Genomic DNA, 57,360 nt, shown 5'->3' with positions numbered 1-57,360 from the left:
CGAGGATGTCGAAGGCGCGATCGAGGCGGCGGGCCACGGCCCGCTGCCGGTCCTCGCCGTCGTGGGCCGCCCGAACGTCGGCAAGTCGACCCTGGTGAACCGCATCATCGGCCGCCGCGAGGCCGTCGTCGAGGACAAGCCGGGCGTCACCCGCGACCGCGTGACGTACGAGGCCGAGTGGGCCGGGCGCCGCTTCAAGGTCGTCGACACCGGCGGCTGGGAGCAGGACGTCCTCGGCATCGACGCCTCCGTCGCCGCCCAGGCCGAATACGCCATCGAGGCCGCCGACGCGGTCGTCTTCGTCGTGGACGCCAAGGTCGGCGCCACCGACACCGACGAGGCTGTCGTCAAGCTGCTGCGCCGGGCGGGCAAGCCCGTCGTGCTCTGCGCCAACAAGGTCGACGGCCAGAGCGGCGAGGCCGACGCGGCCTCCCTGTGGTCCCTGGGCCTCGGCCAGCCGCACCCGGTCTCCTCCCTGCACGGCCGCGGTACGGGCGACATGCTCGACGCCGTCCTGGAAGCCCTCCCGGAGGCTCCCGAGCAGACCTTCGGCGGCGCCGCCCCCGGCGGGCCGCGCCGCATCGCCCTGATCGGCCGCCCGAACGTGGGCAAGTCCTCCCTGCTGAACAAGGTCGCCCGCGAGGACCGCGTCGTCGTCAACGAGATGGCCGGCACCACCCGCGACCCGGTCGACGAGCTGATCGAGCTCGGCGGCGTCACCTGGAAGTTCGTGGACACCGCGGGCATCCGCAAGAAGGTGCACCTTCAGCAGGGCGCCGACTACTACGCCTCCCTGCGCACGGCCGCCGCCGTCGAGAAGGCGGAGGTCGCGGTCATCCTGATCGACACGACCGAGAACATCAGCGTCCAGGACCAGCGCATCATCACCATGGCCGTCGAGGCCGGCCGCGCGATCGTGATCGCGTACAACAAGTGGGACGAGCTGGACGAGGAGCGCCGCTACTACCTCGAGCGCGAGATCGAGACCGAGATGCAGCAGGTCGCCTGGGCGCCCCGCGTCAACGTCTCCGCGCTGACCGGCCGCCACATGGAGAAGCTGGTCCCGGCGATCGAGACCGCCCTCGCCGGCTGGGAGACGCGCGTCCCCACCGGCCGCCTGAACGCCTTCCTCGGCGAGGTCGTCGCGGCCCACCCGCACCCGATCCGCGGCGGCAAGCAGCCCCGCATCCTGTTCGGCACCCAGGCGGGCAGCAAGCCGCCGAGGTTCGTCCTCTTCGCCTCCGGCTTCCTGGAGCACGGCTACCGCCGCTTCATCGAGCGCCGCCTGCGCGAGGAGTTCGGCTTCGACGGCACCCCGATCCACATCTCGGTGCGGGTGCGCGAGAAGCGCGGCGCCCAGTACAAGAAGAAGAAGTAGGACGGACGTCCGCCGGGTCAGTAGCCCCGGCGCGGAGCGGGCGGCAGGGCCGCCGGGATGTGCTGCATCCCGGTCTGGTGCTGCCGCCCGCCGGCATATCCGGACCCGGAGGTTCCGGCGTGTGCGTACGAGGGCTGCGGGGGCGCCGCGGGGGCGTGGGCGGGCTGCCAGGGCTCGCTCGGCTGCCAGGCGGAACCGTTCCAGCCGCCCGCGTACGAGCCGCTGCCGTAGGACCCGCCGTAGCCGCCGCCGGAGTACGAGGACCCGTACGAGAACGCCGTGAAGCCGAGGTCCTCCTCGCCGGAGCGGTCGCCCGGCAGGGCCCGGAAGGCGCGCAGGTACTCGGAGTACAGCGTGTCGTAGATCGGGGTGTGCGAGGCGGCCGGTGCGAGGTCCCGGTCCCGTGCGGGGCGCATCGGGGGGACGCTGCTCGGATAGGACGGGGCGCGTGAGGGGTCGTATGAATGCACGTATCAGCCAACGAACCCGGGGCCGTGCGGATGCGGGGTGACGGTACGGAAAACGCAGATCGCCGGGGGTGCGCGGGACGGACCGCGCACCCCCGGCGCATGCCGCACGGCCCCGGGGTCCGGGGCGGGCGGCCGTTTCCGGCGGGGAGGATGGACGGGGCCTCAGGCGCCCGGGGTACCGGCCAGCGGCATGGAGGCGGCGACCAGCTTGCCGTTGCTCGCGGCCTTGTCCAGGGCGTCGCGGAGCAGGTCCTCGCGCGGCTGCTGGCCGATGGAGCCGAACGGGGCCGCGTAGATCAGCACGCGCTGGGTCTTGTTGACGGCGGCCCGCCAGCCGTCGGTGACGCTGAGCGCCTGGTGCGCCTGCCACCACGCGACCTGGGCGCTGCCCTCGGCGCCGGGCTGGAGCACGGCGTGCAGCTGGCCGCCCGCGAGGAGCACCGACCAGCCCGCGAGGGCGGAGGGGACCTCGTCGGTGTCGGTGACCGGGATGAAGCCCTGCTCGATGAGGAGCGGCAGGAAGTCGTCGCCGGGGCCGGTGGTGCCGGGGCGGGCGATCGGGCCGGTCGGCTCGACGACCAGGGCCGGGTGCAGTTCGCCGTGGATCAGGACCAGGCCGCTGGTGATCCCGAGGACCGCCTGGCCGCCGGGGACGGGCTGCGGGGCGTCACCCGCGGCCCCGGCGGCCTCGGGGGCCGGGCTGTCGCCGGTGATGCTGCGGACGGCGCCCTGGAGCTGCTCCTCGGAGACCGTGACCACCTGGGAGGGGATGCAGCTGGCGTGGGCGAAGGCCAGCACCGCGGTCTCGTCGCCGACGAACAGTACGGTGCTCGTCGGGTCGGTCTCGGGGTCGCCGGGGGTCCGGCAGGAGGTGCAGTCGTAACTGCGCGGGGCGTCGTCGCCGGTGAGCAGCCTGTCGGCTTCCTCGTCACCGATCTCTTCACGTACCTCAAGACTGACGTCGAGCATGCGCGGCACGGGGTGGCTCCTCATTCGTGCGGAGGCCGGGGGGCTCCCGGCTCGCCGGGCTCAACGCAGGAGCGGACGCCGGGGTCACGCCGTTTGAGGGAACGGAATCGAACCGGCCACCCGGAAGAGTGAACCGATCGACCCGTGCTTCTTTTTTGTGTCAAGTGTTGGCTGGTTGTGCGCAGTTGGAGGCTCCCGCTGGTCGTTTGGGGGAGGGGTGGCGGTCGGCCGTCCGGGTGGGGCACGGGGGCGTGCCGCGTGGCGGGCCGGGCGGCGGGAGGGGGCTGCGTAGCGTGGCGCGATGCCCGAACTCCGATGGCGGCGCCTGGCCTCTTCGGTCGTGGCCGTCGCCGCGCTGGTGCTCGTACCCGTCCCCGTGCTCCTGCGCGCGGCCGGACCCGCGGAGGCGGCTGTCCCGCCACCGCCCGCGCCCGGGCCGCCGGGAGCGGGCGCCGGGCACGGGGCGGGGGACTGCGGGCCGGGCGGGCAGTGGCCGTGGGACTGCGTCGCCGACTGCGAGAGCGGCGGCCGCTGGGCGGTGAACACCGGGAACGGCTTCTACGGGGGGCTGCAGTTCTGGCAGCCGACGTGGGAGGAGTACGGGGGGCTCGCGTACGCGGTGCGGGCGGACCTGGCGAGCCGGGACCAGCAGATCCGGGTGGCGGAGGAGCTGCTCGGCGCGCAGGGGTGGGAGGCGTGGCCGGTGTGCGCGAAGCGCTACGGGCTGGCGGGGCGGGCGCACGTGGTGCGGGGCGGGGAGACGCTGGACGCGATCGCCCGGAAACGGGCGGTGCGGGGCGGGTGGCGGGCCCTGTACGAGGCGAACCGCGAGCTGATCGGGGACCGGCCGGAGCGGCTGCGGGTGGGGCTGTTCCTGGCCCTCCCGCCGAGAGCGGCGGCAGTGGCCCCGGCCCCGTCGGCCGCGCCGTCGGCGGTGCCGTCCGCCGTGCCCGCAGTGCCGCCCGGGCCGTCCGCCGGGCCGTCGGGACCGTCCGCGGTGCCGTCCGGCGGGGCGTCCGCACGGCCGCCCGCGAGGCCGGTGCCGGCCGCGGCACGGCCGGGCGCCGGGGCGGGCTCGCCGGGGCGCTGAAGCGGGACGGGTCCGGCGGGGTGCTGATGCCGGGCGGGGCCGGCGGGTGCTGGGGCGCGGGGGTCGTCGCCCGGCCTCTCCCCGGTCCCGCTTCCGCCGCCGGCGCGGCTGACCGCCCCGGGGACCGGCTTCCGCGCGGGCGCCGCACTCCGCTCGGTACCCGCGCCCCGAACGGTCGGCCGGGAAGCCGTGAGCGGTACCCACCGGGGGAAATGGCGGGGCCGGATCCGTATCGGGGCGGGATCTTCGCGCGGTGTTGGCGGACGCGCCGGGGGGAATCCGCGCGGGGAATTCGGAGCCCTCCGCGGCGGAATGCGGACCGTGGCCGGATGAATGCCGGGGGAGGGGCCGGCTGTCGACAACCCGTGACACAAGCGTGACCCGGTACGGAGGAACCTCCGGGCGTCGCGCTGACGGGCCGTGCATATGAACGGCGACGGCGGGCCGGTTCGGGGAACCGGCCCGCCGTCGTGGCGCGGGGGTGGGGGCGTGCGTACCGGCCCCGCGGGTGCGGATCAGCCGCCGGTGGCCGGGCGGGCCGAGGCCCCCCGGGTGGCGGTCCGCTCGGTGTGCGCCGGGCGGCGGCTGCCGGCCGGGGTGACGGGGGTCCGCTCGGAGCGGATGACGTGCTGGCGGGCCGTGGGGTGCGCGGCGGAGCGCAGCGCCGGGGAGTGCCCGGCGGCCGGCGCGGGCTGCGCCGGTACCAGGCCCGGCTCGGCGTCGTCGGTGCGCTCCGGCCGCCACTTGCCGCCCGCCGACAGCAGCGGGGTGAGCGCGGCGGCGACGGGCTCGGAGACCCGGCCCTCCTCCAGGCGGCGGCGCCACAGGTCGCGCAGCTCGAAGACGTAGGCCTCGGCGCGGGCGATCAGCGGCTCGAACCAGGGCAGCGCCAGCATGATCAGCAGCCCGGCGAGCCAGCCCAGCAGGACGTCGCTCACCCAGTGCGTGCCGAGGTAGACGGTGGTCGCGCCGACGCTCAGCGAGACGACGGCGGAGAAGACGGACAGCACCCGGCGGGTGACCGAGGTGGAGGCCAGGTAGGCCAGGATCCCCCAGGTCACGACGGCGTTGGCGGTGTGGCCGGAAGGGAATATATCGCCGCCCGCGAAGAGCTCGGCGGAGCCGATCTGGGTGGCGTAGTGCGGGCCGAGCCGGCCGAGGCCCAGCTTCACGGAGCCGACGGTGATGTTCAGCAGCAGCAGCGCCACGCCGAGGGTGATCAGCGGCCGCAGCGTGTGCTGGCGCCACGAGCGCCAGCCGAGCCAGGCCGCGACCATCACGGCGGTGGGTCCGCGCTGGCCCAGCACGACGAGGTAGTCGAGGAAGGCGTGCAGCTGCGGCCACTGCTCGTAGGGCCGGAAGAACATGATCTGCCAGTCCAGCCGGACGAGCCAGGACGTCGTCAGTACGGCCACGACGATCGCGAGGTAGCACGCGAGCAACGAGGCGAGGAGCACGACGCGGTGCCGGCTCATCTGCGGTGTCTGCAGATGAGCCGGTCGCTCTGGTTCCCTGTCCAGCCGGGCGAACGCCGGCTCCAGACGGGTCAGCAATTGGTCGGTACGCACTGAATCGACGTTACCGCGCGGCGAAGGGCGGCCCGGTCGAATCGCGGGCTTTGTGATGACCATGTGATGTGGAGTGCGTCTCACGCAGAACTTAATTCCCGCTATTTCGACGTCTGTTGGAACTCCGCCGATTCAACTCCGGGAGTGCTTCCCCCGCAATTATCCGCACGCTTACGCTGAACTTATTGCCGCAGGTCAATTCCTTTGCACAATCATGGATTGGAATGATCCGTTCCGTGATCACGGAGGTCCGGATCCGTTCAGCCAGAACGCCCCGTACACCGCCGAGGCCAGGGCGAGGGCGCCGAGCAGCGCCGCCGCCCGGCGCGGCCGCCACCGGGCGAGCGCCACCGCCGCGGGCAGCAGCAGCGGGAACGCGGGCAGCAGCAGCCGGGGCTTGGAGCCGAAGTAGCCCGAGGCGCACAGGGCGAGGGCCACGACGACGCCGCCGTACACGAGGAGCGCGGCGGGCTGCCGCCGGCGCACGCACAGCCGGTACGCCCACAGCACCAGCAGCACCCCGGCGATCAGGGCGGCCCCGGCGAGGGCGGCGGGGAAGGAGGACAGCTTCGCCCCGACGAAGCGGGCGAAGGCCCAGCCCCCGTCGAAGCCGTTGCCCCAGCCCGCCTGCACGTCCAGGTACCCGAGCGGACCGCCGCCCGTGTGCGCACCGGTCCACAGCACGTACGCCGCCGCGCCCAGCGGCGCCAGCAGCAGCCCGGCCGCCGTCCGCCACGGCTGCCCGCCGCGCCGCCACGCCAGGACTCCGGCCACCCACACCGCCGCGACCACCGCCGCGCCGACCGGACGGGTCAGCCCCGCGGCCGCCGCGAGCAGCCCCGCGCCGATCCAGCGCCCGCGCAGGACCGCGTACAGGGACCAGGCGGCCAGCGCGGTGAACAGCGACTCGCTGTACGCCATCGACTGGACGATCCCGACGGGCAGGGCCGCCCACAGCGCCGCCGCGAGCACCCCGGCCCGGCGTCCGTACAGCAGGTCGGCGACGGCGAAGATCCCCCAGGCTGCGGCGAGCCCCGCCACCGCCGAGACCACCAGCCCCGCCGCGCCGTACGAGAGCCCCGTGGGCGCCGCCACCACCCGCTCCAGCCACGGCAGCAGCGGGAAGAACGCCAGGCTGGAGTGGACGGCCCCGTCCGGCAGGACCACCTCGTACCCGTACCCCCCGGCGGCCACCCGGGCGTACCAGAGGGAGTCCCAGCGGGCCGACAGCAGCGTGTGCGGGCTGCTGCCCGCCGCCGCGCTCCACCCCCCGAGCACGGCCAGCCCGAGCAGCCGCACCGCCGCGAAGGCGGCGAGCGCGGGCACGGCCCGGCGCGGTCCGGGCTCCTTCACGGGTACTTCCTCCACGGGCGCAGTTCTCACGCAGACGAGTATCGACGGCGCGCGGACGGGCTCCGGCACCGCAGCCACGGGCCGTGACCGGGCGTGTACGGGGAAGTGAGGACGCGGCGGGGCGAGTGGCGCACACCACAGCGCGGGCGGCTGCGGCGTGAGAGCTTGACCACGTGTCGGACACACGAACTCGCGTACGCTGACCCTTCACTCGCGTGTCGATGCCGGACCCCGTTGGACGCCGCACAGCGCACCACCCGCGGCGCCGCGAAGACGCAGGTCCGCCGAGTGCGAGGGATCACCTGGGAGGTACATGCATGTCGGGCGCGCACATGACCGGCGACAGGAATCCTTCCCTCCGGCAGCGGATCGGCGCGGCCTCCGGCGGGGCCAACCGCTGGGCCGTCCTGGCCGTCCTCTGCGTCAGCCTGGTGCTCGTCGCGCTGGACGCGACCATCCTGCACGTGGCCGTCCCCTCCGTGACCGAGGACCTGCGCCCCGGCGCGATGGAACTCCTGTGGATCGTCGACGCCTACCCGCTGGTCTGCGCGGCGCTGCTGATCCTCTTCGGCACCCTCGGTGACCGCGTGGGCCGCCGCCGGATCCTGCTCCTCGGCTACGGCCTCTTCGGCGTGGCCTCCGCCATCGCCGCCCTCGCCGACGACGCGCAGGTGCTGATCGCCGCGCGCGCCCTGCTCGGCGTCGGCGGAGCGATGATCATGCCCGCCACCCTGTCGATCCTGCGCCAGGTCTTCCCCGACCGGCGGGAGCGGGCCCTGGCGATCGGCATCTGGACCGCCGTCGCCGCGGTCGGCGCGGCCAGCGGCCCGGTGCTCGGCGGCTTCCTCGTCCAGCACTACTGGTGGGGCTCCGTCTTCCTCATCAACATCCCGCTGATGGCGCTGATCCTGCCGCTGGGCCGCTGGCTGCTGCCCGAGTCCAGGGGTTCCTCCGACGGGCCCTGGGACGTGACCGGCGCGCTGATGGCCGCCGCCGGCGTGCTCGGCGCGGTGCTCGGCGTCAAGCGGCTCGGCGCCGAGCGCGACCTCACCGACGCGGCGGCGCTGGTGCCGCTGCTGCTCGGCGTGGCGCTGCTGGTCCTCTTCGTGCGCCGCCAGAAGCGGCGCGAGCACCCGCTGATCGACATGCGGATGTTCTCCCGCGCCGCGTTCTCCACCTCCGTCGGCTGCATCGTGCTCGCGATGCTGGCGCTGGTCGGGCTGGAGCTGATCGCCGTCCAGTACCTCCAGCTGGTGCTGCGCCTGAGCCCGCTGGAGACGGGCCTCAGGCTGCTCCCGCTGACCTTCGCCGCGATGGCCGCCGGTGCCACCGGCTCCTACACGCTCCAGCGGATCGGCCCGCGCACGATGGTCTCGCTGGGCTTCGTCCTGACGGCCGGGGCCGTCCTGCTGCTGACGCTGATGGGACAGCAGGACCGGCCGGTACTGCTGACCGTCGGGTTCGTCCTGCTCGGCTTCGGCCTGCAGACCACCCTGTTCGCCGCCTACGAGTCCATGCTCAGCGAGGCCCCGGCGGACACCGCCGGTGGCGCGGCCTCCATAGGCGAGACCTCGTACCAGCTCGGCGCGGGCATGGGCATCGCCCTGCTCGGCAGTGTGATGAACGCCGCCTACGCGCCCGGCCTCGCGCACGTTCCCGGGGTCCCGGCCGAGGACGCGCGCGACGCCGCGCACTCGCTCGGCGAGGCCTACCAGATCGCCGCCCGGCTCGGCGGCGCGGCGGGGGACTCCCTGCACGCCGCCGCCCGGCACGCCTTCGTCCACGGGCTCCACGTGACCCTGGTGGTCAGCGCGGGCCTGCTGTTCGCGGGCGCCCTGATGGCGCTGAAGCTGCCGCGCACGATGGACCCCGCCGAGCCGGCGTGCCGTGACGCGCGCGACGCCGGAGCGCCCGTACGCCTTCCCGCGCAGCCCACCGGCGCGGCGGGCGCGCCGGCCGCCGGTGCGCGGATCCCCGCGCCGGGCACGCCCGGACGCGACCGCGCCGTCGGCGGGCAGCCGGGCCGCCGCTCCGCCTGAGGACGGCCCCCGCCCCGCGCCGCTGGTGGCGGTGCGCGGGGACGGCCGGGGGGCGGGCGGGAAACCCGGGGTGGACCCGGGGCCGGGCCGCCGACAAACTTGCACCGCTAGGTTCCGTCCCACGCGCCTGCCGGGAGGCCCCTCTTGTCCGCGTCGAAGACCCCCTTCGTGCCCACCGATCCGCTCGGGCTCGACGAGCTGCTGAGCCCCGAGGACCTCGCCGTCCGCGACACCGTCCGCTCCTGGGCCGCCGACCGGGTCATGCCGCACATCGCCCGCTGGTACGAGGACGGCGAGCTCCCCGGCATCCGCGAGCTGGCCCGCGAGCTCGGCTCCATCGGCGCGCTCGGCATGTCCCTGACCGGCTACGGCTGCGCGGGCGCGAGCGCCGTCCAGTACGGGCTGGCCTGCCTGGAGCTGGAGGCCGCCGACTCCGGGATCCGCTCGCTGGTCTCCGTACAGGGCTCGCTCGCCATGTACGCGATCTGGAAGTACGGCTCCGAGGAGCAGAAGGAGCGCTGGCTGCCCGGCATGGCGGCCGGCGAGCTGATCGGCTGCTTCGGACTGACCGAGCCCGACGTGGGCTCCGACCCGGCCGCCATGCGCACCCACGCCAAGCGCGACGGCACCGACTGGGTGCTCAGCGGCCGCAAGATGTGGATCACCAACGGCTCGGTGGCGGCCGTCGCCGTCGTCTGGGCGCAGACGGACGAGGGGATCCGCGGCTTCGTCGTCCCCACCGGCACGGCGGGCTTCTCCGCGCCCGAGATCAAGCACAAGTGGTCGCTGCGCGCCTCGGTGACGAGCGAACTGGTGCTGGACGACGTACGGCTGCCCGCGGACGCGGTGCTGCCGGGCGTCACCGGGCTGCGGGGACCGCTGGGCTGCCTCAGCCACGCGCGGTACGGGATCATCTGGGGGTCCATGGGCGCGGCGCGCGCCAGCTTCGAGTCGGCGCTCGGCTACGCGCGCACGCGAGAGCAGTTCGGCAGGCCCATCGGCGGCTTCCAGCTGACCCAGGCCAAGCTCGCGGACATGGCCCTGGAGCTCCACAAGGGCATCCTGCTCGCGCACCACCTGGGCCGGCGGATGGACGCGGGCACCCTGCGGCCGGAGCAGATCAGCTTCGGCAAGCTCAACAACGTCCGCGAGGCCATCGACATCTGCCGCACCGCGCGGACGGTCCTCGGTGCCAACGGGATCTCCCTGGAATACCCCGTCATGCGGCACGCCACCAACCTCGAATCGGTCCTCACCTACGAGGGGACCGTCGAGATGCACCAGCTGGTCCTGGGCAAGGCGCTCACCGGGCTCGACGCCTTCCGGTGAGGGTGCGCCGGCCCCTGCGGGAAGGGGCCCCCGGGGTCAGCTCTGGTTGAAGAAGTCGCGGGTGCGGCCGCCCGCCTCGCCGGTGACGATCTGGGTGTCGGCCGGGGTCAGGAGGAAGACCCTGGTCGCCACCCGCTCGATCGAGCCGCGCAGGCCGAAGGTCAGGCCGGCCGCGAAGTCGACCACGCGCTTGGCGTCGCCCGGGTCCATCGAGGAGAGGTTCACGATCACCGGGACGCCCTCGCGGAACAGCTCGCCGATGCCGCGCGCGTCGCGGAAGCCGTCGGGGGTCACGGTCGCGATCCGCCGGCCCTGCTCGACCGCGGACTCCGAGGCCACCTTGACGCGCGGGTCGGTGACCCACTGGTCGCCCGGACCCGAGACCGACCCCTGCTGGCGCTCCACCGCCTCCGCGTAGTCGTCGTCGTAGTAGCGCTCGTCGTCGCTGTCCTCTACGAGACCCAACCACGCACTCGCCTTGCGTACCGAACCCATGGACGCCTCCTTTCACCGTGGCCAGTCTGTCTTCTTCTCCGCTGCCCCTATCGTCGTCCATGATGCTGACAACGCGCCAAGTGGATAGCCGCCGCGCAGGGGTTTCGTGACGGGACTGGTGCAGAACATCCGTTGCACGGCTAAGGTTTCCGGCCCGCTACCGCTGCTGACTGAGTGAAAATACGACCACTGCCGCCGACCGGGTGAGCCGCTGGGACGTACGGGTGAACGACCGGGCTCGATACGATGCCCCCGAAACACGCGTATGACACACGGGGGAACCGAATTTGTTCGGCATTGTGAGACCTTGCACGCACCGTCTCGGGGAGCGCTTCAAGACGGAGTGGATGGCTCATCTGTGCGGTCTGTGCCTGGCACTTCGCGGTGACCACGGCCAGTTCGCCAGGGTCGTCACCAACTACGACGGGCTCCTGGTATCCGTTCTGACGGAGGCTCAGTCCGGTCCGCTGCCCGGTGCTCGGCGCACCGCCGGGCCCTGCCCGCTGCGCGGCATGCGCACCGCCCCGGTGGCCAACGGCGAGGGCGCGCGACTGGCCGCCGCCGTGTCGCTGGTGCTGGCCTCGGCCAAGGTGCGCGACCACGTGGCCGACCGGGACGGGCTGTTGGCCCGGGCGCCGATCGCCGCCGCCGCGCGCCGGGTGGCCCGGGGCTGGGACCGGGCCGGCGCCCGGACCGGGGCCTCCCTCGGCTTCGACACGGCCGTGCTCGTCGACGCCGTGGACCGGCAGGGCGGCATCGAGACCCTGGCGGGCCCCGGCACGTCCGTCCTGGTGGTCACCGAGCCCACGGAGACCGCCACCGCGGCCGCCTTCGCCCATACCGCGGTCCTCGCGGGACGGCCAGACAACGCGGCGCCCCTGGCCGAGGCGGGCCGCTACTTCGGGCGGCTCGCGCACCTGCTGGACGCCGTCGAGGACCGGGCCGCCGACGCCGCCTCGGGCGCCTGGAACCCGCTCACCGCCACCGGCACCTCCCTCGCGGAGGCCCGCCGGCTGTGCGACGACGCCCTGCGCGGGACGGCCCTGGCACTGCGCGAGGCGCGGTTCGCCGACGCCGGGCTCGCGCACCGGCTGCTGGTGCACGAGCTGCGCACCTCGGTGGACCGCGCCTTCGGTACCGGCGGCTGCGGCCACACCGGCGTGAACGCCGCCGGGCCGGGGTACGGGGCTGCGCCGCAGGGCCACGGCGGCCCCGGGGCGGGCCACCCGCAGGGGGCCCCGTACGGGGCTTACGGGGCCCGGGGGACCGGCGGTCCGAACCCCTACGCCCCCGGCGGAGCCCCGCCGGCGGGGCCGGGCGGCCCCGGCTGGGGCGGCGGCGGGGGCGGCGGCTTCGGCGGCCCCCCACCGCCCCCGCACAAGCCGCGCCGCGGACTGCTGGCCGGCTGCGCTGTGGCCCTCGGGCTGTTCTGCACCTGCCAGCTGTGCTGCGCGGAGCACGACGGTCCGTGGTCGCGCCGCAAGCGGGACCCCTGGTGCGACGCATGCCCCGACTGCAGCGGCTGCGACGGCTGCTGCGACTGCTGCAGCTGCTGCGGCGACGGCGGCTGCTGTGACGGGTGCGGCTGCGACGGCTGCGACTGCGGCTGCAGCTGAGCTTCCGTCAGGCCCGCGCGGGCCCGGCCCGTACAGGTCCGGACGGGGTACCGGGGGGTTCCCGTCCGGCCCCGTGTGGAAGGGTTCAGCGGCATGAACGACGAACGGGAAGCCACCGCCTGGCGGGAGTGGCACGAGCACCGGACGGCCACCGTCTCCGCCCCCTACGGACCGCTCGCGCTGACCGGTACCCACTGGCTCGCGGACTACCCGGAAGGTCGAATTCCGGCCGTTCCGGGGCGGTGGCGCGCCACCGCGTCGGGAGTGGAGCTGAGCGCGGCGGCCGGGGACGGCCTCGTGCTCGACGGCCGTCCCCTCGCCGGGCCGGCCCTGCTGGCTCCCGACGCGGGCGCGCCCGCGGACGCCCGGGCGGGCTCGGGGGCGCGCCGGTTCGTGGTCATCCGGCGCGAGGGGGAGTGGGCCGTGCGCGTCTTCGATCCCGGCTCCGCGGCCCGCGCCGCGTTCCGGGGCGTGGAGGCCACCCCGTACGACCCGGCGTACGCGCTGCCGGGCCGCTTCCGGCCCTACGCCGAGCGGCGCACCGTCCAGGTGGAGAACGCCGACGGGCGCGAGCGCGGGCTCGGTCTCGGCGGCGAACTGCGCTTCTCCCGGGCGGGGGAGGAGCACGCCCTCCAGGTGGCCGTGGACGAGGACGACGGCAGCCTCTGGGCCGTCTTCGCCGATGCCACGGCGGGCCGGTCGAGCTACCGCTTCCGCTTCCTGCGGCCGGGTGTCCCGGCTCCGGACGGCGGCATCACGGTGGACCTCAACCGGGCGCTGCTGCCGCCCTGCGCGTTCGCCGACCACTTCGTGTGCCCCTTTCCGCCACCGGGGAACACGCTGCCCTTCGAAGTCGCCGCGGGGGAGCGACGGCTGAAAGGCGCCCTTGCCGCCGGTGACTGACCGACAGGACACTCCCGTCAGCGTCATCCGGCGGACTTGTCAGGGGCACGGCGAAAGTGTGCGGGGAGCCCGTACGCACCGCCCGTCCCGCACCGCCGCTCACGGGCTCCGGCGCCCCCACCCCTGCCGGGCCCCCGACCCCCTTCCGGGAGGACGTGAAGTGAGGAACAAGAAGACCAACCGGGTCCGGCTGCTCGCCGTGGCCGCCGGCCTGGCCGCCGTCGCCGGGATCGCCGCGCCCACCGCCGCCAGTGCGGACGCCGCCGACACCGGCTTCACCGCCGACCGCCTCGCCGCCGCCGGGGCCTCCGTCCTGCGCGCCGACGTCGCGGGCACGGCCTGGCAGACCGACCCCGCCACGGGCACCCTCGTGGTCACCGCCGACTCCACGGTCACCGCCGCCGACCTCGCCCGGATCCGCCGCGAGGCCGGAGCGGACGCCGGTGCCCTGCGCATCGAACGCACCCCCGGCACGCTGCGCAAGCTGCTCTCCGGCGGCGACGCCATCTACGCCAGCAGCTGGCGCTGCTCGCTCGGCTTCAACGTCCGCAGCGGCAGCACCTATTACGTCCTGACCGCCGGACACTGCACCGACGGCGCGGGCACCTGGTGGACCAACTCCTCCCACACCACCGTCGTCGGAACCACCACCGGATCCAGCTTCCCCACCAATGACTACGGCCTGATCAAGTACGCGAGCAACACCCCGGTCCCGCCGGGCACCGTCGGCAGCCAGGACATCACCAGCGCCGTCAACGCCACCAACGGCATGTCCGTCACCCGCCGGGGCTCCACCACCGGCATCCACGGCGGCACCGTCACCGGCCTCAACGCCACCGTCAACTACGGCGGCGGCGACGTCGTCTACGGCATGATCAAGACCAACGTCTGCGCCGAACCCGGCGACAGCGGGGGCCCCCTCTACTCGGGCACCCGCGCCGTCGGCCTCACCTCGGGCGGCAGCGGCAACTGCTCCTCGGGCGGCACCACCTACTTCCAGCCCGTCGTCGAAGCGCTGAACGCCTACGGGGTCAGCGTCTACTGACCCGCACGCCCCCGCAGGCCCCCTGGACGTCCTCCCGCCTTCTGGGAGGATGTCCAGGCAACCGGGTCCACGGGGGAGGCGGGGTTCCGCATGCAGGTCGCCACATGAAGCGCATCGGAGTGACCGGCCACCGGTCGATCCCCGTCGAGGCGCTGGGCCCCGTCCGGGACGGCCTGCGGTCCGCGCTGGACGGCCGGCAGGGGCCCCTGGAAGCCCTCTCCAGCCTCGCGGACGGCGCCGACCAGCTCTTCGCCGCCATCGCCCTGGAATGCGGCGCCGACCTCACCGTCGTGATCCCCAGCGGGGACTACGAGGACACCTTCGAGGACCCCGGCGCCCTCGCCCGCTACCGGCGGCTGCGCGACCGGGCCACCCAGGAGGTCCGGATGGCCTTCGCGCGCTCCACCGACGAGGCCTACTACGCCGCCGGCACCTACATCGCCGACTCCTGCGACCGGCTCGTCGCCGTCTGGGACGGCCTCCCCGCCCGCGGGCACGGCGGCACCGCCGAGATCGTCGCCTACGCCCGCGCCCTCGGCAAACCCGTCACCGTCCTGTGGGCCGAAGGCGTGACCCGCGACTGACCCGCGGCCGCGCCGCCCCGCCCCGCCCCCACCGGCTCAACTGCTGTGCCGGGCCAGCCAGTCCGTGTGCTGCGGGGACACGTACCGCTCCGTCTCGTACACCGCGGAGGGCCACTGCTCCTCGGTGATCGTCGTCTGCATCACCACCATCATCGCCGACAGGTCCTGCTCGATCAGGGTGTGCGCCTCGATCAGCGGATGGTGGCGCCGCACCTCGTTCCAGGCGATGGCCGCCGCCGCGGCCGCGCTGAGCAGCCCCGCCGGAACCGGCCCCGTCCCCCCGCCGAACGCCCCGGCCAGCGCGAACAGCAGCGCCAGACAGGTCAGGAGCACGATCGTCCACGCCCACAGCGCCGTCGCCCGCCGCGAACCCTCCGTCTTGCGCTGGTACCAGTTGCGCTGCTCGATCAGCCGGTCCCGTACGTACGTCTCCCGGCGCACCGCGTACGGGAGCCCGCGCAGCCGCTGCATCGCGCCGGTGACCTCCGCGCCCTCCGGCACCAGGCCCTCGGCCCGGGGGTCCCGCCAGCCCATCTTGCGCAGCTCGGCCAGTCCCTTCTCCAGCCGCGCCCCGTACGCCTCCCGCGCCCCGGCCACCTCGCTGCCGAACGGCGCCCCGTGCACGGCGTACCGCCACGCCAGGGACTTGATGAACTCCGCCGCGCTGCGGTTGAGCTGCCACTGCGGCCGGGCCCGGCGCCGGGTCGCCCGGACGCCCACGGCCAGCACGCCCGCGTAGGCCAGCGCGCTGATCGCCCCGAACACGTGCAGCGTGCCCACGGCGGGCCCGGACGGCAGGGCGGCGGCCCCCGCGGCGGCGACCAGCAGCAGCAGCTGGGCGCGCGTCGCCTGGGTGGACTCCCGCTGCCGGGAGATCGCCGCCCGGTCGGTGTGGTGGAAGAGGGCCGGCAGGTCCTCGTTGCGAAAGGTCGTGCTGTCGTTCACAGCGCCCCCCTGATGTCGGGTGGCGGGCGGCGGGAACCCCGCGGACGCGGGGCCCCGCCGCCCTCCGTCGGATCACACCGCGAGCGGCTCCAGGTCCCGGTGGACCCGCCGCTCGTCCCGGGCGTACCGGGTCAGACCGTGGTCCTCCCCGAGGAGGCGCGTCAGCTCCGCCACCGTCTCCGCCCGCACCCGCGCCGCCTCCTCCTTGCGGCCCAGCATGTCCAGGCTGACCGCCATGTTCGACGCGCTCGCCAGGGTCTCCGGGTGGTGCGCCCCCAGGGCCTCGCGCAGCCGCGTCACCGCGACCCGCTCCAGCTCCAGCGCACCCTCCGGATCACCGAGGTCGGCCCGGGCGTTGGCCAGGTTCAGGTGCGCGAACACCGTGTGCGGGTGGTTGTCGCCCAGCACCTCGCGCATGCTGCGGATCGTCTGGCGCAGCATCGGCTCGGCCGTCTCCGGGGCACCCGTGCCCCAGTGGAAGACCGCCAGGTTGTTCACCGCGGCCAGCGTGTACGGGTGCTTCTCGCCCGGCACCTTCATGTACTCGTCCACCACCTCCTGCGCCAGGTCCCGGGCCCCGCCCGGATCGCCCGTCGCGAACAGGTCCGAGGCCAGGTTCAGCTCGCAGGCCAGCAGGTCCGGATTGACCGCGGTGTACTTGGCCCGGTACCGGTTGCGGGTCGCCGTCGTCAGCCGCAGGGCGTCCTCCAGTTCCCCGGCCCGGCGCAGCGAGACCGCCAGGTTCTTCGCCGCCGCCAGCGTGCCCGGGAAGGCCCGGCCCAGCGTCTCCTTGTAGAGCTCGTACGTCCGGCTCAGCAGCTGCACCGAATCGTCGTACCGGCCCACCTCGCGCAGGTCCCGGGCGAGGTTCTGTGCCGAGGACAGGGTGTACGGGTGGTCCGGGCCCAGCACCTCGGTGCGCCGGTCGAAGACCTCCTGGTCGATCTCCCGGGCCCGCGCGTACTGTCCGACCATGCGCAGGTTCAGCGCCAGGTTGTTCGCGGCGGCCAGGGTGCGCGGGTGCGCCTCGTGGAAGATCTGCCCGAAGCCCTCGTGCGCCGCCGTCGCCAGCCTCATCGCCTCCCCGTACCGGCCCAGCGCGCCCAGGTCCATCGCCAGGCCGCTGGTGGTCATGTACGTGTGCGGGTGCGAGGGGCCGAGCGCCGTGGTCTGCCGCTCCAGGGTGACCTCGTCCAGTTCCTTGGCCTCCACGAACCGGCCCTGCGAGCGCAGGATGTTGGAGAGGTGGAAGCGCAGGTACAGGTACTGCAGGTCGTCGTTGCCGAGGGTCTCCTTCCAGGCCTCGCGCAGCTCCTCGCCCAGCTCGGACGCCGCCTTGAAGTCGCCGCGCTTCCACAGGTAGCGGACCCGGTCGATGAGCAGCCGGCGGGTCTCCGGCTCCTTGCAGAACCGGGCCTCCGACGGGCTCAGGTGCGGCCAGATCGTGTTGAACCGCGGCCAGGTCGCGGGGTTGTCTATCGGCTCGTCGTCATCGGGCCGGGCACCCGCCAGGATCCGGTGCACCGCGTGCCGGGCCTCGCGCTGCTCCTCCTCCGTCAGCTGCGCCCGGATCACCGCCTGCACCAGCCGGTGCACCTGGATGCTGTTGCTGACCTGGTCCACCTTGGCCATCGCGAACCGGCCGATCTCCCGGATCACCCGGCCCAGCACCAGCTTCTCCTGGAGCGAGGGGTCGTACGGCTTGAGCGCGTCGATCATCTCCTTGCTGTAGAGCAGGTTCGCCGAGATCGGCTCCGGCGCGAAGAAGGCGCACAGCTGGAGCAGCCGCACCGCGGCGGGGGAGCGGGACTGCAGCCGCTCGATCGACACGTTCCAGGTGGCGGCCACCGGCTTCGGGTACCCCAGCGGACGGTTCAGGCCCAGCACCCGGTCGGCCTCCTGGGACAGCCGCTCCAGGTACGCCGACACCGGCATGGCCGACTCCGCGATCCACGCGCCCGCCTGCTCGACCGCGAGCGGCAGGTCGCCCACCGCGACGGCCACCTGCTCGGCGTCCTCCTTGGTCAGCCCCGGGGCCCGGCGCTGGAGGTGCTCGACGGACTCCTCGCGCAGGAACACGTCCACCGGCAGCGCGTCCCCGAACTGCGACCAGGACTGGTTGCGGGAGGTGACCAGCACGTGCCCCGGGCCGCCCGACGGGAAGAACTGCCGCAGCGTCTCGGGGTCGTCGGCGTTGTCGAAGACCAGCAGCCACCGGGAGGTCGGGACCCCGCGCCGCAGCAGGTCGATCGCTTCCTTGGAGGCGGCTTCGATGTCCTCGCCGGCCTGCGCGCCCAGCTGCACGGCCAGCTCCGCCAGGGATGCCCGCACGTCGCCGATCTGCTCGGAGGAGATCCACCACACCAGGTCGTAGTCGGCCATGAACCGGTGCACGTACTCCTGCGCCACCTGCGTCTTGCCGACGCCGCCCAGCCCGTAGAGGGTCTGCGGCTGCGGCAGCACCACCGCCATGCCGCCGCCGAGCTGGTCGCGCATCCGCTCCAGGACGATGCTGCGCCCGGTGAAGCCGGGGTTGCGGTTCGGCGCGTTCCAGATCCTCGGCACCGTCCCCGGGAAGCGCGGGCCGGGCGCGGCGGCGCCGGCGGCGCCGTCCGGCAGGGCCATCGGGCGTTCCACGGCGCGCAGCAGGGCGGTGGTGGCGTGCACCTCGTCGAGGCGGAACAGGTCCACCGGGTTGCGGTCGATGTAGGGCGTGGCCAGGCGTACGTCGCCCACCCGCAGCGGCACCAGCTGGCGGCGGCCCCCGGTCGGGTCCTCGGCGGCGGCCCGGTTCCAGACGTCCACGGCCCGGGCCGACTTCAGGTAGGCGCTGGAGAGCAGCACGACGGTCCGGGCCGCGGTGTCGACGCTGATGCCCGCGCCCAGGGTGTCCCCGGAGCCCGCGGCGGGGGCGCGTTCGGCGGAGACGTCGCGGGGGACGACCCGGAAGCCGGCCCGGGTGAGGACGGATTCGATCCAGTCGGCCCACATCCGGTTCTCGGCGACGTAGGAGAGGAACAGGTCGGCGGGCAGGGCCGGGCGGCGCCGGGTGAAGGCGTCCCTGACGCGCAGCCGGACCTCCTCGCCGATGGCCGGCATGGAGGTGACCTCGCCCCCGGTGACCACGGTGGTGAGCCGTTCGAAGGCGGAGAGCAGGGAGTTGGTCAGTCCGGCCTCGTCGCCGAAGGTGGCCAGGGTCTCCTCGTAGGCGTAGTAGGGACGGTAGGGGATCTCCACCGCGCCCCAGTAGGAGGTGAGTGCGTCGCCGACCAGGCCGCTGGGGAAGCGGTCGAACTTGATCCGGGCCAGTGCGCGGCCCGCGTCCGCCTTCTCCTTCTCGCCCTCGTCTATGCGCATCGGCACCGGGTAGATCGTGATGCCGCGGTCGTTGAACCGCTCGTCGATCTGCCGGGCGACGGAGGCGGCGCCGTCGATGGACTGGTCGGAGAGGGTGAAGCAGTCGACCAGGACGTCGGGGAGGTGGACGGTGCAGATGTCGGCGATGTCGGAGAGGCCGGTGCGGCTGTCGATCAGGACGTAGTCGTAGTTGCGCTTCATGTCGGCCCGCAGGGCGTCGAAGAAGAGGCCGCCGCCGAGCCGGTCGTAGAAGTTGTCCCAGTCGAAGGTGGACACCGTCGCGGAGTACTCGCGGTTCTGCCGGCCCGCCGAGACGAAGTCGAGGGTGCCGCCGTCGGGGAACTCCCAGCCGAGGTTCTCCGGGGTGAGGGAGACGGCGTGCGGCTGGATGCGGGCGTAGTCCTTGTGCCAGTCGTCGGCGCGCTGCACCGGGCTGGTGGCCGCCCAGGCGTACTCGCTGATGAGGTCGATGACGCCGGTGGTGGCCCCGAGCGTGGAGGGGTCGAGGAAGGGGTGGAAGAAGCGGTGCAGGCCGGGGGCCTCCAGGTCCCAGTCCACGGCGAGGACCCGCTTGCCGTTGGCGGCGAGGATCCAGGCGGTGTTGGCCAGCGCCATCGTGCGGCCGGTGCCGCCCTTGTACGAATAGAAGGTGACGATGCGTCCGTCACGATTGTCACGACTCGCTGTCATCCGCGTCCCCCCGGTCGGTGTCGGTGCTGTCGTCGTCCGTGTCGAACCCCGGGAACGGGGCGGGGGGCGGCAGGGGCGGCCCGCCCATCCCCATCGGTCCCAGCAGCCGCGGTCGTTCGGTGTGGGTGCTCCCGGCCGGCAGGTACACCTGCGCGTGTCTGAGGAACTGCTGGGCGGCGGCCTCGACCACCTGCGGCAGGATCTGCCCGAGGGTCTCCATGCTGGCCACCCCGTTGGCGGCGGCCCGGCAGGCGGCGCGGCCCTGGCTCATCTTGACCGGCAGGGTCTCCTCCAGCAGCCGTGCCAGCTCGGCCTCCCTGGCCCGGCTCTGGTGGTCGTAGCGGTTCCACGGCACGACCACGTTGATCCACGGGCGGTGCTCCTGGTCGAAGGCGGCCAGCCGCTGGCGGCGCTGCTCGTCCTGCACCGCCCAGCGGTCGACGATGAGGATCTCCGGCCGGGTGGGCGGCTGTTTGCTGTCGAAGTGGCCCGCCTCGTCGTCGAAGGAGGACATCGTGGTCCGGTAGTTGAGGTTCTTGACGAGGTCCTCGGCCACGTAGGCGACGGGCCGCTGGGCGACGGGGTGGTACGGGTTCCACTCCAGGGCGCTCTCCCCGTAGTACTCGGGGCTGCGGCCCTCCGGCAGGTCGTGCCGGGAGGCGGCGGCGACGGTCACGTGCAGGGTGCGGGCCGGGCCCGCGGCGGGGCCGCCCGGCTGCCGGCCGCCCGCGGGGCCGAAGGCGCTGGGCACCAGCCGGTAGTCGAGCGGGCGGACGGGGTCCAGCCGGACCGTCTCGGCGACCTTGACGATCCGCCGGGCCAGTTCGTAGACGGCCTGCTCGTACTGTTCGGCGTAGCCGCGGAGTTTGATCAGCCCGTACAGTCCGTCGGTGACGTAGCGCTCGCCGAAGGTGTTGTGGTTGAACTGCAACCGCTCGGCCGGGCCCGGGAGTTGCGCGGGCGGCACCGGCACCCACAGGGCGGGGACGATGGCCTCGGCCCGCTGGTCGCCCTCCCGGACCGCGCCGTGCTGGATGGCGCGCTGTGCGAAGGCGAACCACTCCTTGCCGCACATCTCGCTGGCGAAGTAGCGCGGCGAGAACAGGGGGACGAAGACGCGGCAGGTGGCGAGCGCCGCTCCGAGCCGCTCCGACCAGCCCTCGCCGCTGCGTATCTCCCGGTCCATGAAGCCGGCTTCGGATCCGGCGGGCAGGTCCGTCAGCGCCATGATGTGGTTGCAGAGGTCGCGGAACAGGCGTTCCACCCACATGTCGGGATCGGGTCCTCCCGGCCCGAACCTCGGTGTATGCGCATAACTGAGAAAAAAGTACGGCTGCACTGATGCGGGCACACGACCCCCGTCCCGAAGATGCGAGCGAAGAAACATCATTCCGGAGCTGCTTCGCCACATCCCCTCATCGTTCAGTCAATCAGCGTCTGTTTTCGGTCATCCAGCCAAGAGCGTGATCGACGGCGTCCGGAATCGAGAAGAGCACCGCGGGCACGCCTCCCACCCGCCCCCGGCGCAGCCGGGACGCGGGAAATGCCCCGCCGATCTCCTCGAAATCCCCGTCGTTCAGCCTGACGTCCTCGTACGAGGTCCAGACCCCCTCTTGCCCTCCCCCTCGCGGACCCCCCGGAAGGTTCACCTTCACCACACAGTCGTACATGCGCAAGGGGGGCTTCGGAATTCGATACTCCGCAAGATGGAAGGCGGTACACGCCGAAAATCCCACATTGATCATGAGTACCTGTCCCCCCTCCCAGCACATCTTTCCCAGCGGAGAGTCCTCGCCCAGATGGCATTCCATCCGGTGCTGCGCGCACAGCCGGTGGGCGTCCGCCCCGATCGCCGCGAAAGAGGTCTGCGGATGCGCGCTGCGGGCCGCCCCCGGAGTCCTGCGGACCGTCTCCGCCAGGACGCCCATGTCCTGGCTCGGGGTGCGCGCCGGGTCGAAGGCGGGCATCCGGGCGCGGAACTCCTCGACCTCCCGCTCGCCCAGGCCCGCGATCCGGGCCAGGTGCGAGGTGGAGGTCAGGGAGTTCGCCGTGGTGAACGCCGGGACCACCAGCGTGCCCCGGGGGCCCAGCACCCCCCGCAGGGCGTCGCGCAGCGTCTCCGCGCGCAGCCCCGTCCCGCCGAGGGCGCTGTGCACCAGCAGCCGCTGCCGGGGCCGCACGCCGAGCAGGCGCAGCTGCACCGCCAGCGCGAGGGCCCCGGCGGGGCGGTCCGGTAACGACCGCGTGCGCGGGGGCGGCGCCGGGCCGTCGGGGCCGGGGGCGGGGGTGGTCACGCGTACGCCGCCTTCAGTTCCCAGCGCAGCTCCTCCACCAGGCGCTTGCCGGTCACCGTCAGCTCGGCCGCCCCCGACAGCCGGTCCAGGGCGCGGTGGATGAGGTCCGCCCCGTCGGCCTCGTGCGGGGCGGTGGCCCGCCGGTACGCCTCCACCGCGACCCGCTCGTGCACGTCGGCCAGCAGCCGCGACACCGGGACCGGGCCGGTGCGCCACGGCGAGGGGTGCTGCCAGGCCCCGTCCAGGGCGTACAGGTCGGTCACCTCGGTCAGTGCCCGCAGCCGCGCCCGCCGCCGGCCGGTCAGCAGGGCCAGCGCGGTCTCCCGTACCCCGGCGGCGTACGGCACCCCGAGCGCGCCGGGAGCGTGCCGTCCGGCCTCGCCCCGGCCCCCGGCCCGCGGTCCGCCGGCCAGCGGGGTCAGCGTGCTCAGCCCGGCGGCGGCCGCCCGCGCGAACACCGGGACCGTGCGGTGCAGCAGCGCCCACGCCGCGTCCAGCCGGCCGCGCCACTCCTCGGCCTCCGCGGCGCCGAGCCGCAGCCGGGGCGGGCGGGCGAAGCAGTTGCGGTACGGGTCCAGGTCCTCCAGCGCCACCGGGTCCGCGTCCGGCCCGGGCGACCAGCTCCGTACGGGCAGCCAGCGCGCGTCCCCCGCGTCCGGCCCGAAGCGGTGCTCGGCGCGCCCGTCCCGGACGGCGTACCCCGCGCCGGTGTGGCGCAGCACGGCCCGGCCCTGCGTACCGGGCTCCCCGAGCCGCAGCAGCCCCAGCGTCGGCAGGTACACCTCGCCGTCCCGGTAGGCCACCTCGGCCGGCAGCTCCAGCCCGCCCCGCAGCACCGCGGCGGCCGTCAGCGCGGCCAGCCTGCGCACGGCGCCGGGCCGGTCCGCCCGCCCCTCCCGCAGGGCCTCCAGGGCCTCCAGCACCCAGGTCCGGGTGAACGGGTGGTCCAGTACGCGGTCCAGCGCGTCCGCGCCCGCCTCCCCGGCCCCCTCCACCGCGGCCAGCAGCTCCCAGGACCGCGCCCAGCCGGGGTCCCCCGCGAGGTCGGTGTGCAGCCGGGCCAGCAGGACCCGGGTCAGTTCCTCGTGGGAGCGGGCGAGCGCGTCCGGGTCGGCCAGTTCGGGGGCGGTGTGCCGGGCGGCGGTGCGGCCCTCCACCCCGTCGACCAGTTCGCGCAGGTCGGAGCAGTACACGGAGGGGTTGTCGAAGCCGTTGTGCCCGGCGTACCGGTGGGTGTAGAGCCCGCCCCCGCACGAACGTACGACCGGGCACCGCCGGCACGTGCCGCTGACGCCCGCCAGGCCCAGCTGCCGGGCCCGGACCCCGGGGTGGGCCGCGACGAGGTCGAAGGCGTGGTCGAAGACGTTGAAGCCGGTGGCGGCGGCCCCCTCGAAGGCGCTTTTGAGGGAGTCGGCCTGCTCCAGCGTCCCGTCGGTCTCCACCACCACGAGGTCGGTCGGCGCGAGCCCGAGGGACTCCGTCAGGCTGGGTCCGCCGCCCAGGGTCGACTGCAGGGACTCGAAGAGCCGTACGGGGACCGGCCGCTCCAGCCGCTCCCACCGGTCGAAGACCCGCAGCAGCCAGCGGGCGTAGGCGTCGGGGACGCCGTCGGGCCGGGCGGGCGGGGTCTGCCAGGTCGCGTGGGGGAGCAGGAAGTCCACCCGCGGGGGCTCCAGTTCGACCAGCGCGTCCAGGACGGCGACGGGGTCGTTGGCCACGTCCACGGTGCACAGCAGGCCCTGGTAGAGGTGACGGTAGGGCGCCGAGCGGAGCAGGGCCACGGCGGCGAGTACCAGGGGGTGGCTCGTGCGGCCGTCCGCGAAGCGCCGGTGGCGGTCGTTGGCCGCGCGGTCCCCGTCGAGGGAGATCCCCACCCGGACGCCGTATTCGGCGAAGAGGTCAAGGTAACGGCGGCTGAGCTGCAGGCCGTTGGTGTGGATCCGCAGGTCGAGGTCCGCGGTGCCGGCGAGCGCGCGGGTGAACTCCTCGCACACGAGCCGTAGTCGGGCGGTGCCCGCCAACAGGGGTTCCCCCCCGTGGAGGATCACCGTGACGGAGGGGAGTGCATGGTCACGGGCATGTTCGGCGAGCCGCGACGCGGTCTGGGAAACGACCCCGGGGGAGATCACTTTCGGCCGGGCTCGCCAGCTCTGATCTGCGTGTTCGTAGACGTAGCAATGATCACAAGCGAGATCGCATCTGCTGTGAACCTTGAGGACGATCTCGCGGAATGCGATCAGGCCGGTCATTCCACCAGTCTAGAGCGCGTACTTCGCCATCAGAGCGCAGAGTTGAAGATCGGTGCCTGAACGTGACGGCGGGATTCCGAGGGGAGCACTCGGCCGAGGGCCGCCGCGGCCGAAGCACTGCGGACGTCGATCTGCGCGAGCGGAACCCGGCGGTTCTTGACCGTGCTGGTCGGGGGGGTTGCGGAAGTGTTCACGACACCGTCCTCGGGGAGGCCATGTGAAATGGGCGGGAATGACACCAGCGCGTTGCTGCCGTCAAGCGTGGACTTTACTCGTCCACACCCCATTGGCAACCGAGGCATGACGCTTGGTCAAGCGTTCTATAGAAAGCGTGGCGCAATTCTCAAGACGCCGTATTCGGCCGTTTGCCGGACGGCAAGATCCAATTTCGCGGGGGGCGCCGCCGGCGGCTCCGTCCCGCACGTCGGCGCAGGTCGTGGGCCCGCCCCGGCGGAACCGGCCGCCGGTGCAAACGCGGTTGACTCCGGGTGGCGCGGCCGGTCGGATGACGGTCATGGACACCGTACGCACGCACCCGGGCCGCCCGGCCGTCGACGAGGACCTCGTACGGCGCCTGGTCGCCGGGCAGTTCCCCGGCTGGGCGGGGCTGGAGGTCACGCGGTTCCCCTCCGGCGGCACGGTCAACCACGTGTACCGGCTGGGCCCGGACATGACCGTACGGCTGCCGATGACGCGCGGCGGGGCCGAGGACGTGCCCCGGGAGCGGTACTGGCTGCCCCGGCTCGCCCCCCTGCTGCCCGTGGCCGTCCCGGAGGTGCTCGGCGCCGGGGAGCCGGCCGAAGGGTACCCGTGGGCCTGGTCGGTGTACCGGTGGATGCCGGGGGACAACCCCCGGGAGGGGGCACCGCCCGCGCCCGGGGCGCTGGCCGCCGACCTCGGCGCCTTCGTCCGGGCGATGCGGGAGGCCGCGCTGCCCGGGGCCCCGGCGGCCCACCGGGGCGGCCCGCCGGCCCTGCAGGACGCCGGGACGCGGGCCGCGATCGGGGCCCTGCGCGCGATCCCGCAGGAGGGCGTCGACTGCGACGCGGTGAGCGCCGTGTGGGAGGAGGCCCTGCGGGCCCCGGCCTGGGACGGGCCGCCCGTGTGGCTGCACGCCGACCTGATGCCGGGCAACCTGCTCGTCGGGGACGGCCGCCTCACGGCGGTGATCGACTTCGGGTGCGCGGGCACCGGGGACCCGGCCTGCGACCTCTTCCCGGCGTGGAACCTGCTGCCCGCCGGCGCCCGGGAGGTCTTCCGCGAGGCGGTCGGCGCGGACGACGCCACCTGGGCCCGGGGCCGGGCCCGGACCCTCTCGCAGGCGCTGATCGCGCTGGCCGACCACCGCGGCCGCAACGAGGCGATGGCCCGCAACGCCCGGCACGCGATCCGCGCGGTGCTCGAAGACCTCCGGCCCCGCAGTGAGCGGTGACGGAGTCGAGTTCCCCGAAGTCCGCCTTCACGTCGTGGCGATGCTGCGCGCCCTGGCGAGCCCCGGGCACCAGCAGCGGGTGTGGCTGGCCGGCGCTCCGGAAGAAGGGGACGCCTCGGGTGACCTGACCCTGGTGGTGAACGTCCTGTACGACGACACCCGCGTCCTGGAAGATCCGGAGTCGACCGTGGGGGAGGTGCTCCGGGACGAGGACGAGGCACGGGCACTGCGTACGCTCGCGGACCTGCTCGACCCGCTGATCGACGAGCTGGGCGACGCACCTGACTCCTCCTACGTCGCCTCCCCGCACTGGCCGCGAGTCGTGGAGGCGGCCGGAGAAGCGCTGAGGGGGATGGCCTGGGAACCGTCTCCCGCGGACTCGGATGCGGGCAGCCGCGAAACGGCCTGCCTTCAGGCGGGCTGCTGGGCGCCCAGGGGTGGGGACGGGAGTTCGCGCAGGAGCCAGGTGAGTACGTCGGGCAGCGCGCGCAGCGCCGCGAAGTGCGCGGCGGCCGGGTCGATGGTGGTGGTCGCGCCGGGGATGCGCCGGCCCAGCCAGCGGGCGTGGCCCACCGGGGAGAACACGTCCAGCTCCCCGTGCCAGATCAGCACCGGGCTGCGGATGTCGGCGGGGTCGAAGCCCCAGGGGCTGCTGAAGGCGAGGGCGTCGTCGATCCACCCCCACGCCGAGGTGCGCACCCCCTCGCGGTAGTTGCGCAGCAGCATCGCCCGCAGGCCGGCGTCCGAGACGATCATGCGGTCGTTGTCGGTGAGTTCCCGGCGCAGCTCGTCCAGCAGCCGTCCGGGGTCCCGCCGGATCCCGGCGGCGCGCGGGATGAGCCGGGCCGCCAGCTCCTCGGGGTCGTCGGAGGCGGTGGTGTACTCCTGCACGTTCGAGGCGGCCATGCCGGCGAACCAGTCCAGGTCCTCCGCGTCCCGCGGCGCGAGCGGGACCAGGGCCGCCGTGCGGGTGACCCGGTGCGGCAGCAGGGCCGCGCAGGCCAGGGCGCCGGGGCCGCCGCCGGAGCGCCCGGCCACCGCGAAGGTGTCCAGGCCGAGGGCGTCGGCGACGGCGGCCACCTCCTGGGCCACGTCGGCGACGGTGCGGCCCGGGTGGCGGTCGGAGCCGCCGTAGCCGGGCCGGTCGTAGGCGATGAGCTGCACGCGCCGCTGGTAGAGGACCATGCCCCGGGGGGCCGGGCCCAGCCGGCTGCCGGGGGTGCCGTGGAGCAGGAAGACGGGTTTGCCGTCCGGGTCGCCCCAGCGCTCCGCCATCAGGGCGCGTCCGTCCGCGGTGCGGACTTCTTTGCGCACGCGCTCCCCCCTCACGTCCGGCGCGGGCAGTCAGGGTGATTGTGCTCCCCGGCCGGGGAATGCGGTAGGCCGCATCCGTGGGGAAATTCTTGTGAAAGTTTTCACAAGCGCACAGGGGTCTTTGGTCCCCCGTCATGTGCCCAGGTCAGATCGGTGATCGGCGAGGTGTGGAGGAGGTCGAAGGGCCGTTCGACCCGGCGGGAAAGGGCTTTCTCGGCGCCGCCGCTTCCGCTTTTGGGTGTCGAATTGAGTCATCAGGAAAACGGGTTCCACGCCGGCCTCCGGGCCGGGCCGGGTTCGAAATGAAGGAGTTCCCGCCATGCAGGCCAACGAGATGGTCGACACACTGGTCCAGGGGGCGCTCGACGCGCTCGGCCGGTTCGAGTCGTTCAACCAGGAGCAGGTCGACCACATCGTCAAGAAGGCCTCCCTGGCGGCGCTGGCCCGGCACGGCGAACTGGCCCGGCTGGCCGTCGAGGAGACGGGCCGCGGCCTCTTCGAGGACAAGGCCGTGAAGAACCTCTTCGCCTGCGAGCACGTCGTGAACTCGATGCGCGGGCTGAAGACCGCGGGCGTCATCCGCCGCGACGAGCTGAACGGCATCACCGAGATCGCCGAACCCGTCGGCGTGATCTGCGCGATGACCCCGGTCACCAACCCCACCTCGACGACCATCTTCAAGGCCCTGATCGCCCTGAAGACCCGCAACCCGATCGTCTTCGCCTTCCACCCCTCCGCACAGCACTGCTCGGCCGAGGCCGCCCGCACCGTGCGCGACGCCGCCGTGGCGGCCGGGGCCCCCGAGAACTGCGTCCAGTGGGTCGAGCAGCCCTCCATGGAGGCCACCGGCGCCCTGATGAACCACCCGGGCGTCTCCACCATCCTGGCCACCGGCGGCAACGCCATGGTCCGGGCCGCCTACTCGTGCGGGAAGCCGGCGCTCGGCGTCGGCGCGGGCAACGTCCCCGCGTACGTCCACAAGAGCGCGAAGCTCGCCCGCGCGGTCCACGACATCGTGCTCTCCAAGGCCTTCGACAACGGCATGATCTGCGCCTCCGAGCAGGCGGTCATCCTCGACGCCGAGATCTACGAGGCGGGCCTGGCCGAGTTCGAGCGGCTCGGCGCCCACGTGGTCACCGCCGCGGAGAAGACCAAGCTGGAGGAGTTCGTCTTCGGGACGACGGCCTACGCCAACGACTGCGCCGGGGCCAGGCTGAACCCGGCGGTCGTCGGCAAGTCCCCGCAGTGGATCGCCGAACAGGCCGGCTTCACCGTCCCCGAGGGCACGTCCCTGCTGCTCGCCGAGTGCGCCGAGGTGGGCGAGGGCGAGCCGCTGACCCGCGAGAAGCTCTCCCCGGTGCTGGCCGCCCTGAAGGCCTCCGACACCGAGCACGGCCTCGAACTGTCCGCCGCGATGGTCGAGTTCCACGGCCTGGGGCACAGCGCCGCCGTGCACGCCGAGGACGACGCCCTCGTCGAGGAGTTCGGCAAGCGGGTCAAGGCGGTCCGCGTCATCGCCAACTCGCCCTCCACCTTCGGCGGCATCGGCGACGTCTACAACGCCTTCCTGCCCTCCCTCACCCTGGGCTGCGGCTCCTACGGCCACAACTCGGTGTCGAACAACGTCACCGCGGTCAACCTGATCAACGTCAAGCGGATCGGACGGCGCAACACCAACATGCAGTGGTTCAAGGTCCCGCCGAAGATCTACTTCGAGCGCAACTCCATCCGCTACCTCGGCGAGATGGAGGGCATCGGCCGCGTCTCGATCGTCACCGACAAGACGATGGTCGCCCTCGGCTTCGTGCAGAAGGTCACCGACATCCTCAACTCCCGCCCGGGCCCCGTCGCCGTCCAGGTCATCGACGACGTCGAGCCCAACCCGGAGCTGGCCACCGTGCGGGCCGGCGCCGCGCTGATGCGGGACTTCCGCCCGGACACGATCATCGGCCTCGGCGGCGGCTCCCCGATGGACGCCGCGAAGATCATGTGGCTCATGTACGAGCACCCGGAGGTGGAGTTCGCCGACACGAAGGAGAAGTTCTTCGACGTCCGCAAGCGCGCCTACACCTTCCCCTCGCTGGGCGGGAAGGCCAAGATGGTCGCGATCCCGACCACCTCCGGCACCGGATCCGAGGTCACCCCCTTCGCCGTCATCTCCGACCCGGCCGCGGCCCAGAAGTACCCGCTCGCCGACTACGCGCTGACCCCGGACGTCGCCATCGTCGACCCGGTCCTGCCGATGGGGCTGCCGCCCACGGTGACCGCCGACTCCGGCTTCGACGCCCTGACCCACGCCACCGAGGCGTACGTGTCCGCGTACTCCAACGACTACACGGACGGCCTCTGCCTCCAGGCGATCAAGCTGATCTTCGAGAACCTCCAGCGGTGCGTCGTCGACGGGCCGAACGACCCCGAGGCCCGCGAGAAGATGCACAACGCCTCGACCGTCGCGGGCATGGCCTTCGCCAACGCCTTCCTGGGCCTGGTGCACGCCATGGCGCACACCCTGGGCAACACCTTCAAGGTCGCCCACGGCCGGACCAACGCGATCCTGCTGCCGCACGTGATCCGGCACAACGGCACCGTCTCGCACAAGGCCACCCCGTGGCCGAAGGCCGAGGTCTACCGGGCCCCGGAGCGCTTCCAGGAGATCGCCCGGATGCTGGGCCTGCCGGCCGCCACCGCCGCCGAGGGCGTCGAGTCCTACGCCCGGGCCGTGGAGGAACTGCGCACCAAGTGCGGGATCCCCGCCTCCTTCGCCGAGGAGGGCGTGGACGAGGCCGCCTTCATCGAGGCGCTGCCCACCCAGGCCATGAACGCCTACGCCGACCAGTGCGCCCCCGCCAACCCGCGGATGCCGATGATCGACGACATGCGGCGGCTGATGCGCCAGGCGTACTACGGGAACCCGGAGGGCGCCCCGGCGAGCTGACCCCCGCACGGCGCGGCCCCGCCGTCCGCCCCGCCCCGCCCCGGCCACCGGGGCGGGGCGGGGCGTTCGCGCGTGCGGAGCCCCGCGCGAGGGCCTACGCCTGCGGGACCCGGAGGGGGGCCGGGACCAGCAGGGCCGCCGCCGAGCGGGCCCGCTCCAGCGCCTGCGCCCGGTCCGCGCCGCGCTGGCCGAGGACCACCCGGGTGCTCAGCCCGTCCAGCAGCGCGAGCAGCTCCGAGGCCCGTGCGGGCACGTCCACGGGTGCGAACCGGCCCTGCTCCACGCCCTTGGCGAGGAGGACCTCCAGATCCCGCTGCCAGCCCTCGTCGATCTCCTCCTGGGCCGCCTTGAGCGGCTCGTTGGAGGCCGTACGGGCCCACAGCTCGATCCACAGCGTCCAGCGCGGGTCCCGCGGCCCCTCGGGAAGGTACAGCTCCAGGTACAGGGCGAGCTTGCGGGGCGCGGCCAGCCTGCGCCCGAGCAGCGCCCGGCGTTCGACGGCGAGCTGCTCCTCGCTCCAGCGCAGGGCCTCCAGCAGCAGGCGGTCCTTGCTGCCGAAGTAGTACAGGATGTGGCCGCCGCTGGTGCCGAGCCGCTCCGCCAGCGCCGACATCGTGAGCGTCGCGAGCCCGTTCTCGGCGATCGCCGCCATGGCCTCTTCGAGCATCCGCTCCTGGGCGATCCGCCCGTCGCGCCGCCGTGCCGCTCCCGCCACCGGTCCCGCCTTCCCGATCTTGCCTCGCCCGACCTTATCCCGGACAGGGTCTTGACGTGGCCCCGCACGGCAACGCATCTTGAATGCCATTCAAGAACCTAGAACGTCATTCAAGGTTTGCAGCCAGAGTCAGGGGTCCGCCATGGGGCAGCAGGAGACAGCCGACGTCGACGAGGTGTTCCGGGTCGAGACCCACGGGATCGACCCCATTCCCGACGCCGAACGCCACGGCAGCGCCAAGGACCTGTTCTGGCTCTGGTTCGGCTCCAACCTCACCTTCACCTACGTGATCAACGGCGCCCTCGCCGTCGCCTTCGGACTCTCCTTCTGGCAGGCCACCGCCGTGGTCGTGCTCAGCGCCCTGTCCTTCTTCGCGATCAGCGCCGCCGGGCTCAGCGGCATCCGCACCGGCACCGCCACCCTCGTCATCTCCCGCGCCGCCTTCGGGGTCCGCGGGAACTGGCCCGCCGGCGTCCTGAACTGGGTGGTGAGCATCGGCTACACCATCGTCAACACCGTCGTCGGCACCCTGGCGCTGGAACTGCTGCTCGCCGAGACCGGGCTGGCCTCCGGCACCTTCGCCCGGGCCCTCGCGCTCGCCGTCACCCTCGCCCTGACCTTCGCCGTCACCCTGTGGGGCCACGCCACCGTGCAGTTCGCCGAGCGCTGGGCCGCGTACGTGCTCGCCGCCGGCTTCGGCGCGCTGCTCGTCTTCGTCCTGCCCGGCGCCGACACCTCCGCCCCGGCCGCCGCGCCCGGGCTCTCCGGCTGGAGCCTGGCCTTCGTCGTGATGCTCGCGGGGCCCTTCTCGTACCTGCCGATGCCCGCCGACTACACCCGCTACCTGCCGCGCACCACCACGCTGAAGTCGATCACCTGGACCGGCGCGCTCGGCGGGATCGTCTCCTCCGTGGCCCTCGGCGTCGCCGGGGTGGCCGCCGCCACCCAGACCGACATGACCGACGCCGTCGCCGGGGCCGAGGGCCTGCTGCCGGGCTGGTTCCGGCCGCTGTTCCTCTTCCTGGTGCTCGGCGGCTCCGTCACCAACTCGATCATCACCCTCTACTCCTCCAGCCTGAACCTCCAGGTCCTCGGCATCCCGTGGAGCCGCGCCCGCGCCCTCGCCGTCAGCGCCGCCGTCACCGCCGCGGGCTCGCTCGCCGCGCTCTTCCTGACCGACTTCACCACCTCCCTGCTGTCCTTCCTCTCCCTCCTGATCATCGTGTTCGCCCCCTGGGGCGGGGTCTTCCTCGCCGACATGCTGATGCGCCGCTGCCGCTACGACGCCGACGCCCTGCACGACCGTGAGGGCGGCGCCTACTGGTACCGCTCCGGCTACCACCCCGCCGGGATGGCCGCCCTCCTGGCCGGCCTGCTCTTCGCCGCGCTGACCTGCGACTCCGAGCTGTGGACCGGACCGCTCGTGGCCCCCCTCGGCGGCGCCGACCTCACCCTCCTCGGCTCGGTGGTCTCCGGGCTCGTCTACTGGGCCCTCGCCCGCCGCCGCCTCCCGGCGTACGCCCCCGCCGCCTGACCTCCCACCCGTACCGCCACGCACACCCTGGAGCCCCCATGTCCCGCCCCCTCCCCGCCGACCTGCTGCTCACCGGCGCCCGGATCCACACCGTGGACCCGCTGCTGCCCGAGGCCGAGGCCCTCGCCGTCCGCGACGGGGTGATCGCCTGGCTCGGCCCGGACGCCGAAGCGGCCGCCTGGGCCGGACCGGACACCGAGCGGATCGACGCGGGCGGCCGGCTCGTCCTGCCCGGGTTCGTCGACGCCCACAACCACGTCCGGCTCGGCTCCGACGCGGACTGCGTCCAGCTCGCCGGGGTGCGCACCCTGGAGGCCGTCCAGGAGCGGATCTGGGTCTGGCTCGCGGAGCACCCCGACGCCGAGTGGATCGAAGCCGAGGCCTTCGACTACTCCGCGATCCCGGGCGGCCGGATGCCCACCGCCGCCGACCTGGACCCGGTCACCGGCGACGTCCCCGCCTTCGTGCTCTCGTACGACGTCCACACGGCCTGGCTCAACACGGCCGCCCTGCGCCGGCTGGGCATCACCCGGGACCACACCGACCTGCCGTTCGGCACCGCCGCCGTGGACCCGCTGACGGGCGAGCCGACCGGCTTCGTCAAGGACTTCGCGATCAAGGGGCTCTCCCGCGACGGGTACCGCGCCCTGCGCGAGCTGGGCGTGCCGTGGGCCTCGACCGACCGGCAGTACGGGCGGCTCGCCAGGAGCCTCGACGACGCGATCGGCTTCGGCATCACCACCGTCGTCGAGCCGCAGAACTCCCTCGACGACCTCGCACTGTACGAACGGGCCCGCACCGAGGGCCGGCTGCGCTCGCGGATCGTCGCGGCCCTGTTCCACCCGCGCGGCACCGGCCCCGAGGACCTCGACGCCTTCGCCGACGCCGCCCGCGCGTACGCCGGGGACCGGCTGCGGGTCGGCCCGCTCAAGCTCTACATCGACGACGTGGTCGAGCCGCGCACGGCCGCGCTGCTGGAGCCGTACGCCGGCTGCGGCCACCACCGGGGCGAGACCTTCTACCCGGCCGAGGAGTTCGCGGAGCTGCTGGCCGGGCTGGACGCGCGGGGCTTCCAGTGCTTCGTGCACGCCACCGGGGACCGGGGGATCCGGACCGTCCTGGACGCCGTCGAGCACGCCCGCGCGGTCAACGGCCCGCGCGACGCCCGCCACCAGGTGGTGCACGTGGAGTGCCTGGACCCGCAGGACGTGCCGCGCTTCGCCGAGCTGGGCGTCGTCGCCTGCATGCAGCCGCGGCACTGCGCGCCCGAGATCGCGGGCCCCGGGCAGGACTGGGCCGAGAACGTGGGGGAGGAGCGCTGGCACAAGGCCTGGCCCATGCGGAGCCTGCACGAGGCGGACGCGGTGCTGGCCTTCTCCAGCGACTGGAACGTCGCCGAGATGGACCCGATGATCGGCATCTACACGGCGGTGACCCGCCGTTCCCTGGACAGGGGCGAGGCCTGGCAGCCGGAGGAGACGGTGGACGTGGCCACGGCGGTGCACGGCTACACGATGGGCTCCGCCTACGCCAACTTCCTGGAGGCGGAGCGCGGCTCCCTCACCGTCGGCAAGGCGGCCGACTTCGTGGTCCTGTCCCGCGACATCCTGCGCGTCGCCCCGGAGGCGATCCCGGGCACGGTCGCCGAGACGGTGGTGGTCGCGGGCGAGGTGGTCCACCGGGCCTGACCGCCCCGGCCGCCGGGTCCGGGGGAGGCTCCCCGGCCCGGCGGGGCGGTGCTCACGCCTCGGGGTGCTCCTCGGGCGCCAGGAAGCGGCCCATCGGGAGCACCTGGCGCCCCCAGGTGCTGGCCATGATCTGCCCGGCCAGCAGGTACGTCGCCCCCAGCGCGGCCAGCAGACCGCTCCAGCCGGTGATCCGGTTCCAGAGCGTCGAGCCGGTGAACCCGCTGACCGTCATCGCGACGAACACCACCAGCACGCAGGTGAAGGTGGACAGCAGCACCAGGTGGATGCGCCAGCTGCCCAGCCACAGCACGAACACCACGAACACCCAGGGCAGCGTGAACAGGCCGCTGACGTCCCCGCGCAGCGCCGGATCGGTGGCCGGCAGCACCCACTGGAGCAGGCAGGCCTTCGCCATCCAGAACAGCCCGAAGCCGCCGAAGACGGTGGCGTGCCAGGTGTCGCCGCGCTGTGCCTGGAACAGCCCGGCCAGCAGCTGGGCCAGTCCGCCGATGAAGAAGCCGACCAGCGGCAGCACCGAGTGGCCGAGCTCCTCCGGGAAGATCCCCGCGTCGATGCCGGTGGCGATGACGGTGACCACGATGAAGCCGGTGAGGCCGAGCGCACCCAGCTGAGCCTGCGCGCTCGGCTCCATCCGCTTGACGGAGACGGCCTGTTCGGCGGGCCCCTGACGGTTGCGCAGGACGGGGTTGTTCACCGCACAGGGTCCTCGCCGCCGCCCGCGAAGCGGGGGACGGCCGGATCGCCGTCGGACAGCCCGCTGCCCACGGCCGCCCCCGGCCGGCCCCTGCGCACGACCGAGCAGGCCAGGGTGACGGCGGCGCCGCCCACCGCCCAGGCGGCCAGGACGAGCATCGGCCCGCGGGCGCCGTTGCCGTGGAAGTAGGCGATGGAGCGGGCGGCGTAGGTGCCGGCGCCCGGCGGCAGGGCCGGACCGATCGCGCTCCAGAACGGCGGCAGCAGCGGGTACGGGTAGGCGCCGCCCGCGCTCGGGTTGCCGAACACCACGACCAGCAGGATGGCCAGGCCGATCCCGACGACGCCCGCCAGCCCCTGGAAGGCCAGGGTGATCGCGCCGACGGCGAAGACGACCAGGGAGCCCAGGCCCCACAGGGCCATGAGGGAGCCGGGCAGCGCGTCCAGCACCGGGCCCGCGATGACCGCGCCGAGCAGCCCCGCGACGAGGGAGTACACGAGGAGCGCGCCGAGCCGGATGACGGCGCGGTGGATGTTGGCGGGCCGGGCCCCGGCGCTGATCGCGAGGATCGCGGCGCACAGGTAGCCGCCCACGCACCAGCCGACGACCAGGTAGAAGGAGCTCAGGCCGCGGCCGTCGCCCCGGGCGGCGGGGGCCACGTCGACGACGCGGACGCTGCGCCCCTGGGCCTTCTCGACCGCGCCGACGATCTCTTCCAGGGCCTGCGAGAGGGAGGCTCCGGCGCCGCCCGCGACGAGCAGCCGGTCGGTCGTGCCGGCCGGGTCGATGACCAGCGCCCCGTCGGCCTCCCGGTTCTGGATCCGGGTGACGGCGGCGACCTCGTTCTCCACCGCGCGGGGGGCGAGCGGTTTGCCGGGCAGGGCGCCCAGCTGCCGCACCGTCTGCTGGGTGACCTGGTCGGCCGGGGAGCTCACCGCGAGGGAGATCTCGTGCGGCTTCGGATGGTGGAAGGCCCCGATGTAGGAGGTGATGAAGGCCAGCTGGAGGGCCAGGACGCCCAGGACCAGCAGGGCTGCCCGGGCGGTCACGGCGTCCTTGACCTCGGTGAGGAATCCGCCGGACGGGCCCGCGGGGGTGCTCTCGGTGGGCTGGGTCATGCCCTCACGCTCGGCGCGGCGGGGGCCGGGCGCAGCAGGGGAGGACCGAATGGATGATCGAACAAGTGTTTCGCACGGGTATTCGAATTGCTCTATGGTGGAGGCGGGGGAGGTGTTGATCCGAGCGAAGCAGGAGGGCCGCGGGTGCCTGGTTTTACGCATCTGCACACCGTTTCGGGGTTCTCCGTACGGTACGGAGCCTCCCACCCCGAGCGGCTGGCGCAGCGCGCCGTCGAGCGGGGCATGGACGCCCTCGCCCTGACCGACCGCGACACCCTCGCCGGCGCGGTCCGGTTCGCCAAGGCCGCCGCGAAGGCCGGGATCCGGCCCCTGTTCGGAGTGGACCTCGCCGTACCTCCCGCCGGGTCGCCCGACGGGGCCGGGAAGGCGTCCGCCGCGTCCGGCGCCGGCGAGGCCTCCTACCGCAGGCGGGTCCCGGTCAGGGGCGGGGCCTTCGTCGACGAGTCCGCCCCCCGCGCCGTCTTCCTGGCCCGCGACGGGGCCGCCGGATGGGCCCGGCTGTGCCGGATGGTCACCGCCGCGCACGCGGGCGGCGGTGACCTCGCCCCGGGCTTCGACGGCGGCTCCGTCCCCTCTTCCGGCGACGGCGACGGCCCCGGCCCCGGCTCCGGCTTCCGACCGGGTACGGGCGGCGGCCCGGCCCGGACCGGCGGCGGGTCCCCGGTGGTGCCCTGGGAGGCCCTGGGCGGCGACGGGGTGTTCGTCCTGCTCGGCCCCGGCTCCGAAGTGGGCCGGGCGCTCGCCGCCGGACGCCCCGACCGGGCGGCCCGGCTGCTCGCGCCCTGGCGGGAGCTCTACGGGGACGCCCTGCGGCTGGAGGCCGTCCACCACGGCCGCACCGGCACCGGCCCCGGCTCCCTGCGGCTGGCCGCCCGCACCGTCGGCTTCGCCGCCGACCAGGGGGTGACGGCCGTCCTCACCAACGCCGTCCGCTACGCCGACCCCGGCCAGGGCCCGGTCGCCGACGTCCTCGACGCCGCCCGCCGGCTGGTCCCCGTCGACCCCAGGGGCCCCCTCGACGGCGGCGAACGCTGGCTCAAGGACCCCCGCCGCATGGCCGAGGCCGCCGACCGGATCGCCGAGGCCGCCGGACTGCGCCCCGCCGACGCCCGCCGCCTGCTCGCGCGCACCCGGGAGACCGCCGAGGCCTGCTCCGTCGACCCCGAGGACGACCTCGGCATCGGCTCCGTGCACTTCCCCGAGGCCCGCCTCGTCGGCGCCGCCCACCGCACCGCCCAGCGGGTCCTGACCTCCCGGGCCACGGCGGGCATGGTGCTGCGCGGCCACGCCGGCGACCCCGCGTACTGGACGCGGATGCACGACGAGCTCGACGTCATCGCCCACCACGGCTACGCCTCGTACTTCCTGACGGTCGCCCAGGTCGTGGACGACGTACGGGAGATGGGCATCCGGGTGGCCGCCCGCGGCTCCGGCGCCGGCTCCCTCGTCAACCACCTCCTCGGCATCGCGCACGCCGACCCCGTCGCCAACGGGCTGCTGATGGAACGCTTCCTGTCCAAGCGCCGCCGCGTGCTGCCCGACATCGACATCGACGTGGAGTCCGCCCGCCGGCTGGAGGTCTACCGGCGGATCATCGCCCGCTTCGGCGCCGAACGCGTCGCCACCGTCGCCATGCCCGAGACCTACCGGGTCCGCCACGCCGTCCGCGACGTCGGCGCCGCCCTCGCCATGGACCCCGCCACCGTCGACCGCCTCGCCAAGGCGTTCCCGCACATCCGCGCCCGCGACGCCCGCGCCGCGCTGGCGGAACTGCCCGAACTGCGCGGCGTGCGCGAGGACGTGCGGGGGGAGGCGTACGAGCGGATGTGGGACCTCGTCGAGTCCCTGGACGCACTGCCGCGCGGCACCGCCATGCACCCGTGCGGGGTCCTGCTCTCGGACGCCACCCTGCTCGCCCGCACCCCGGTGGTCCCCACCAGCGGCGAGGGCTTCCCCATGTCCCAGTTCGACAAGGAGGACGTGGAAGACCTCGGACTGCTCAAACTCGACGTCCTGGGCGTACGGATGCAGTCCGCGATGGCCCACGCGGTCGCCGAGGTCCGGCGGGCGACGGGACGCGCGCTCGACCTGGACGACCCGGCGCAGGTGCCGCCGGGCGACGGGCCGACGTACGAACTGATCCGCTCCGCCGAGACGCTGGGCTGCTTCCAGATCGAATCCCCGGGCCAGCGCGACCTGGTGGGACGGCTCCAGCCCGCCACCTTCCACGACCTCGTCGTCGACATCTCCCTCTTCCGGCCCGGCCCGGTGGCCGCCGACATGGTGCGCCCCTTCATCGAGGCCCGGCACGGGCGGGCCCCCGTCCGCTTCCCGCACCCCGACCTCGCCGACGCGCTGCGAGAGACCTACGGCGTCGTCGTCTTCCACGAGCAGATCATCGAGATCGTGCACGTCATGACCGGCTGCGGCCGGGACGAGGCCGACCGGGTCCGGCGCGGACTCTCCGACCCGGACTCCCAGGGCCGGATCAAGGTCTGGTTCGCGGCGACGGCGGCCGCCCGCGGCTACGCGGCGGAGGTCATCGCCCGGACCTGGGAGATCGTCGAGGCCTTCGGCAGCTACGGCTTCTGCAAGGCGCACGCCGTGGCCTTCGCCGTGCCCACGTACCAGTCGGCCTGGCTCAAGGCCCACCACCCGGCCGCCTTCTACGCCGGTCTGCTCACCCACGACCCCGGGATGTACCCCAAGCGGCTGCTGCTGGCCGACGCCCGGCGCCGGGGCGTGCCGGTGCTGCCGCTGGACGTGAACCGCTCGGCGGTCGCCCATCGCATCGAACTGGTGTCCGACGACACGGAGCGGTGGGGCCTGCGGCTCGCCCTCGCCGACGTCCACGGCATCAGCGGGGCCGAGGCCCTGCGCATCGAGGACGGACAGCCCTACACCTCGCTCCGCGACTTCTGGGACCGGGCCCACCCGGGCAGGCCGGTCGCCGAACGCCTCGCCCAGGTCGGCGCGCTGGACGCCTTCGGCGCCAACCGCCGGGACCTGCTCCTGCACGTCAGCGAACTGCACGGCGCCCAGCGCGCCGCCGGGACCCGGGGCGGCTCCCCGGGCGGAACCCAGCTGCCGCTGGGCGGCGGCCGCTCCACCGCCCCCGTCGGCCTGCCCGACCTCTCCGACGCCGAACGCCTCAGCGCCGAACTCGGCGTCCTCGGCATGGACGCCTCCCGCCACCTCATGGGGGACCACCACGCCTTCCTCACCGAACTCGGCGTCGTCCCGGCCCGCCGCCTGCGCGACGCCCCGCACGGCCGGACCGTCCTCGTCGCCGGCGCCAAGGCGGCCACCCAGACCCCGCCGATCCGATCCGGCAGGCGGGTCATCTTCACCACCCTCGACGACGGCACCGGCCTCGTCGACCTGGCCTTCTTCGACGACAGCCAGGAGGCGTGCGCCCACACCGTCTTCCACTCCTTCCTGCTCCTGGTACGGGGCGTCGTGCAGCGGCGCGGTCCGCAGAGCCTGAGCGTCGTCGGAGCGGCCGCCTGGAACCTCGCCGAACTCGCCGAACTGCGCGACCGCAGCGGCCTCGCCGCCGTCACCGCCCGCCTCACGGAACCCCCGGCGGCCGGACCCGCGCCGGACAGCGCCGGGCCGGACGGAGCCGGGCCCGCCGGCCACGGCCGTCGCATCCACCTCCCCACCGGCTACGAGATGAACCCGTGGGCCGACCTCCAGCCGCCCGGGGAGGGCGCCGCCACCGGCCGCAAGCTGTGGCACTCCAGTCCCGGGAGCGCCGGATGAACCGCTTCGGAACGGGAGTCCTGCACGTCCGCTGCGCCCCCGCCCTCACCCCCGAGGGCTACCGCGACGTCCTCGACCTGCTGCGCGAGTTCTCCCCGCTCGTCCAGGCCCTGCCACCGCGCGCCGCCCTCGTCCAGGTCCGGGGCGCCCAGCGGTACTTCGGCGCCGACCCCGCCCGCATCGCCGAGGTCGTCCGGCTGCGCGCCGTGGCCCGGCTCGGCACCGACGTCCGCATCGGCGTCGCGGGCACCTGGGCCCTGGCCGCCATGGCCTCCGCCCGGATCCCCGGACCCGGCGGCATCCTCGCCGTCCCCGAGGACGAGGCGGCCGGCTTCCTCGACCCGCTGCCCGTGGAGGCGCTGTACGGGCTCGGCCCCCGCCAGGCCGACGCCCTGCGCGGCTACGGACTGCGCACCGTCGGAGCCCTCACCCGGGTCCCGCCCGGCGTCCTGGAACGGATCCTCGGCAAACGCGCCGGCCGGGTCGTCGCCGAACGCGCCCGCGGCATCGACCCCCGCCCGGTCACCCCGCGCGACCTGCCGCCCTCGGCCGCCGTCCGGACCGGCTTCACCCGGCACGAACTCGACGGCCCGCACGCCCGCGCCGCCCTCCTGGACCTCGTCGTCCGGCTCGGCGCCGGGCTGCGCGGCCGCCGCCAGGCCGCCCGCTCCCTGTCCCTGACCCTCCAGTTCGCGGGCGGCACCCGCTGGGAGAAGTCCCGGCGGCTGCCCGAAGCCTCCGGGCACGACGAGGACCTGCGCACCCTCGCCTACCGCCTCATGGACGCCGCCGGCCTGCAACGGGCCCGGCTCACCGGCATGGTGCTGCGCGCGGAGGACCTCACCGGCGCGGCCGGCACGAGCCGCCAGCTCTCCCTCGACCCCGCCCGCGAAGCCCGCCTCACCGCCGAAGCCGCCATGGACCGCGCCAACACCCGCTTCGGCCCCGGAACCGTCCGCCCAGCGGCTGCCTTCCTGGGGGCTCCCTCGCCTCCGGGGCGCTGATTTTTTGGGGCTCCCTCGCCTCCGGGGCGCCGATGCCGGGCTCACGCCCCGTCCGTGCTCGGAAACCGCTCGTTCCTCGCGGTTTCCTGCGCGCGGACGGGGCGTTCCCCCGGCGCGCCCCTTCGGCTCGCTCGCCCCGGTCAGGTGTCCAGGTCGGGGAGCAGGCGGTGGGCCGTCGCCGTGCGCAGGGGGGTGGTCTGGGCCTGGATCAGGTGGAACTGCGCCTCCCGGGACAGCCGCCCCGCGGTGTGCCCGAACTGCACCGCCCGGCCGCCGGCCACGGCCACGCACGCCGCGGCCGCCCGCACCGCCAGGTCCAGGGACGCCGCCCGCAGGGCGAGCCGCTCCGCGGTGCCCTCCCCTGACGGGAGCCGGTCCCGCAGGCCGTAGGCCCCGGCACGCAGCCGGGCCGCCTTCCGCGCGAGCCGCAGGCCGAGTTCCTCGTACGGGGGCGAGTGGAGCAGGAAGTCCGCGGTGGCGCGGAGCTGCCCGAAGACGGCCGGCTGGGCGTCGGCGTTCTCCAGGTCGTACGCCCGGATCCAGTCGGCCCGCGGCAACCGCCCGACCACCCGGGCATCGGGCACCCGTACCCCGCGCAGCTCGACCGCGGCCGTGTGCGTACCGCCCATCGCCCACAGCGGGGCCCCCTCGGAGCCGCTCAGGCCGCTGCCGGGAGCACAGTCCAGCAGGGCGAACAGCGCCTCGTCGGCCGGGGTGAGCGCCCCCACGTACAGGGCGTCCGCCAGGCCCCAGCCCGTCACCCACGGCACCCGGCCCGTCAGCCGCCATCCGCCGGACACCCGCTCCGCCGTGACCGCCGGACGCGGATGGCGCAGGAAGGCGAAACCCGCCGTGGCGCGCCGCTCACCGCCGAGCAGCGCGGGCAGCCGGGCGGCGCGCAGGGCGGCACCGGCCGGGCCCCGCGCCGCCAGCAGCCCCTTGACGGCCGGGATGTGCTGCGTCCAGACGAACCACGTCGACGGGTCCACGGCCGCCAGCACCTCGTGCACTTCCCGGCCCACCTGACGGGCCGTGAGCCCGCCCGCCGGGTCCGGTTCGTATCCGGTCAGCCCGTACGCGCCGCACGCGGCGAGCGCGTCCAGGTGCGTACGCGGCACCCCGGCCGCGGCCGTGTGCTCGGCCTCCGGCCGCAGGACCCGTACCGCGGTCCGCGTGACGGCCGAGACCAGCGGGTCGGCCGTCAGGAGGGCGGGAGCGGCCAGGGCGGTACCGGCGCCGGGGGGCTGCTGCACGGCCTCGATCACCTCAAGTCCGGATTCGGGGGCGCCCATTGTTCCCGAGGAAGGCTGGAGCGGGACTCGACACGACAGTTTTTACCGACGCGTAACTTCCCAGTCTTGCTACCCGCCCGTAATTTAGCGGGCAGCAGCCCCCCTTGTGATCCGGATCACGGGACGAACCCCCACGCATTCCCCTTGACCCGCAAGGAGATCACACGATGCTGCCCTGGAGACGCCTGCTCCGCCCGCTGGCCGTCCTCACCCTCGCCGCCGCGGCCCTCGTCGCCCCCACCGGCGCCGCACAGGCCGCGTCCCGCCCCAGCAGCGGCTGGAACGACTGGTCCTGCAAACCCTCCGCCGCGCACCCGCGCCCCGTCGTCCTCGTCCACGGCACCTTCGGCAACTCCGTGGACAACTGGCTGGGCTTCGCCCCGTACCTGGTGCACCGCGGGTACTGCGTCTACTCCCTCGACTACGGACAGCTCCCCGGAGTGCCGCTCTTCAACGGCCTCGGCCCCATCGACGCGTCGGCCGGCCAGCTCCAGGTCTTCGTCGACAAGGTGCTCGCCTCCACCGGCACCGCCAAGGCCGACCTCGTCGGCCACTCCCAGGGCGGCATGATGCCGCGCTACTACCTCAAGTTCCTCGGCGGCGCCGCCAAGGTCAACGCGCTCGTCGGGATCGCCCCGGACAACCACGGCACCACCCTGTCCGGGCTGACCCAACTGCTCCCGTACTTCCCCGGCGCCCAGGACCTGATCAGCGCCGCCACCCCCGGACTGGCCGACCAGATCATCGGCTCCCCGTTCCAGAACAAGCTGAACGCGGGCGGCGACACCGTCCCCGGCGTGAAGTACACCGTGATCGCCACCCGGTACGACGAGGTCGTCACCCCCTACCGCAGCCAGTTCCTCGACGGGCCGAACGTGCGCAACGTCCTGCTCCAGGACCTGTGCGCGGTGGACCTCTCCGAGCACGTCACGATCGGGCTCACCGACCGGATCGCCTGGCACGAGGCGCTCAACGCCCTCGACCCGGCGCACGCCGAACGGACCACCTGCGCGTCGGTCTTCGACTGACGCGCGGGCGGTCCGGTCCGCCGGTCCGCCGGTCAGCGGCCGTGCCGGCCCGCCGCGGTCCGGCGGCGGGCCAGCGCGAACAGCACGGCCGCACCCGCCGCCAGCGCTCCGGCCCCGGCGATGGCGAGCGCCGGGGTGGCGCCGTTGCCGCCCGTCTCCGCGAGGTTGTCCCCCGTGAACCCGGCCGGGGAGGGCGAGGAGACCACGGAGGGGAGCGGCGAGCCGCCCGTCGAGCCGTTCGTCTTCGGGTCGTTGTCGCCGTGGCCGCCGTGCTCCACGGAGGACTTCCCGGCGCCGTCGGAGATCTGCTGGTCCGTCGGAGCCTTGGCCGGCGGGGCGCCGCCCCCGTCGGCCGCCGGGGCGGCGGGCGACCCCGAGGGCTTCGCGCCCGGCGCGGCCGAGGGCTTCGCGCCCGGTGCGGCGCCGCCCGGGGTGGCCCCCGTACTACCGCCGGCCGCCGCACCGTCCTTGCCGAACACCACGTCCGAGCAGGTGTAGAAGGCCTCCGGGCTGTCCGAGCGCTGCCAGATGCTGTAGACGAGGTGACGGCCCGTCTTCTTCGGGACGGTCCCGCTGAAGACGTAGTCGCCGTTCTGCATGCCGGGGTCCGTGACCTTCACGAAGGGCGCGGGCTCCAGGTCGGACCACTTCAGCGGCTTCGAGGGGTCGTAGCCGTCCCTCGTCACGTACAGCTCGAAGGAGCCCTTGTGCGGGGCGGTGCCCTTGTAGCGGAAGGTGTGCGCGCCGGCCGTCATCGGGCTGGCCGGCCAGTCCGCGCGCGCCAGGTCCAGCCCCTTGTACTTGCCGTTGCCCGCCGAGCACAGCTGACCGTCCGGGATCAGCTTCCTGCTCTGCCCGGCGGCGTTGGCGATGTTCACCGCGTTCCAGTCGTAGAACGCCTGCACCCCGCTCGTCGCCACGGCGGCCTTGCACGCCGCCGACTTCGGCGATTCCGGCCCCTCCGCGTAGCAGGCCGCCACCCGGCTGACCGGGTCCGTCATCGAACCGTGGGCCACCGCGGGCCCGGCGGCGTACGCGGCCACCGCGAGCGGGGCGAGACCGGCGGAGGCGATACGGACGGCGCTGCGACGACGGGACACGGGCATGGGTGGATCTCCTTCGGGCACACGGCAGGGGCACGCCGCAGGACGGAACCGGCCGGCCCGCCGCCGGCCCCCGAACCGGGGGCCCCGACAGTGCCCGGATCCCTCCCCGGCCCCGTCAAGCTAGCCCGCCGCCCGGTCCGCCGGGCCCGCTCCGGGCCCTCGCGGACGATCCTTAGGGTCCCTTTAAGGCGGCGGTAAGAGCCCCCTCAGGAAGGCGGCCTCCCGCCGCGCCCCGACGGGATCCGCCCTCAGCCGAGCAGCGCCGCCAGGCCCCGGGCCGACCGCGCCTGGGCGTCCAGGGTGTCGAGCGCGCGGACGGCCCGGGCGGCGGCCTCCGGGTCGGAGGTGGCGAGGCCGCTCGCCGCGAACTCGTCCTCGTCCAGGCGCAGCGCGGGCCCGCCGTCCGCGGGCACCCACAGGTCCAGGTCCAGGTCGTCGACGAGGATCTCGCCTTCGCGGACCAGCGCCGGGCGGGTCACGTCGCAGTACCAGCCCTTCAGGACGCCCGCGCCGCTCCACACCTCCTTGACCGCGAACCAGCGCGTCCGCCAGAAGTGCTCGACGAACACGTCGCCCGGCTCGAAGCGCACGAACCCGAAGTCCCGTACGCCCTCGGCCGCCCAGGGGGCGCGCACCGAGATGCGGTCGCCGTCGTCGGCAACCTGCACCGCCGGATAGCTGATCTTCGTGCGGCCGCCCTTGGTCAGGGTGACGGTCCATGCCGTGGTCATCGCGTGCCTCCCACTTTCTTCGTGAAGCGCGTCTCGGTCGCGCAGATCCGGTACCCGAAGCGGGCGTTGACGGCGAGCATCGGGTCGTTCCCGGTGTCGTTGCCGGTGAAGGCCTCCCGGTAGCCGGCCGCGCGGGCGCGGTGCAGGGAGTCGGTCTTGGCCAGCGTGGCCAGGCCGCGGCCGCGGTGGGCGCGCAGGGTGCCGGTCATCGCCGAGGCGTAGCGGGCGGCGCCGTCGGTCCGGGCGGCCGTGAAGGCGGCGACCGCACCGTCGACCAGGACGACCGTGGTCAGCGCGTGGTCCAGGGCCGGGTCGTGCCAGATCCCGTCCAGCCAGGCCCGGTAGTCGTCCAGCAGGGCCGGCAGGTCGCCCGGCTCGTCGGCGCTCACCTCGGCGTCGGCCTCGAACAGCGGGCGCGGGTCGGTGTCGAAGGCGGAGCCGGGGAGCAGTTCCACCCCGGCGGGAAGGACGCGGGGCAGCGGCGGCAGGGCGGCGGCCGCCAGGTCCAGGCGCAGGAAGTGCGCGGAGCGGCCGGGCCGGTAGCCGCGGCGCTCGGCGAAGGCGCGGTGGGCGGGCTCGTCGAGGACCCAGGCGTACGCGTCCACGGCGCCCCGCGCCACGAGGTGTTCCTCCGCCGTGCGCAGCAGCGCGGTCCCGGCGCCGAGACCGCGCCGCGCGGGGTCGACGTACACGTTGACGAACGACTGCCCGGGCCCGGTGTTCTCGTGGGCGAGGCCGACCTGCGCGGTGCCGGCCGCCCGGCCGTCCGGGGTCTCGGCGAGGAGCAGCCGGTAGTGCCTGGCGGCGGCGGGGGCCGAGGCCAGTTCGTGGGCCACGCCGGCGGCGGTGGTCACCACGAAGGGCAGCGCGGCGCGGCGCACCCGTACGACGGCCTCCGCGTCCGAGGGGTCGCCGGGCCGCAGGTCGCGGATCACAACGGGAACGGTCATGGGGCCGACGTTACGGTCGCGCACTCGTTCCTCGCCCGCGCATTGATGGGGCACAATCGGCCGCGTGACCTCGACCAGCCTCAGGATCAGGATCGACGGCTCGGCCGGCTCGGCCGCCTCGTACGAGCAGCTGCGCGCACAGATCGCGGACCGGGCCAGGACCGGGAAGCTCCCGGCGGGCTACAAGCTGCCGACGGTCCGGGGACTGGCGGAGGAACTGGGCCTGGCCGCCAACACGGTGGCCAAGGCCTACCGGGCGCTGGAGGCCGACGGGGTGATCGAGACGCGGGGCCGCAACGGCACGTTCGTCGCCGCCGCCGAGGGCTCGTCGCGGGAGGCGGCACAGGCCGCCCAGGCGTACGCGGAACGTGCCCACCGGCTCGGCCTGACCGAGGCCGAAGCCCTCGAAGCCGCGACCACCGCCCTGCGCGCCCGCTACGCCGCGGCGTAGGCCGTCCTCGGCCGGAAGAGACCGTCTAGAGGTACAGGCCCGCCTCGGAGTCGTGCGGCTGGAGGGGGAGGACCGCCGCCGGGCCCGTGCCGCGGCGCAGGGCGAAGAGCTCCGCCAGGGTCGCGCCCTCGCGGGCGATCCCCTCCGACGTGCCGAGCCACTCCACCGCCTCCGGCCGGGTCAGCGGGCCGACCTCGATGCGCGCCAGACAGCGCCCCGGGCGCACCACCGCGGGGTGGAGCCGTTCCAGGTCCTCGTTGGTGGTCACGCCGACCAGCACGTTGCGGCCCTGGCCCAGCAGGCCGTCCGTCAGGTTCAGCAGCCGGGACAGCGCCTGCCCGGCGGTGTGCCGGGCCTCGCCGCGGATCAGCTCGTCGCAGTCCTCCAGCAGCAGCAGCCGCCAGCGCCCCTTCGCGGAACCCTCGTCCTCCCCGATCGCGATGTCCATCAGGTAGCCCACGTCGTTGAACAGCCGCTCCGGGTCCAGGACGCAGTCCACCTGGCACCAGTCCCGCCAGGACCGGGCCAGTGTGCGCAGCGCCGAGGTCTTCCCCGTGCCGGGCGGGCCGTGGAGCAGCAGCAGCCGCCCCGCGATGTCGTCCGGCGTGACCTTCATCAGCCGGTCCATCGCCGATGCCACCGGCGCGGTGTAGTTGGGCCGCACCTCCTCCCACGTCCCCGCGGAGATCTGCCGGGTCGTGCGGTACGGGCCGCGGCGGGGGGAGACGTACCAGAAGCCCATCGTGACGTTGTCGGGCTGCGGCTCGGGCTCGTCCTGCGCCCCCTGCGTGGCCTCCTCGAGGACGCCCGCGGCGAGTTCGTCGCTGACGGCGGTGACGGTGACGTCGGCGCCCCGGCTCCAGCGGGACACGAGCAGGGTCCAGCCCTCGCCCTGGGCGAGGGTGGCGCTGCGGTCGGTGTCGCGCGCCGAGCGGAGCACCGTCGCGCGCGGCGGCAGCAGTGTCGCCTCCGGCTTCACCCGGTCGATCGTCACGCTCTGCGCGTACGGCTGCTCGCCGGTCGCGAACCGGCCGAGGAACAGGGCGTCGACGACATCCGACGGTGAGTCACTGTCGTCCACGTTCAGGCGAATCGGCAGCGCGTCCTGCGGGTCTGCTGGCATGGCGCCCATGATCCGGCACGATGTGCCCTCATGCACCCGTGTTTCGCCGGATCGGGTGGCCGCGTTCCCCCTTCAAACGCCGTGGGCGTGAAGATTCCGGCTCGACCCTGCCCCGAACATTCTTGGCATGGACACTTCCACAGAGGCGCGGCTGCTTGTACCACGGACTCAGGAGTAACCCCCACAAGGAGCCGCATCCATGAGCATCACACTGTCGCGCGCCGCAGCCCTCGCCTCCTCCCTGCTCCTCGCCGCCGGAGCCGCCCTCCTCGGAGCCGGCCAGGCGGCCGCCGCCCAGGCCGACTTCGGCTACGTGGCCCTCGGCGACTCGTACTCCTCCGGCGTCGGCGCCGGCAACTACGACGGCGCCAGCGGCGACTGCAAGCGCACCACCCGCGCCTACCCGGCCCTCTGGGCCGCCGCCCACTCCCCCCAGACCTTCTCCTTCGCCGCCTGCTCGGGCGCCCGTACGGGTGACGTCCTCTCCGGCCAGCTCGCCCCCCTCAACTCCGGCACCGACCTCGTCAGCATCACCATCGGCGGCAACGACGCCGGATTCGCCGACGTGATGACGACCTGTGTGCTCCAGTCCGAATCCACCTGCGTGGGCCGCGTCAACCAGGCGAAGGCGTACGTGGACTCCACCCTTCCCGGCCAGCTCGACCAGGTCTACAACGCCATCCACAGCCGGGCCCCCGGCGCCCACGTGGTCGTCCTCGGCTATCCCCGCTTCTACAAGCTGAACGGAAACTGCGTCACCGGCCTCACCGAGGGCGAACGCGGCGCCATCAACGGCGCGTCCGACTACCTCAACGCCGCCATCGCCAAGCGCGCCGCCGACCACGGCTTCACCTTCGCCCCGGTCGCGTCCACCTTCACCGGACACGAGATCTGCTCCGGCGACGCGTGGCTGCACAGCCTGAACTGGCTCAACATCGGCGAGTCGTACCACCCCACGGCCGCCGGACAGTCCGGCGGTTACCTGCCCGCCTTCACCAGCAAGGCCTGACGGCCGGCCGGCCGCCGCTCAGGGAACCGCCACCGGGGTCGGCGCCGCGGGCGCGCTCCCGCCCGGCGAGCCGGAAGGAACAGGGGAGGAGGCCCCGCCCGTCGGGGTCTCCTCCTCGCACGTCACGGAGAACTCCAGCCACGGAGAGGCCTTCTGTACGGGCCCGCGCACCTCCAGCCGGACCGCGTCGGCGGAGGTGCCCCCCGGCGCCGCGCCGGGCTCGGTGTGGTTCAGCTGGCGGGTGCGGGGCCCGTCCGCCTCGTACAGGATGCTCCGCCACTGCGGTTCGGGTGCGGAACCGCCGCGCGTGACCCAGCGGTACTCCACCACGGCGGGCGTGAGCGCCACTTCCAGCGTCCCCGTGAAGGCGGGCGCGCTCACCTCGGGCGGCGGGCAGGCTCCGGTGTAGGCGGCGCGCAGGGTGTGCACGTAGACGGTGACGTCCTGCACGGGCGTGGGACTCGCGGACGCCGAGGGCGTGGGCGTGGGGCTGGGCGTGGGGGTGGGCGAGCCGGAGGCCGGGGACGGACCGGACCCCGCCGCGGGCGCCGACGCCGACGCCGGAGCGGAGCCGGCGGCCCCGGCCGACGTCCCGCCGCCGGAACCGGTCCCGCGCACCAGGAGCCACACCAGCAGGGCCAGGACCAACAGCAGCGCCACGACCCCGACGGTCAGCACCAGCCCGGCCCGCCCCGGCTCCTGTGCCGAGGCACGGGGGCCGGGCCCGCCGCCGGTGACGGGCAGCGGCAGCGGCGGGGTCTGCGCGCGGGGTGCGGGGGGCGTCTCCCCCCGGGGCAGGACGGCCGTCGGGGCCTCGGAGCCCGCCACCGCCGCGCCGGGCGCGCGCACGGTGCCGCCCGCGCCGATGATCCGCAGCATCCGGGCCGCCTCCGCCGCCGTCAGCCGCTCCTGCGGATCCTTCTGCAACAACCCCTCCAGTACGGGTTCCAGCGCGCCGGCCCGGCGCGGCGGCGGCAGCTCCCCGTCCACCACTGCCCGCAGCGTGGACAGCGGGGTGTCCCGCCGGAACGGGGTGACCCCCTCCACGGCGGCGTACAGCATCACCCCGAGCGACCACAGGTCCGACTCCGGCCCCGGCTCCCGTCCCAACGCGCGCTCCGGCGCGAGGAACTCGGGGGAGCCGACCACTTCGCCGGTCATCGTGATCGCCGACGACCCCTCCAGGCTCGCGATCCCGAAGTCGCTCAGCACCACCCGCCCGTCATTGGCGACCAGCACGTTGGCGGGCTTCACGTCCCGGTGCAGCACCCCCACCCCGTGCGCGGAGCGCAGTGCGGCCAGCACCTGCTCGCCGAGGTGCGCGGCCCGCTGCGGTTCCATCGGGCCCTCGCCCTCCAGCACCTCCGCCAGCGAGAGCCCGCGCACCAGTTCCATGACGATCCAGGGGCGCCCGTCCTCGGCCGCCACGTCGTAGACGGTGACCACCCCGCGGTGCGAGATCCGGGCGGCCGCCCAGGCCTCCCGCTCCAGGCGCCGGTACATCCGCGCCACGTCGGCCGCGTCCAGGCCGGCCGGTGCCCGCACCTCCTTGACCGCGACCTCACGGCCGAGCACCTCGTCCCGGGCCCGCCAGACCACGCCCATGCCGCCGCGGCCCAGCGGGCCGAGCAGCCGGTACCGTCCGGCGACGACACGCGCGGCCGCGCCGTCCTCGTTCGCGACTTCGTTCCCACGCACGCCTACCCCCAAGCGTCACCGGGCGATCACTCCAAGTTAGCGCAGTGCGCGCCCGGTGGCCCCTGTCGTGACGGCACTCTCCGGACGTCCTCACGGAGCGTGCGCCACGTCGGCCCGATTGTGCGGAGAGTGACGGGCGACTCCGCTGGGTAATCGTCAACTACCCGTAACTACAGGGGTAATTCACACCACCGGGATACCCGAGTGTGACGCCGGGGCGATAGGGTTACCCTGCCCGGGCCGGGTGCCCTCGTACGGGTGGGGAGAGACATGGAACAGATAGCAATGCGCAGCAGGCCGCCCCGCGTGCCTGCCATCACCTGCGGCAGCAGCGCGGTCAGCTCGCGCCTCGACCGCCATCTCGCCGTGCTGGGCGGTCCCGCCGTCCCGCACCACGAGACGGCCGAGGCGACCCTGCTGATGCGCGAGCTCACCTCCCGCGACCACACGCACGTCCAGCGGAGCCGGAGCGCGCGCGTCGCGCTGTTCGCCCCGCTGCGCAGGCTGCGTCGCACGCTCTTCGGCAGCCGCCGCTCGTAACTGCCCCCGCGGCGCGGCCGGTCCGGCCCGGCCGCACCCCGGCCCCCGTCTCCCCTCCGGCGCCGGCGGGTCCTTCCGGTGTCGCCGGAGCCCCCCGGTGGCGCCGGAAACCCCGGACCCCCGGCCTCAGGCGATCACACCGTCCCGGCGCAGTGCCGCGATCTGCGCGCCCGTCATCCCCAGGGCGCGCAGCACGGTGTCGGTGTGTTCGCCCAGCGCGGGCACCGCGCCCATCCGCGCCTCCGGGCCGCCCGGCAGTCCGATCGGCGGCAGCAGCGCCCGCAGCGGGCCCGCCGGCGAACCCACCTGCCGCCAGCGGTCCCGTGCCGCCAGCTGCGGGTGCCCGGCCAGCCGCGCCACCGAGTTGAGCCGCGCGCACGCGATCCCGGCCGCCTCCAGCCGCCCGATCGCCTCGTCCGCCCCGAGCCGGCCGAGGGCCTCGGCCACCACCGCGTCCGTCTTCTCCCGCCCCCGGGTGCGGGCCGCGTTCGTCGCGTAGGCCGGGTCGTGCGCGAGGTCGGGCCGCTCCAGCACCTGCCCGGCCAGGCGCCGCCACTCCCGGTCGTTCTGCACCGAGAGCAGTACGCGGTCCCCGTCGGCCGTCGCGTAGGCGTCGTAGGGCGCGATCACGGCGTGCGCGAGGCCCGTCCGTACGGGTTGTTCCCCGCCGTGCATGGTGTGGTGCAGCGGATGGCCCATCCACTCGGCGAGCGCGTCCAGCATCGACACCTCCACCGGCCCGCCGCGCCCGGTCGTCCCCCGGCGCAGGAGGGCGGCGAGCACCCCGGAGAAGGCGTACATGGCCGCGGCGATGTCGGCCGCCGGGATCCCCGCCTTCACGGGCGTCTGCGGGGTGCCGGTCACCGAGACCAGGCCGGCCTCGCACTGCACGAGCATGTCGTACGCGCGCTTGTGGGCGTACGGGCCCTCGGGTCCGTAGCCGGAGACGTCCACCGCGACCAGTCGCGGATAGCGTGCGCACAGGGCGGCCGCGTCGAGCCCGAGCCGGGCGGCGGCCCCCTGCGCGAGGTTCTGGACGAAGACGTCCGCACCGTCCAGCAGCCGGTGCAGTGCCGCCAGCCCGCGCGGGTCCTTCAGGTCGAGCGCGACGGACTCCTTGCCGCGATTGGCCCACACGAAGTGCGAGGCCAGGCCCTGGGCGGCGGTGTCGTAGGCGCGGGCGAAGTCGCCGCCGTCGGGGCGCTCCACCTTGACGACCCGGGCGCCGAGGTCGGCGAGCTGGCGGGTGGCGAAGGGCGCGGAGACGGCCTGTTCGACGGCGACGACGGTGATCCCGGCGAGGGGGAGGGGGAGCTGGGGCGGCGGCGGGGGCGGGGGCGGGAGCGGAAGGGCGTGCGGCTCGGCTCCGGAGGCGGCTTCGGTGTCCATGTCCATGCCCCGATCCCTATCCCGCCACCCCCCGCCCTGTCACCCCCCGCCCCCGCGCCCGCCGTGGCCGCGGCCGACTAGAGCAGCGCGAACTGGCCGCCCGGGCCCTCCTCGTGGTGGTCCAGCACCGAGGCCGGGCGCCGGGCCCAGTGCGGCGGCGGCAGCACCCCCGCCGCCGCGAGCGCGTCCGCGGTCAGCGAGGGGCCCGGGGCGAACGCCGCCCGCTCCGGGGCCAGATCGGCCAGCAGCGCCAGGGTCGTCACCAGGGCCGTCAGCTCCGAGGTCCAGGCCTGCGGCCACTCGGCGGGTCCGAGCGCCTCCAGCCCCCGCGCAGCGGGGTCGCGGTGCGCGTTCCGGGCGGCGAACCAGGACTCCAGCACGCGGGCGCCCTGGACCTCGTACTCCCAGGCCGCCGCCGGTACCGGGGAGACGACCCCGTCCCCGAGGAACAGCTCCGCGGTCTGCGGGTCGTGGCGGAGCTCCCGCGGCCAGGCCGTGACCGCCGCCCGGACGTACGGGCGCCGGCCGGCGGGCAGCCGGGGCGGCTCCCCGCCGCGCGCCCCGCGCAGCTGGACGGTCAGGAGGCGGTGGCCCAGCTCCAGCCCGGCCCGCCAGCGCTCCGGGTCCGCCGCGAGGGGGACCTCGTGACCGCGCGGACCCGGCCGGCCCGCGGCGAGGATCCAGCACAGCACGTCCTCGGGGGTGACCCAGCCGCCGTGGCGGGCCCCCAGCAGCGGCAGCAGCCCCGGCGCCAGGTTCGGCTCCGCCCCGCCCGGGCGGCGGTGCAGGGGGCGGATCCGGCCGAGCCGGCCCGCCGGGAGGTGGGCGGTGACCAGGGGTTCCGGGGTGTCGGTGACGAACAGCTGCTGCGCGTCGAGGACCCGCCACAGCTCCGGGCGGGCCGCGTCGATGAGCCGCTGGTCGGGCAGCAGCCACTGCTCGTCGAAGGGTGCGCGGAGCACCCGTACGGGATCCGGGAAGGGGCCGGGCGCCTCGGAGAACCGGGCCGTGGCCGCCGTCCGCTGCCCCGGGAGGGCGGCCGCCCCGGCGGCGGGCGTACGGGTCCGGCTCGGGCGGAACAGCCGCTCCCGCTCGGGCCCTTCGGCGCCGGTCAGGGCCGTCCAGCGGGCCCGCAGGGTGGCCGGATCGGGCGCGGCCACCCAGTCCCTGCCCAGGCGCAGGCCGCCCACGGACCAGGGCATCAGATCGTCCAGCAGCGGTACGTCGTCGCTCACCCGGCAGATGGTAGCGACGGTCCGCCGGGCCCGGGCCGCGTCCCGGCCGAAGCGTTACGCTCCTTATGTACGCCTACGCACGCATCCGTACGGAACCGGGAGTCGGGCATGAGCCAGTACGACGAGTATTCGACGCCTTCGCAGGCCGAGGGCGAGCGCCTCGACGAGGACATGGACGACAAGCAGCGCGAGGAGCGGCATCCCCAGACGATGCGCACGACGCCCTCGCAGGCCGAGGGGGAGCGGGGCGCGGAGGAGCCGGGCGACCGCAGGCCCTGAGCGGGGCCGCGCGGCCCGGCCCCGCCGTACGGCTCCGGAATCAGGGCGCGTCGACCGTCACCGTGAAGGAGAAGCGGTCGCCCCGGTAGCGGATCCGCGCCACGTCGGCCACCCGCCCGTCCTCGTCGTACGTCACGCCCGTGTAGTGCAGGATCGGGCTCAGCAGCGGCACCTGGAGCAGCTCGGCCGTGACCGGGTCCGCCAGCCGCGCCTCGACGGTGTCGGTGATCCGGCTGATCCGGACCCCGACCACGTCGCGCAGCACCTTCGTCATCGGCCAGCGCACCAGATCGTCCAGCCGCACGGCGTCGGCGAACTCCGGGCGCACCGCGTTCTCCGCCCAGTTGGTCGGCTCCCCGCTCTCCCCGTCGTGCCGGAGCCTGCGGTACGTCACCACCTCGGGGGTGTCCGGAAAGTGCTCCAGGAGCTCCCCGGACACCGGGGTCCGCTCACGGCCGAGAACCGTCGTACGTTCGCCCGACTGCTGGGCGACGATCGCGTCGACCGACCCCAGCAGCCGCACGGGGGCGCTGCGCCGGGCGCCCGGCTCGATGAAGGTGCCGCGCCGCCGGTGCCGGCTGATCAGCCCCTCGCCCTCCAGCTCCTTGAGCGCCTGCCGCATCGTCAGGACGCTCACCCCGTAGTGCTCGGCGAGCTGCTCCTCGGTCGGCAGGCGCAGGGAGGCGTCCGGGGTGCGTCCGAGTATGGAGGCGCGCAAGGACTGGGACACCTGGTACCAGAGGGGCAGTTTCCGGTTCAGCACGAGGGAGTCGGGGGCGAAGGCGGTCACGGGTGGTTCTCCGAACGGCGGCAGGCTGGAGCGCGGGCGGCGGCGCGCGCACGTCGTGTTCCCGCCGTGCCCGCGCATGCGCATGTTAGGCGCGGAAGTGGCGCTGGAGACCCTCCCAGACGTCGTCGTATCCGCGCTGGAGGTGGTCCGCACCGGCCGCCTGGGGGGTGGCGGTGATCGGCCAGCGGGTTTCGAACATGAAGGCCAGGCCGTCGTCGATCTTCTGCGGCTTGAGCTCGGCGGCGCTGGCCCGGTCGAAGGTCTCCCGGTCGGGGCCGTGCGCGGACATCATGTTGTGCAGCGAACCGCCACCGGGGACGAAGCCCTCCGCCTTGGCGTCGTAGGCACCCTCGATCAGGCCCATGTACTCGCTCATCACGTTGCGGTGGAAGTACGGGGGCCGGAAGGTGTCCTCGCCGACGAGCCAGCGCGGCGCGAACACCACGAAGTCCACTCCCGCCAGTCCCGGCGTGTCGGAGGGCGCGGTCAGCACCGTGAAGATCGAGGGGTCGGGGTGGTCGTGGCTGATCGACCCGATGACGTTGAAGCGGCGCAGGTCGTACACGTACGGGACGTGCGTGCCGTGCCAGGCCACCACGTCCAGCGGGGAGTGGCCGTAGCTCGCGGACCAGAGGTTGCCGCAGAACTTGTTGACCACCTCGGTCGGGCGCTCCACGTCCTCGTACGCGGCCACCGGCGCCCGGAAGTCACGGGCGGCCGCGAGGCCGTTGGCGCCGATCGGGCCCAGGTCGGGCAGCTCGAAGGGCCGGCCGTAGTTCTCGCAGACGTATCCGCGGGCGGGGCCGGCGCCGGTGTCGCCGTCCAGCAGCTCCACGCGGAAGCGGACGCCGCGCGGGATCAGGGCCACCTCGCCGGGGCCGACGGCGAGCAGACCGAACTCGGTGCGCAGCAGCAGGCCGCCGCGTTCCGGGACGATCAAAAGCTCGCCGTCCGAGTCGCTGAACACCCGGTCCGTCATGGAGGCGTTGGCGGCGTAGAGGTGGATGGCCATGCCGGTGCGCTGCGCGGCGTCGCCATTGCCGCCCAGGGTCCACAGCCCGGCCAGGAAGTCGGTGCCGGGCGCCGGGTCGGGCAGCGGGTTCCAGCGCAGCCGGTTGGGGTCGGGGACCGCCTCGGTGAAGGGCGCGGTCCGCAGGGCGCCGTTGTCGGTGCGCACGAAGGCCGGGTGCGCGGCCGAGGGGCGGATCCGGTACAGCCACGAGCGGCGGTTGTGGCGGCGGGGCTCGGTGAACGCGCTGCCGCTGAGCTGCTCCGCGTACAGGCCGAGGGGGGCGCGCTGGGGGGAGTTGCGGCCGTGGGGGAGTGCGCCGGGCACGGCCTCCGAGCTGTGCTCGTTGCCGAAGCCGGTGAGGTACTCCAGCTCCTCCGCCGTCTTCCTGGCCTGCTCACTCATGGGCTGCTCCCGTTCCGTCGAAGGAATCCTATGGCTGACAGTAGGATTCCGCGCGCCGCCCGTCAACGCCGTCCGGCGGCCGCGTGGCCGAATCCGCCGGGGCGGCGATCCCGGCGCGTGCCACCGGATCGCCGCACGGGGGGATCCCAAAAGATGAACAATGCTCTACTCTCTCGCGCATGTCGTGGACCCGCAGGTTCCCTGCCGTGCCGGCGGCGCTCCTCGCCGCCCTGCTCGCCCTCCTGTCCCTCTTCGCCGCCGCGCCCGACGCCCGCGCGCACGAAGAGCGCCCCGTCACCCTCCCCGACGGCACCGGCTCCGTCCCCGCCTACCGCGCGACCGAGCCCGACCTGATCGTCTGCAAGACCGACCGGCCCGCCTTCGAGCGCCGGATCGCCGCCTTCCCGGAGGACCTGCGGACCCGCAACCTCGCCCTCTACGAACGCTGCGAGAAGTCCGGCTACCGCCACCTCCAGGAGGCCGTCGACGCCGTCGACCGACCAGGCATGAACATCGCGATCCTCCCCGGCCTCTACGAGGAGGAGCCCTCGCTCCCCAAGCCGACGGGCGAATGCGCGCAGCTGAAGGCCCCCAACTCCGCGCTGGGCTACCAGATCCTGTCCTACGAGCAGCAGGTGCGGTGCCGGCACAACCAGAACCTCGTCGCCATCCTCGGCAAGACCGGCCTCCAGATCGAAGGGACCGGCGCCGCCCGCACCGACGTCGTCATCGACGCCAAGTACCAGAAGCTCAACGCCATCCGCGCCGACCAGTCGGACGGCGTCTACTTCCGCAACTTCACCGCGCAGCGCACCACCTTCAACTCGCTGTACGTGCTGGCCGGCGACGGCTTCGTCATCGACGACGTGCTGACCCGCTGGAACGACGAGTACGGCTTCCTGACCTTCGCCAGCGACCACGGCCTGTACAAGAACTGCGAGTCGTACGGCAACGGCGACTCCGGCATCTACCCGGGCAGCGCCTCGAACATCAACGACGGGCGCGGCTACGACGTGCCCCGGTACTCCATCGAGATCACCGGCTGCCGCAGCCACCACAACATGGTCGGCTACTCGGGCACCGCCGGGGACTCGGTGTGGGTGCACGACAACGAGTTCGACCAGAACATGGGCGGCGCCTCGATGGACAGCGCCTTCCCCGGACACCCCGGCCTGCCGCAGAACCACGCCCGCTTCGAGCGGAACCTGATCCACGACAACAACGCCGACTACTACCACTACGTCGCCGACGGCACCTGTGCGAAGCCGCCCGTCGAACGCGGCTACGAGCAGGGGGTGGTCTGCCCGCAGATCTCGATGCCGCCGGGCACCGGCATCATCACCGCGGGCGGCAACTGGAACCTCTACGAGGACAACTGGGTGTACGGGCACCGGCGCGCGGGCTTCTTCCTCAGCGCGGTACCGGCCTTCATCCGCGGCGAGGAGAAGTGGTCCAAGCAGACCGACACCTCCCACCACAACCGGTACGCGGGCAACGTCCTCGGCAAGGACAGGACCGGTGCCTCCCGCCCCAACGGCACCGACGTGTGGTGGGACGGGCAGGGCCGGGGCAACTGCTGGCAGGACGGCCCCGACGGCTCCACCCCGGGCACCCTGCCGCAGTGCGGGGACGAGCGCGGGACGGTCAGCGGCGGCTCCGCCCGGCTGGTCGGCGAACCGCTGAAGCTCACGCAGCTGCTGGTCTGCGCCG

At 74.2% G+C, this 57,360-nt stretch carries 45 protein-coding genes (2 of these 45 cut by a window edge); 20 read left to right on the top strand and 25 right to left on the bottom strand.

Annotated features, from left to right (window positions below; all coding sequences use genetic code 11):
- Positions 1 to 1,378: the 3' portion of a ribosome biogenesis GTPase Der gene (gene der, locus ACGFXC_RS20010; protein WP_393714504.1), read on the top strand. The gene continues 86 nt to the left of window position 1, outside the view; the window shows 1,378 of its 1,464 coding nt (coding positions 87-1,464); the start codon falls outside the window, past its left edge; it ends in the stop codon at positions 1,376 to 1,378.
- Between the two features lie 17 nt (positions 1,379 to 1,395).
- On the opposite strand, the gene ACGFXC_RS20005 is transcribed toward der, so the two are convergent.
- The gene (locus ACGFXC_RS20005; RefSeq protein ID WP_393714502.1) at positions 1,396 to 1,794 is read right to left on the bottom strand and encodes a hypothetical protein; all 399 of its coding nucleotides are present in this window, start codon (positions 1,792 to 1,794) and stop codon (positions 1,396 to 1,398) included.
- 216 nt (positions 1,795 to 2,010) lie between these two features.
- A complete protein-coding gene (locus ACGFXC_RS20000; protein WP_393714500.1) occupies positions 2,011 to 2,826 on the bottom strand; it encodes a hypothetical protein in 816 nt (271 codons plus the stop codon).
- Between the two features lie 292 nt (positions 2,827 to 3,118).
- On the opposite strand from ACGFXC_RS20000, the gene ACGFXC_RS19995 reads away from it, so the two are divergent.
- Positions 3,119 to 3,907: a transglycosylase family protein gene (locus ACGFXC_RS19995; protein WP_393714498.1), complete on the top strand. Its 789-nt coding sequence runs from the start codon at positions 3,119 to 3,121 to the stop codon at positions 3,905 to 3,907.
- Positions 3,908 to 4,422: 515 nt separating this feature from the next.
- On the opposite strand, the gene ACGFXC_RS19990 is transcribed toward ACGFXC_RS19995, so the two are convergent.
- Both ACGFXC_RS19990 and ACGFXC_RS19985 read right to left on the bottom strand, forming a co-directional pair.
- The gene (locus ACGFXC_RS19990) at positions 4,423 to 5,475 is read right to left on the bottom strand and encodes a phosphatase PAP2 family protein (RefSeq protein ID WP_393714496.1); all 1,053 of its coding nucleotides are present in this window, start codon (positions 5,473 to 5,475) and stop codon (positions 4,423 to 4,425) included.
- Positions 5,476 to 5,715: 240 nt separating this feature from the next.
- Complete coding sequence (locus tag ACGFXC_RS19985; RefSeq protein WP_393714494.1) at positions 5,716 to 6,828, bottom strand: hypothetical protein; 1,113 nt, start codon at positions 6,826 to 6,828, stop codon at positions 5,716 to 5,718.
- A gap of 317 nt (positions 6,829 to 7,145) precedes the next feature.
- On the opposite strand from ACGFXC_RS19985, the gene ACGFXC_RS19980 reads away from it, so the two are divergent.
- Positions 7,146 to 8,867 carry an MFS transporter gene (locus ACGFXC_RS19980; protein WP_393714492.1) on the top strand — a complete coding sequence of 574 codons (1,722 nt, stop codon included), beginning with the start codon at positions 7,146 to 7,148 and terminating at the stop codon, positions 8,865 to 8,867.
- Positions 8,868 to 9,011: 144 nt separating this feature from the next.
- The gene (locus ACGFXC_RS19975; RefSeq protein ID WP_393714490.1) at positions 9,012 to 10,196 is read left to right on the top strand and encodes an acyl-CoA dehydrogenase family protein; all 1,185 of its coding nucleotides are present in this window, start codon (positions 9,012 to 9,014) and stop codon (positions 10,194 to 10,196) included.
- Between the two features lie 36 nt (positions 10,197 to 10,232).
- Here ACGFXC_RS19975 and ACGFXC_RS19970 read toward each other — a convergent pair whose 3' ends face one another.
- Complete coding sequence (locus tag ACGFXC_RS19970) at positions 10,233 to 10,691, bottom strand: cell division protein SepF (RefSeq protein ID WP_393714488.1); 459 nt, start codon at positions 10,689 to 10,691, stop codon at positions 10,233 to 10,235.
- Between the two features lie 287 nt (positions 10,692 to 10,978).
- On the opposite strand from ACGFXC_RS19970, the gene ACGFXC_RS19965 reads away from it, so the two are divergent.
- From ACGFXC_RS19965 to ACGFXC_RS19950, 4 genes are all read left to right on the top strand, one after another.
- Positions 10,979 to 12,307, top strand: a complete 1,329-nt coding sequence (locus tag ACGFXC_RS19965; RefSeq protein ID WP_393714486.1) for a DUF5685 family protein — start codon at positions 10,979 to 10,981, stop codon at positions 12,305 to 12,307.
- A gap of 93 nt (positions 12,308 to 12,400) precedes the next feature.
- Positions 12,401 to 13,210, top strand: a complete 810-nt coding sequence (locus ACGFXC_RS19960; RefSeq protein WP_393714484.1) for a DUF1684 domain-containing protein — start codon at positions 12,401 to 12,403, stop codon at positions 13,208 to 13,210.
- Between the two features lie 160 nt (positions 13,211 to 13,370).
- Positions 13,371 to 14,255: a S1 family peptidase gene (locus tag ACGFXC_RS19955; protein ID WP_393714482.1), complete on the top strand. Its 885-nt coding sequence runs from the start codon at positions 13,371 to 13,373 to the stop codon at positions 14,253 to 14,255.
- Between the two features lie 104 nt (positions 14,256 to 14,359).
- Complete coding sequence (locus ACGFXC_RS19950) at positions 14,360 to 14,839, top strand: hypothetical protein (protein WP_393714480.1); 480 nt, start codon at positions 14,360 to 14,362, stop codon at positions 14,837 to 14,839.
- 36 nt (positions 14,840 to 14,875) lie between these two features.
- Here ACGFXC_RS19950 and ACGFXC_RS19945 read toward each other — a convergent pair whose 3' ends face one another.
- The 6 genes from ACGFXC_RS19945 to fxsA form a co-directional block, all read right to left on the bottom strand.
- A complete protein-coding gene (locus tag ACGFXC_RS19945) occupies positions 14,876 to 15,784 on the bottom strand; it encodes a DUF4231 domain-containing protein (protein ID WP_393714478.1) in 909 nt (302 codons plus the stop codon).
- Between the two features lie 72 nt (positions 15,785 to 15,856).
- The gene (fxsT, locus tag ACGFXC_RS19940) at positions 15,857 to 19,831 is read right to left on the bottom strand and encodes an FxSxx-COOH system tetratricopeptide repeat protein (RefSeq protein ID WP_393714476.1); all 3,975 of its coding nucleotides are present in this window, start codon (positions 19,829 to 19,831) and stop codon (positions 15,857 to 15,859) included.
- On the bottom strand, positions 19,815 to 21,218 hold the full coding sequence (locus ACGFXC_RS19935) for a TIR-like protein FxsC (protein ID WP_393714607.1): 1,404 nt from the start codon (positions 21,216 to 21,218) through the stop codon (positions 19,815 to 19,817). The genes fxsT and ACGFXC_RS19935 overlap by 17 nt, the downstream gene beginning before the upstream one ends.
- Before the next feature lie 43 nt (positions 21,219 to 21,261).
- Positions 21,262 to 22,125, bottom strand: a complete 864-nt coding sequence (locus ACGFXC_RS19930) for an aminoglycoside N(3)-acetyltransferase (protein ID WP_393714474.1) — start codon at positions 22,123 to 22,125, stop codon at positions 21,262 to 21,264.
- Positions 22,122 to 24,374, bottom strand: a complete 2,253-nt coding sequence (fxsBH, locus tag ACGFXC_RS19925; RefSeq protein WP_393714472.1) for a radical SAM/SPASM protein FxsBH, inactivated beta-hydroxylase extension form — start codon at positions 24,372 to 24,374, stop codon at positions 22,122 to 22,124. The genes ACGFXC_RS19930 and fxsBH overlap by 4 nt, the downstream gene beginning before the upstream one ends.
- Positions 24,375 to 24,403: 29 nt before the next feature.
- Positions 24,404 to 24,661 (bottom strand): FxSxx-COOH cyclophane-containing RiPP peptide, encoded by a 258-nt coding sequence (fxsA, locus tag ACGFXC_RS19920; protein ID WP_393714605.1) that lies wholly within the window; start codon positions 24,659 to 24,661, stop codon positions 24,404 to 24,406.
- 227 nt (positions 24,662 to 24,888) lie between these two features.
- Here fxsA and ACGFXC_RS19915 point away from each other — a divergent pair, with 227 nt between their 5' ends.
- Positions 24,889 to 25,806 (top strand): aminoglycoside phosphotransferase family protein, encoded by a 918-nt coding sequence (locus ACGFXC_RS19915; RefSeq protein ID WP_393714470.1) that lies wholly within the window; start codon positions 24,889 to 24,891, stop codon positions 25,804 to 25,806.
- 411 nt (positions 25,807 to 26,217) lie between these two features.
- On the opposite strand, the gene ACGFXC_RS19910 is transcribed toward ACGFXC_RS19915, so the two are convergent.
- Positions 26,218 to 27,081, bottom strand: a complete 864-nt coding sequence (locus ACGFXC_RS19910) for an alpha/beta fold hydrolase (protein WP_393714603.1) — start codon at positions 27,079 to 27,081, stop codon at positions 26,218 to 26,220.
- A gap of 358 nt (positions 27,082 to 27,439) precedes the next feature.
- Here ACGFXC_RS19910 and adhE point away from each other — a divergent pair, with 358 nt between their 5' ends.
- A complete protein-coding gene (gene adhE, locus ACGFXC_RS19905; protein WP_393714468.1) occupies positions 27,440 to 30,055 on the top strand; it encodes a bifunctional acetaldehyde-CoA/alcohol dehydrogenase in 2,616 nt (871 codons plus the stop codon).
- Between the two features lie 94 nt (positions 30,056 to 30,149).
- On the opposite strand, the gene ACGFXC_RS19900 is transcribed toward adhE, so the two are convergent.
- Entirely contained in the window at positions 30,150 to 30,770 is a 621-nt protein-coding gene (locus tag ACGFXC_RS19900; RefSeq protein WP_393714466.1) for a TetR/AcrR family transcriptional regulator, read from the bottom strand.
- Positions 30,771 to 30,912: 142 nt separating this feature from the next.
- Here ACGFXC_RS19900 and ACGFXC_RS19895 point away from each other — a divergent pair, with 142 nt between their 5' ends.
- Complete coding sequence (locus ACGFXC_RS19895; RefSeq protein WP_393714464.1) at positions 30,913 to 32,304, top strand: purine-cytosine permease family protein; 1,392 nt, start codon at positions 30,913 to 30,915, stop codon at positions 32,302 to 32,304.
- Between the two features lie 38 nt (positions 32,305 to 32,342).
- Positions 32,343 to 33,992 carry an amidohydrolase gene (locus ACGFXC_RS19890; RefSeq protein ID WP_393714462.1) on the top strand — a complete coding sequence of 550 codons (1,650 nt, stop codon included), beginning with the start codon at positions 32,343 to 32,345 and terminating at the stop codon, positions 33,990 to 33,992.
- Positions 33,993 to 34,044: 52 nt separating this feature from the next.
- Here ACGFXC_RS19890 and ACGFXC_RS19885 read toward each other — a convergent pair whose 3' ends face one another.
- Together ACGFXC_RS19885 and ACGFXC_RS19880 are read right to left on the bottom strand one after the other, a co-directional pair.
- On the bottom strand, positions 34,045 to 34,707 hold the full coding sequence (locus tag ACGFXC_RS19885) for an acetate uptake transporter (RefSeq protein WP_393714460.1): 663 nt from the start codon (positions 34,705 to 34,707) through the stop codon (positions 34,045 to 34,047).
- A complete protein-coding gene (locus ACGFXC_RS19880) occupies positions 34,704 to 35,825 on the bottom strand; it encodes a DUF3533 domain-containing protein (protein ID WP_393714458.1) in 1,122 nt (373 codons plus the stop codon). The genes ACGFXC_RS19885 and ACGFXC_RS19880 overlap by 4 nt, the downstream gene beginning before the upstream one ends.
- A 144-nt stretch (positions 35,826 to 35,969) precedes the next feature.
- On the opposite strand from ACGFXC_RS19880, the gene ACGFXC_RS19875 reads away from it, so the two are divergent.
- Positions 35,970 to 39,611 carry a DNA polymerase III subunit alpha gene (locus ACGFXC_RS19875; RefSeq protein WP_393714456.1) on the top strand — a complete coding sequence of 1,214 codons (3,642 nt, stop codon included), beginning with the start codon at positions 35,970 to 35,972 and terminating at the stop codon, positions 39,609 to 39,611.
- The gene (locus ACGFXC_RS19870; RefSeq protein WP_393714454.1) at positions 39,608 to 40,615 is read left to right on the top strand and encodes a hypothetical protein; all 1,008 of its coding nucleotides are present in this window, start codon (positions 39,608 to 39,610) and stop codon (positions 40,613 to 40,615) included. The genes ACGFXC_RS19875 and ACGFXC_RS19870 overlap by 4 nt, the downstream gene beginning before the upstream one ends.
- Before the next feature lie 140 nt (positions 40,616 to 40,755).
- Here ACGFXC_RS19870 and ACGFXC_RS19865 read toward each other — a convergent pair whose 3' ends face one another.
- Entirely contained in the window at positions 40,756 to 41,868 is a 1,113-nt protein-coding gene (locus ACGFXC_RS19865; protein WP_393714452.1) for an acyl-CoA dehydrogenase, read from the bottom strand.
- 206 nt (positions 41,869 to 42,074) lie between these two features.
- On the opposite strand from ACGFXC_RS19865, the gene ACGFXC_RS19860 reads away from it, so the two are divergent.
- Positions 42,075 to 42,935 carry an esterase/lipase family protein gene (locus ACGFXC_RS19860; protein WP_393714450.1) on the top strand — a complete coding sequence of 287 codons (861 nt, stop codon included), beginning with the start codon at positions 42,075 to 42,077 and terminating at the stop codon, positions 42,933 to 42,935.
- A 32-nt stretch (positions 42,936 to 42,967) separates the two neighbouring features.
- Here ACGFXC_RS19860 and ACGFXC_RS19855 read toward each other — a convergent pair whose 3' ends face one another.
- From ACGFXC_RS19855 to ACGFXC_RS19845, 3 genes are all read right to left on the bottom strand, one after another.
- Positions 42,968 to 44,035, bottom strand: coding sequence for a lytic polysaccharide monooxygenase (locus tag ACGFXC_RS19855; RefSeq protein ID WP_393714601.1), 1,068 nt, complete (start codon positions 44,033 to 44,035; stop codon positions 42,968 to 42,970).
- Positions 44,036 to 44,289: 254 nt separating this feature from the next.
- Positions 44,290 to 44,772 (bottom strand): DUF402 domain-containing protein, encoded by a 483-nt coding sequence (locus ACGFXC_RS19850; protein WP_393714449.1) that lies wholly within the window; start codon positions 44,770 to 44,772, stop codon positions 44,290 to 44,292.
- Entirely contained in the window at positions 44,769 to 45,722 is a 954-nt protein-coding gene (locus ACGFXC_RS19845) for a GNAT family N-acetyltransferase (RefSeq protein ID WP_393714447.1), read from the bottom strand. The genes ACGFXC_RS19850 and ACGFXC_RS19845 overlap by 4 nt, the downstream gene beginning before the upstream one ends.
- A 64-nt stretch (positions 45,723 to 45,786) precedes the next feature.
- On the opposite strand from ACGFXC_RS19845, the gene ACGFXC_RS19840 reads away from it, so the two are divergent.
- Positions 45,787 to 46,173: a GntR family transcriptional regulator gene (locus ACGFXC_RS19840; protein ID WP_393714445.1), complete on the top strand. Its 387-nt coding sequence runs from the start codon at positions 45,787 to 45,789 to the stop codon at positions 46,171 to 46,173.
- Between the two features lie 25 nt (positions 46,174 to 46,198).
- Here ACGFXC_RS19840 and ACGFXC_RS19835 read toward each other — a convergent pair whose 3' ends face one another.
- A complete protein-coding gene (locus ACGFXC_RS19835) occupies positions 46,199 to 47,296 on the bottom strand; it encodes a DUF5925 domain-containing protein (RefSeq protein WP_393714443.1) in 1,098 nt (365 codons plus the stop codon).
- Positions 47,297 to 47,495: 199 nt separating this feature from the next.
- Between ACGFXC_RS19835 and ACGFXC_RS19830 the strand changes: the two genes are divergently transcribed.
- Positions 47,496 to 48,305, top strand: coding sequence for an SGNH/GDSL hydrolase family protein (locus tag ACGFXC_RS19830; RefSeq protein WP_393714441.1), 810 nt, complete (start codon positions 47,496 to 47,498; stop codon positions 48,303 to 48,305).
- 18 nt (positions 48,306 to 48,323) lie between these two features.
- Here ACGFXC_RS19830 and ACGFXC_RS19825 read toward each other — a convergent pair whose 3' ends face one another.
- The gene (locus ACGFXC_RS19825; RefSeq protein ID WP_393714439.1) at positions 48,324 to 50,003 is read right to left on the bottom strand and encodes a serine/threonine-protein kinase; all 1,680 of its coding nucleotides are present in this window, start codon (positions 50,001 to 50,003) and stop codon (positions 48,324 to 48,326) included.
- 270 nt (positions 50,004 to 50,273) lie between these two features.
- Here ACGFXC_RS19825 and ACGFXC_RS19820 point away from each other — a divergent pair, with 270 nt between their 5' ends.
- On the top strand, positions 50,274 to 50,543 hold the full coding sequence (locus ACGFXC_RS19820) for a hypothetical protein (protein WP_266578052.1): 270 nt from the start codon (positions 50,274 to 50,276) through the stop codon (positions 50,541 to 50,543).
- Positions 50,544 to 50,669: 126 nt separating this feature from the next.
- On the opposite strand, the gene ACGFXC_RS19815 is transcribed toward ACGFXC_RS19820, so the two are convergent.
- The gene (locus ACGFXC_RS19815; RefSeq protein ID WP_393714599.1) at positions 50,670 to 51,932 is read right to left on the bottom strand and encodes a CaiB/BaiF CoA transferase family protein; all 1,263 of its coding nucleotides are present in this window, start codon (positions 51,930 to 51,932) and stop codon (positions 50,670 to 50,672) included.
- A gap of 77 nt (positions 51,933 to 52,009) precedes the next feature.
- Complete coding sequence (locus ACGFXC_RS19810; RefSeq protein ID WP_393714597.1) at positions 52,010 to 53,134, bottom strand: type ISP restriction/modification enzyme; 1,125 nt, start codon at positions 53,132 to 53,134, stop codon at positions 52,010 to 52,012.
- 141 nt (positions 53,135 to 53,275) lie between these two features.
- Between ACGFXC_RS19810 and ACGFXC_RS19805 the strand changes: the two genes are divergently transcribed.
- Complete coding sequence (locus ACGFXC_RS19805) at positions 53,276 to 53,446, top strand: hypothetical protein (protein WP_393714437.1); 171 nt, start codon at positions 53,276 to 53,278, stop codon at positions 53,444 to 53,446.
- Positions 53,447 to 53,486: 40 nt separating this feature from the next.
- On the opposite strand, the gene ACGFXC_RS19800 is transcribed toward ACGFXC_RS19805, so the two are convergent.
- Together ACGFXC_RS19800 and hmgA are read right to left on the bottom strand one after the other, a co-directional pair.
- Positions 53,487 to 54,236, bottom strand: coding sequence for a GntR family transcriptional regulator (locus tag ACGFXC_RS19800; protein WP_393714436.1), 750 nt, complete (start codon positions 54,234 to 54,236; stop codon positions 53,487 to 53,489).
- An 85-nt stretch (positions 54,237 to 54,321) separates the two neighbouring features.
- A complete protein-coding gene (hmgA, locus tag ACGFXC_RS19795) occupies positions 54,322 to 55,650 on the bottom strand; it encodes a homogentisate 1,2-dioxygenase (protein WP_393714434.1) in 1,329 nt (442 codons plus the stop codon).
- A 179-nt stretch (positions 55,651 to 55,829) separates the two neighbouring features.
- Here hmgA and ACGFXC_RS19790 point away from each other — a divergent pair, with 179 nt between their 5' ends.
- Positions 55,830 to 57,360: the 5' portion of a right-handed parallel beta-helix repeat-containing protein gene (locus ACGFXC_RS19790; protein WP_393714432.1), read on the top strand. The gene runs 608 nt beyond the window's last position; 1,531 of the gene's 2,139 nt are visible here — the first part of the coding sequence; it begins with the start codon at positions 55,830 to 55,832; its stop codon lies off the right edge, out of view.

Origin of the sequence: Streptomyces sp. NPDC048507 (genome assembly GCF_043199995.1) — a bacterium.
In the GTDB taxonomy this organism is placed as follows: Bacteria; Actinomycetota; Actinomycetes; order Streptomycetales; family Streptomycetaceae; genus Streptomyces.
Note: the sequence above shows the minus strand (reverse complement) of the source record. Positions and strands in the feature narration are given on the sequence as shown.

Coding starts and splice junctions, on each gene's coding strand:
- ACGFXC_RS19980 (WP_393714492.1), top strand. CDS start 7,146: ATGTCGGGCGCGCACATGACCGGCGACAGGAATCCTTCCCTCCGGCAG.
- ACGFXC_RS19830 (WP_393714441.1), top strand. CDS start 47,496: ATGAGCATCACACTGTCGCGCGCCGCAGCCCTCGCCTCCTCCCTGCTC.
- ACGFXC_RS19820 (WP_266578052.1), top strand. CDS start 50,274: ATGGAACAGATAGCAATGCGCAGCAGGCCGCCCCGCGTGCCTGCCATC.
- ACGFXC_RS19890 (WP_393714462.1), top strand. CDS start 32,343: ATGTCCCGCCCCCTCCCCGCCGACCTGCTGCTCACCGGCGCCCGGATC.
- adhE (WP_393714468.1), top strand. CDS start 27,440: ATGCAGGCCAACGAGATGGTCGACACACTGGTCCAGGGGGCGCTCGAC.
- ACGFXC_RS19805 (WP_393714437.1), top strand. CDS start 53,276: ATGAGCCAGTACGACGAGTATTCGACGCCTTCGCAGGCCGAGGGCGAG.
- ACGFXC_RS19950 (WP_393714480.1), top strand. CDS start 14,360: ATGAAGCGCATCGGAGTGACCGGCCACCGGTCGATCCCCGTCGAGGCG.
- hmgA (WP_393714434.1), bottom strand. CDS start 55,650: ATGAGTGAGCAGGCCAGGAAGACGGCGGAGGAGCTGGAGTACCTCACC.
- ACGFXC_RS19915 (WP_393714470.1), top strand. CDS start 24,889: ATGGACACCGTACGCACGCACCCGGGCCGCCCGGCCGTCGACGAGGAC.
- ACGFXC_RS19870 (WP_393714454.1), top strand. CDS start 39,608: ATGAACCGCTTCGGAACGGGAGTCCTGCACGTCCGCTGCGCCCCCGCC.
- fxsT (WP_393714476.1), bottom strand. CDS start 19,831: ATGACAGCGAGTCGTGACAATCGTGACGGACGCATCGTCACCTTCTAT.
- ACGFXC_RS19995 (WP_393714498.1), top strand. CDS start 3,119: ATGCCCGAACTCCGATGGCGGCGCCTGGCCTCTTCGGTCGTGGCCGTC.
- ACGFXC_RS19860 (WP_393714450.1), top strand. CDS start 42,075: ATGCTGCCCTGGAGACGCCTGCTCCGCCCGCTGGCCGTCCTCACCCTC.
- ACGFXC_RS19970 (WP_393714488.1), bottom strand. CDS start 10,691: ATGGGTTCGGTACGCAAGGCGAGTGCGTGGTTGGGTCTCGTAGAGGAC.
- ACGFXC_RS19895 (WP_393714464.1), top strand. CDS start 30,913: ATGGGGCAGCAGGAGACAGCCGACGTCGACGAGGTGTTCCGGGTCGAG.
- ACGFXC_RS19850 (WP_393714449.1), bottom strand. CDS start 44,772: ATGACCACGGCATGGACCGTCACCCTGACCAAGGGCGGCCGCACGAAG.
- ACGFXC_RS19935 (WP_393714607.1), bottom strand. CDS start 21,218: ATGTTTCTTCGCTCGCATCTTCGGGACGGGGGTCGTGTGCCCGCATCA.
- ACGFXC_RS19880 (WP_393714458.1), bottom strand. CDS start 35,825: ATGACCCAGCCCACCGAGAGCACCCCCGCGGGCCCGTCCGGCGGATTC.
- ACGFXC_RS20005 (WP_393714502.1), bottom strand. CDS start 1,794: ATGCGCCCCGCACGGGACCGGGACCTCGCACCGGCCGCCTCGCACACC.
- fxsA (WP_393714605.1), bottom strand. CDS start 24,661: ATGGGGTGTGGACGAGTAAAGTCCACGCTTGACGGCAGCAACGCGCTG.
- ACGFXC_RS19910 (WP_393714603.1), bottom strand. CDS start 27,081: ATGGCGGAGCGCTGGGGCGACCCGGACGGCAAACCCGTCTTCCTGCTC.
- ACGFXC_RS19835 (WP_393714443.1), bottom strand. CDS start 47,296: ATGCCAGCAGACCCGCAGGACGCGCTGCCGATTCGCCTGAACGTGGAC.
- ACGFXC_RS19810 (WP_393714597.1), bottom strand. CDS start 53,134: ATGCCCTGGTCCGTGGGCGGCCTGCGCCTGGGCAGGGACTGGGTGGCC.
- ACGFXC_RS19960 (WP_393714484.1), top strand. CDS start 12,401: ATGAACGACGAACGGGAAGCCACCGCCTGGCGGGAGTGGCACGAGCAC.
- ACGFXC_RS19845 (WP_393714447.1), bottom strand. CDS start 45,722: ATGACCGTTCCCGTTGTGATCCGCGACCTGCGGCCCGGCGACCCCTCG.
- ACGFXC_RS19815 (WP_393714599.1), bottom strand. CDS start 51,932: ATGGACACCGAAGCCGCCTCCGGAGCCGAGCCGCACGCCCTTCCGCTC.
- fxsBH (WP_393714472.1), bottom strand. CDS start 24,374: ATGACCGGCCTGATCGCATTCCGCGAGATCGTCCTCAAGGTTCACAGC.